We start from the raw sequence: 57,416 nt of genomic DNA on the forward strand, positions 1-57,416 counted from the left end.
GCCCAGACATCAGGGCGTAACGCCTTGATCCGGTATTCACCCTTGAGATCCATGGATCCCCTCCCTCGCTATTGTTCTTGTCATCGATTGCCGGTGGCGGCCTCGTAGTAGGAAAGGTCCAGATATTTTGCCGCGTCGGTCAGCACCTTGCCGCTTTTGCCGAAACGCGAGCGCAGATCGAGGACGCGCATCATGCCTTCGGGCAGGATCCTGGCGTCCGGTGTCAGGCCGGAGCGCGGCGACAGCAGGCTTGTCATGACCGACTGCAGGGCGGCCGGCTGGATTTCTGGCATCTTCGCCTGCAGGATTTGTTCGGCCTCGGCGCGGTTCTGCGGATTGAGCGTCCAGGCGAGCCCCTTGAGATAGGCACGGATGAAGGCCTTCACGGTTTCTGGATTGGCGCTTGCCCAGGACCGCCGCGCGGCGACTGAACCACCCTGGTAGCTGTCGAAGATTTCGGTCGAAAGCCCAAGTACGTTGAAACCCGCTTTGCGCGCGATGCTGGTGAATGGCTCGATGGTGAGAGTCGCGGCATGCTCACCGCCCTTGACCGACTGCCAGCGGTGCGGCGTCGCACCCACCGGTATGAAGCTGGTGTCTTCGGGCTTGAGACCGGCGCGCGCAAACATCTCGTAGAGAACGAATGCGAAGCCGGTGGAGAGCGCGTCGAGCGCGATCGTGCGGCCCTTGAGGTCGGCATAGGTTTTGACGTCGGGCACGGCAACGATCGCAAGTTCCAGCTGGGTCGCGCCCATGACGACGACGTAGTCCGGATTGACAGCGGCACCGGCTGGCCCTTGGCCTTCACCATAGGCGACGACATTGTCGAAGGCGGTAAAGATGATGTCGAACTCGCCGGCGGCCGTACGCTCTGCTTGCGCAACGGAGTTCGGCGTCAGTGTCAGTTCGATCGCAAGTCCCTCTTCGGCGAAGAAGCCCTTTTCGACAGCGGCGAAAGTCGGCAGGTTCGGAGCGCCCGGGAAGGCGATGGTGCGGACGGATTGAAGATCGGTCATGATCGAAAATGCTCCTGATTTACTCAGCGGCTATCGTTGCGTGATCTGGGCTGCCGGCTTGCTGGATCGCCGTCCAGACGGTGAAGGGTGTGAGCGGCATGGGTACCTGGGTGACGCCATAATCCTTCAGAGCGTCGATGACCGCGTTCGTCACGGTTACCAGCGCCGGCGTCGTGCCGCCCTCGCCGCCGGCCTTGATGCCGAGCGGATTGGTCGGCGAGATCACCTCGGCGATCTCGCAGTTGAAAGACGGCAGATTATCGAAACGGGGCATGCCGTAATCCATCAGCGAGCCGGCCAACGGCTGGCCGGTCGTGGGATCGATGGCGCAGAGCTCCCACATAGCCTGGCCGACACCCTGCGCGATGCCGCCATGAGTCTGGCCGTGAACGATCAGCGGATTGATGCAGCGGCCGACATCATCGATGGTGGAATAAGCTGTGATCTGCACGTGGCCGGTTTCGGGATCGACCTCGACTTCACAGACGGCGGCGCCGTTCGGGAAAACCGGCGTATGCATCTCATTGTCGCGGCCGACGCGGAGCGGTCCGGCCGTCGCGCGCGTCTGGCGGGCGAGGGCGAAGATGTCGATTGCCTCATTGGTACCGCTGACCTTGAAATACCCGCCCTCGAATTCGATCGATTCAACCGTCGTCTCGAACAGCTCCGCGGCGCGGCGGCGACCTTCGGCGAGCAGATCGGCGGACGCGATAGCCATGACCGTGCCGGCATGGCGCATCGAACGGCCGGAATGCGAACCGCCGCCGACGCTGACGATATCGGTATCGCCGAGCACGATCCAGACTTTCTCGACCGGCACCTGGATCATGTCGGCGACCACCTGCGCGAAGCTCGTTTCATGACCCTGCCCGCTCGGCTGCGTGCCGATGACGACTTCAACAGTGCCGTCGTCCTTGATCTCGATCTCGGCGCGTTCCTTCGGCGAGCCGATGGAGGATTCGACGTAATTGGCGAAACCGCGGCCGAGCAGCTTGCCGCGCCGCTTCGCTTCGACACGCCGGGCCTCGAAGCCGTTCCAGTCGGAAATCTCCAAGGCGCGGTCCATGTTCTTTTCGTATTCGCCGCTATCGTAGATCGAGCCGACGGCATTGGTGTAAGGCATCGCCGATGGCTGAATCAGATTCTTGCGGCGCAGTTCCAGCGGATCAAAGCCGAGTTCGCGAGCAGCGATCTCGACGAGCCGCTCGATCGCGTAGGTGACTTCCGGGCGGCCAGAGCTACGATAGGCCTGCGTGCACATGGTGTTGGTAAACACGGCGCGGGCGCGCAGCGCGGCATGTGGGATATCGTAGGAACCGGTGATCAGGCCCGAACCCTTGCTCAGCGGCGAAAGCGACACGCAGCGCATGCCGACATTGCTGAGATTGTCGGCTCGCATGGCGAGGAACTTACCGTCCTTGTTCAAGGCCAATTCGACTTTGGTGACGAGATCTCGACCCTGGTAATCCGTCAGGAATGCTTCCGAACGCGTCGCGGTGAACTTGACGGGGCGGCCGACCTTGCGTGAGCCCCAGAGTACGAGGCCGAATTCGACATAGGCGCGATTGCGCGCGCCGAAATTGCCGCCGACATCGAAGGAAAGAACGCGCAGGTTTTTCGGCTCGATGCCCAATACCTTGGAGAGTTCGCCCTTCTGCCGCACGGCGCCGCCGCTACCGGCATAAAGCGTATAACGGCTGGTCTCGGCATCGAAATGGCCAAGCGAAGAGCGCGGCTCGATGGTGACGGCCGTGACGCGATCGATGTGGAAATCGGCGCGGATGATGTGATCGGCCTTGGCGAAGGCGGCGTCGGTCGCCTCCCAATCGCCGAACTTCGTCTCGATGAAGACATTGTCGGGTACCTCGTCCCACACAGCCGGCGCGCCGGGTTCGGCTGCGGCCGCCGTGCCTGTGACATGTGGCAATTCCTCGTAATCGACGGCAACCTTTTCGGCTGCGTCGATGGCCTGCGCCGCCGTTTCGGCGATCACCATGGCTACGGCCTCGCCGACGTGGCGGGCCTTATCGTTCGGCAGAAGATAATGTGGACCGATGAACGGCTTGCCGCCGTCCGGTGCGGTAAGCTTCATATCGAACTTCGTCGACGGGACGGGACTGTGCGGCAGCGGCGCAATACCGTCGTCCAATATATCCTCGCCGGTCAGCACTGCCAGAACGCCTGGGCTTTCCAATGCTTCCGACTTGTCGATGCCGAGAATGCGGGCATGCGGGTAAGGCGAGCGCACCATGGCCGCGTAGGTCTGCCCGGGCAGGCTGAAATCGTCCGAGAAGCGGCCTTTGCCGGTGATGAGGCGTCCGTCCTCCTTGCGCGGAATCGGCTTGCCGACATGGCGAAAGAGCGCCTCCTGTACGAGCTTCATCTCCGGGGTCATTGAGGGATAGCTGATTTTTTCCTGTGCGTTCTCGCGATCAGTCGACACAGTTTGCTGGAGTAGGCTCGACATAAAACCCCTTCGATCCCGTTGACACTGTGCCTGGCGGCGCTCCGGTCGGTTTCGACCTTCATCGCCATCGGCACGCTGTTGCTCTTCGTCATAATGTATGACAGTATGGCGGTGTAATGCAATCGAAAAGACGAACGTTTTCGCGAGTACTTCTCGATTGAGCCTTTTCGCGAGCGTTTAGACAGACACATTTCTGCGGGAGGCGGCGACCAATTCGGGTTGCGGCGACGCATTTTTGGGAGCGTAATTTCCATGACGACGAAAGAGCAAAATGCTCCGCTGGATCTCCAGGAGCACCTTGCACGGCTGGAGGCCCGCGGGCTCCTGACGAAAATCCAGGTTCCCATCGACAAGGACAGCGAGTTGCATCCACTTGCCCGCTGGCAATTTCAGGGCGGCCTTCCTGACGAGCAGCGGCGCGGCTTTCTTTTCACCGACGTCCACGGCGCCAAGGGCGAAAAATACGACATACCGGTCGCCGTCGGCGTTCTCGCGGCCTCGCCGGCGATCTATGCCGCCGGCCTCGGAGTCGAGGAAGACGAGATCGGCGATGTCTGGGTTCGCGCCATGGAAAACCCGATCGATCCCGTCATGGTCGACGACGCCCCCTGCCAGGAAATCGTCATCACCGGCGACGCCTTGAAGGCCGATGGCGGCGGCCTTGGCAGCCTGCCGGTTCCGATCTCGACACCCGGCTTCGACAGCGCGCCTTATTTCACCGCAACGCTTTGCGTCACCCGCGACCCCGACAACGGCATTCGCAACATGGGAACATATCGTGCCGCACTGAAGGCGGAAGACCGCCTTGGCGTGCGCATGGCCAGCCGTCTCAGCGGCGCCGGCGGCTACCAGCACTGGCTGAAATACCAGAAGCGCGGCGAGCCCATGCCCTGCGCCATCGTGATCGGCTGTGCACCTGCCGTTCTCTTCACCGGTCCGCAAAAACTGCCGATCGATCAGGATGAACTCGGCGTCGCCGGCGGCCTGACCGGCAAGCCGATCCGCATCGTACGCTGCAAGACGATCGACCTCGAAATTCCCGCCGACGCCGAGATCGTCATCGAGGGCCTGATCGATACCGAGCTTCTGGAGCCGGAGGGGCCGTTCGGTGAAAGCCACGGGCATGTCGCGCTCGAGGACTTCAACATGTCGATGCGGGTGACGGCCATCACGCGCAAGTGCAAGCCGGTGCTGGTGTCGATCGTCAGTCAGGTAACCCCAAGCGAATCGAGCGTGCTGAAACGTGTTGCCTACGAGCCGCTCTTTCTGAACCATTTAAAGAAGGTACTGAACGTCAAAGGCATCAAGCGCGTCGTCATGCATGAACCGCTGACCAATATCCGCAAGGTCATCTTTCTCGAATTCGACCGCAGCGCGCCGCAATCAGAGATCTGGCGAGGCCTTCAGGGCGCCGCCACGCTGCAGGCTCAGTGCGGCAAGATCGTCATCGCGGTTTCGGACGATATTGATTCGCGCAATGCCGACGCCGTGTTCTGGTCGCTGGCCTATCGCGCCAACATGATCGACGACGTGCACATCACGCCCTATCGCTCCGGCGGCCACGGTCCGAAATCCGCCGCCAAGACCGCCGAGGGAACACTCCTGATCGACGCCACCTTGAAGGCGCCGATGCCACCGCTCGCCCTGCCGGCCGAACCCTATATGACCCGCGCCCGCAAGATCTGGGAGGATTTACAATTGCCGCGCCTTTCGCCGCAGCCGCCATGGCACGGCTATTCACTCGGCGACTGGAGCGATCTCTGGAGCGGTTTTGCCGACGCGGCCGTCACGGGTGATTGGCGCGCCACGGGCGAAAACACCTATGCCCGCCGCCAGGGCGGCATGAAGCCGGAGACGCCAGTGCGCGACTTCGAAAAGAAGCGCTGATCCCTAGGGCGGACGCTGGAAGAGCCGTGTGTCCGCCCACGGTCAGCTCGCAATGAAGGCGCTGGAGGAACAACGGAGGGGCGCAACACCTGCTCGTTCAATACAATCGCTTGACGGTGAATCGCTATTTCGCGCAATACAGTAGGATCGTCAGATCCTCCTTCGCGAATGTGGTTTGGCGCAAGATTGCGGACATGGTGTCAGCGGGGAATAAAATGAATACGACAGAACGCGAGGCCTTCGGGCCATTGAAACAAGAATCCGCTCCGCTGCGGAACAAAATCATCCAATCGCTGCGGCGGGCGATCGAAACCGGCTTCCTCGAGCCAGGCACGCGGCTGGTCGAAAAGGATCTGTGCCAGCAATTGAATGTTTCCCGCACGTCGTTGCGCGAGGCTTTGCGCCAGTTGCAGGCCGAAGGCATTCTGACCGACCTCAACGGACGCGGGCTCGCCGTCGTCACGGTGACGCCCGCGGATGCGGAAAACATCTACCGCATCCGCGGTGTGCTGGAACCGCTGATCGTCGAGCAGTTCATCGAGAACGCACCCGATTCGGAAGTGACCGCGCTGAAGGCGCAGAGCGAAAAACTCACGGCGGCCTATCGGAGCGGCACCGCCGAGGAGATCGTCGCCACCAAGCGCGATTTCTACGATCTCATCTGCACCGGTGCCCGCAATCCGATCGCGTTCGATCTCTTGAAAAAGCTGACGCTCCTGACCTCGCCGCTTCGTCGGCGCTCGGTCGTGCGACCGGAGCGGCGAAAGCAGAGCATCACGGAGATCCAGCGCATCGTCGGCGCCATTAGCGAGCGCGACAAGAGTGCGGCGCATGCCGCCGCGGAAACTCATGTCGCCAATTCCGCCCGCTCCGCACTGCACGCAAGCGACGGCTAGATTTTAACGCAGATACAGAAAGTTCGAAGGGCATGCGACGCATCATCATAGCCATCACCGGAGCTTCCGGCGTCATCTACGGCGTGCGTGCGCTTCAACTTTTGCGAGACGTCTCCGACATCGAAACGCACGCGATCATCTCGCCTTCCGCGCTGAAAACGGCGGCAGACGAAGTGGACATGAGCGCAGATGAGATTCGCGGTCTTGCCGATAAGCTCCACAATTATCGGGACATCGGCGCCGCCGTTTCTTCCGGCTCTTTCCGGACGGCCGGCATGCTCGTCGCTCCCTGCTCGATCAAGACGCTGAGCGGCATTGCCAATTCCTATAATGACGAACTGATCGTCCGTGCGGCGGATGTCTGCCTCAAGGAGCGCCGGCGTGTTGTGCTGCTGCTGCGTGAAACGCCGTTGCATGCCGGTCACATTGCCCTGATGGACCAGGCGACGCGTAACGGCGCCATCATCATGCCGCCGGTGCCGGCCTTCTACAACAGGCCGCAAACGATAGACGACATCGTCAACCAGACCGTCGGCCGCGCCCTCGACCTCTTCGACATCCATCTGCCGATCGTCAAGCGCTGGAAGGAAGATCAGGATATCTGAGGCGGCCGTCCCAGAAGCGGCAAAGCCTTGGCGATTGTCTCGATCGATGAAGATGCACGCTCACTGATATCTCCGCCGCGATAATAGCGGACGGCGACGGCCATGTTCTCGAGTGGGTCGGCACCGTCGGTCTTCGCGAGCGTAAGTCCCGCCGCCTCCAGCACGTAGAGCTCGATACGCTCAGCCGAAAGCTCGGCACCTTTGATCATATTGCGCAATGCTTCCGTCCGTTTGCCGGGCGCCGGCGCCGGTCCGGTTTTCAGGCGCCGACGCAGCGTTCGCAACGGAACCACCACTTCGTCGCGCCATGCGTCGACACTGGCAGCGATACGTTCTAAATCGTCGGCGGGCAGCGGGACGGAGCGAGTCCCGAGCCAGGCCGCAAATAGCAGCACGGGGACATCGACATCGCTTTCGTCCTGAAGGCAAAGGCAAGCATCCGACACGCCCGCCGCTTCATAGAGGGATACGGAAAAATTCCATAGATCCGGTCCAGGCATCGACATTCTTCCCCACCACACGTCCCCATGCCTTCGACCGGAAGAGCATGGTGGCAAATAGATCTGTCCCACGGCAAAAAGCCGCCGAAAATCCCCGGCAGCGGCTTTTCTATTGTTCCGAAAAGGCAGGAATGGGCGCCCCGCATCAGGCCGCGTCATGGCCGGCGATTTCGCTCTGCCACGGTGCAACGATCTTCTCGAGCCAACCGACCAGCGCCGTCAGCGCCACGGCGATAACCATGATCAGTACGATCGGCACGAACATCTCAGCCGTCTGGAAAGCATTCGCCGAGGTGATGATGATTCCGCCAAGCCCGGAGATCGCCGTCTGGAATTCGGCGATGACAATGCCGATGACGGCCTTGCCGATGCCGAGCCGCAAACCGGCCATGATGTAAGGGATCGTCGCGGGCAGGACGATGCCGCGCATGATCTGCGTTTGCGGGGCGCAAAAGGCTGTGCCGACCTCGATCAATGTCCTCGGTACGGCTTTCACGCCGAACCAGGTATTGAGACAGATCGGAAAGAAGGACAGCAGAAAAACGATAACGGCCTTGACCATGAAGCCAAGACCGAACCACAGGATCATCAACGGCACGAGAGCGATTAGCGGGGTCGCATAGCCGGCGGTGACATAGATGCCGAAAGCCGATTCCAGAAAGCGGTAACGTCCGAGCAGCAGGCCGACAGGAATGCCGATGATGGCGGCGGCGACATAGCCGGCCGCAAAAGGCTGGCTGCTTTCAATGAAGGCCTGAAGCAACCGCCCATCCCGCATCATGTTAAGAAAGGCGACGAAGATGGCGCTCGGATAGGTGCCGAGCAAGGGATTGGCGCTGCGGCCGAAATATTCCCAAAGCGCGACCGCGATGACGACCGATATGGTCGTGATCATCCAGCCCGGCATCGACCAGCGGACGTTGTCGCCGGCGGACGTTTTCGAAACAGTTCTTCCTGCTTCCGTTGTCGTCATAATTCCTACTCCTTAGGCGGCCTGCCGTTCGCTGTCGTGCAAGGCTTCCCAAATCATGGTCCGTTTCCGCGAATATTCCTCGGACGTGCGAACGGCGCGCATATCGGCCCGATCACGGCCGAGTTCGACCGGGATGATCTGTCCGATAGAGCCTTTGCGCATGACGACGACGCGGTCGGCCAGCATGACCGCCTCGTCGAGATCGTGCGTGACGATGATGATGGTTTTGCCGGTCTTGGCGTGAATGGACAGGAGCTCGCCATGCAGCGTTTCGCGCGTCTGCGAGTCCAGAGCGCCGAAGGGTTCGTCCATCAGTAGCACCTCGGGATCGATGGCGAGCGCCCGCGCAATGCCGGCGCGCTGCTTCATGCCGCCAGACAGTTGATGCGGCCTTCGCGTGCGAGCATGACTGAGGCCGACGAGTTCAAGATAATGGCCGGCAGCGCGAGACAATTCCGGCTCCTTGACGCCCTTCATCTCCAAGCCGTAGCCGATATTGCTCAGCGTGTTGCGCCAGGGCAGCAGTTCCGCATGCTGGAATACCATGCCGCGATCGTAGCCGCAGCCCGAGATCGGCCGGCCAGCGACCCGCACCTGACCCGACGTCGCCGTTTCGAGGCCCATGATGATCCGCAGCAAGGTGGTCTTTCCACAGCCGCTCGGGCCGATCAACGCGATGATCTCACCCTTCTCGACACCGAACGAGACACCGTCGAGGGCGCGCGCGAATTCGACGCCCGAACGTGTGCGAAATGATTTGACGATGTTCTGCACCTCCAGATGGGCCATGCAGAGTCCTCCTTGGGTGGATCGGCTTATTTCTTGACGGTCGCCAATGCTTCCATACGAACGCTGTCGTCGACGAAGTTGTGGACATCGGCCTTCTGCCGCAGGGCGCCGAGGCGCACCATCTGATCGTCGGTCCATTGTAAATTGTCGAGGGGGATCGCCAGATCCGTCGCAATCGCATTATATTTGATGGCCTCGTCATAGATGAATTCCGCCGTCTTGTCGCTGTCGGGCAGATGGGCGACCTTGCGGGCGAGCGCGATCATCGCGTCCTTATTGTTGACTGCGTAAGTCAACCCTTCCATTTCGGATGCGAGGAAGTTCACCATGTCCTGACGGCGTTGCTTGATCTTGGCGCCCGTCGTCATGATGCAGACCTTGACGAATTTCGGCGTCACTTCCGCACCTGCCAGCAGCGGCTTGATGTTGAGCGTGTCCGCGCTGACCGCAAACTCGCTGGAGCTGGCGGCGGCGGAGACAACGCCCGAGCTTATCGCACGCACGCGGTCGGCGCTGCCGCCGGCATTGGCGTATCGCACATCGCTGCCGGAAATGCCGACCGCCTCAAGTGCAAGCTGGCCGAACAGCGCCGGAAGCGAGCCGGGGGCGGAGACGCCCACCGCCTTGCCCTTCAGGTCGGCGGGCGTTGCAATATTCTTGGCGGCGAAGATCGTGTAGGTCATGCCCGGCCAGTTGCAGCCGATGATCTTGATGTCTGCATGCTGATGCATAGCAGCGAAAGCAACGACGGGGCTCGCTTCAAAACTATCCAGCTCTCCGGCAATCAGAGCTTTCAGCGCCGTCGGGCCGCCGGTGAATTCCACCATGTTGATATCGAGATTGCGCTTGGCGGCAAAGCCGCCTTCGGCAGCCTGGAACAGAAATCCGGAATCGCCTTTCGCTTCGACGATGCCGTGTTTCCACACATCCGCGGCATACGCGGTCCCTGCCATCAAAGCACCTGCAACTGCAAAAAAGCCACCGCGAATAAACGTTTTCGCCAACATAAGCATTCTCCTCCCACAGGCGCAAAGCGCGCGGATCACCTGACCAACTACGAACTCTCAGCCCGTTCACCACCCGCTTCAATTCGATGTCATCTTGTCATAGTGTATGTTTGCCATACAAACATAACTATGTCATAAGTCAAGTCCGCGGACCGAATGTTTCCGGACGGGCTTGGGCAATGTGTAGGTCACAAAGCGTTCCGGGCTGTCTTTTCAAGGGAGAGAGAGAACATGGGCGAGAGAATTTGGGACAAATTTCTGACAGAGCGGGACAAGGCCGTGTTCGAGCTTGCGGGCTACGGCGTGCGGCAAGGTTTTGGCAAAAGGCCGGCCCTTTTGGTCGTCGACGTCAACTATGCCTTTTGCGGTGACCGCCGTGAGCCTCTATTGGAATCTGTCAAGCGCTGGCGCCAGTCCGGTGGTGAAGCCGCCTGGGACGCGCTGCCGATCATCCGCAAATTGATCGACGTCGCCCATGACCGCGAATTGCCGGTCATCTACACCACTGGCGTCCGCCGGGCCGACAATTGGGATGCCGGCGGCTGGGCCTGGAAAAACGGCCGCAGCGGCGAGAAACCGGCCGGTACCAACCAGGACGGCAACGAGATCATGCCGCAAATCGCTCCCAGCCCGCAGGATCTCGTCATCTACAAGCAGAAGCCAAGCGGCTTTCATGGCACGAATCTTGCCAGTTACCTCACGCTGCTTGGCTGCGATAGCCTGATCGTTGCCGGGACAGCGACCAGCGGTTGCGTCCGCGCGACCGTCGTCGATGCCTTCAGCTACAATTATCGTGTGACGATGGTCGAGGACGCCTGTTTCGAGCGATCGGAAGCCAGCCACGCGATCGCGCTGTGCGATCTCAATGCCAAATATGCCGACGTGATCGATAGCGAAGAGGTCCTCGCCTTCATGGAGGGCCTGCCGCGCGGCATGTTCAACCTGCCGAAGGGGCCAGCACGGAAGGCGGCCGAATAGGATTCCGTCGCGGGCGGACCCCGAAAAATCCGCTGCCGCGGCACCAGCATCTCCCATGTTCATACAGGAATAGACCGACATGACCTCCCAAGCGACACATTTCGAATTCGCCACGACCCGTGACGGCACCCGCATTTCCTATCAGCTCGTACCTGGCAACGGTCGCGGCCGCTGTGTGCTGGTGCATTCGCTGGCGATGGACAAAAGCTTCTGGAATTCGACCGTGGCTGCCCTTGCCGGCGCTTATGACGTTCTGGTCCTGGATTGCCGCGGCCACGGCAAGTCAGACAAGCCCAAAGGTCCTTACAGCGTCGAACAATTCGCCGATGACATCGCCGACGTCATGGATCATGTCGGCTGGACTTCGGCCGTGGTCGCTGGCGCATCCATGGGCGGCTGCGTCACCCTGGCATTTGCCGGGCGGCACCCGAAACGGATCGATGGGCTCGGCCTGTTCGACACAACCGCCTGGTACGGCGAAAATGCGCCGGAAGCCTGGGCCGAGCGCGGCAACAAGGCGCTGAAGGAAGGCCTTTCCTCGCTCGTCGGCTTCCAGAAAACCCGCTGGTTCGGCGATGCCTTCCGAGAAGCGAACCCCAAGATTCTCGACGCCGCCATCGAGGTCTTCCTGGCCAATGACCTGCCGGCCTATGCCGCCACATGCGCCATGTTGGGTGCAGCCGACCTGCGCGCCTTTCTGCCGAAATTCGATTTCCCCTGCGAGATCAGGGTCGGTTCCGAGGACTACGCCACCCCGCCGGAGATGGCAAAATACCTCGCTGACCACATTCCCGGTGCGAAGATGGAAATCATGGAAGGCGTGCGGCACTTCTCGCCTCTCGAAGTCCCCGCGGTGATCGCCGACGCGCTCAAGACGCTTGCAAAAGCGGCCTGAAAACAAAGGTGCTGTCGTGGCCGTTCGATAGGACAAGGTCTGGCTTCATGAAAAATGCTGACGGCAGTTGGGAAGCGTTCGACGATTACGTGCTCGATTTCGCGCTGGAGCGGATGCGCCTCGGCGAAAAGGTTGCGCTTGTCACGCTCGTGAAGATCGAGGGTTCCTCACCCCGGCCCGTCGGCGCACAAATGGCCGTGTCCGAAACCGGCGAATGGGTCGGCTATCTCTCGGGCGGCTGCATCGAACGCGCTGTGGTTGCCGAAGCCATGGAGGCGATTGGCGAGGGCAAGAACAGAACCGTCCGCTACGGGCGCGGCTCGAAATATATCGATATCCAGCTCCCCTGCGGCAGCGCCATCGAATTGGCCTTCGATGTCGAGACGAAAGAGGCAGACCTCGCCGCCATCGACGCGCGGCTGACGAAGCGATTGTCGGCGGTCATGAAAGTCCCCATGCCGGATACTGCCGGCAACGAATCGACGCTACGGCAATATCAGCCGAGAAAGAAATTGATCATAGCGGGTGTCGGCCCGGCGGCAGTGCAACTGGCGCGCATGGCGACGATCGGCGGCTTCGATGTCGCGGTCTGGTCCTATGACGAAGCTACGCTGCAACGCCTGGCAACCCACATGATAAAAACAGTTGCGCTTACCGGATCGAAACATCCTCCCAGGATGGAAGCCGATGCGCGGACGGCCATCGTTTTCATGTTCCATGACCATGAATGGGAACTGGAGATAATGCCGTCCGCGCTCGGCACCGATGCCTTCTATGTCGGCGCGATGGGCAGCCGCGCGACACATCGCCTGCGGGTCCGCCAATTGGCGGAACGAGGAATTTCTGAAGCCCAGATCGACCGGATCCACGGACCCGCCGGCCTTTTTGCCGGCAGCAAGAGCGCCGCCGACATTGCGCTCTCGATCCTGGCCGAAATCATGCAGCCGGCTCAAACCCACGAGGCGTCGAAGCCAAGCGCCGGCATGCCGAGACAGGATACCGCCGCATAGAACTATCGATTAAGGGCGGGATGCGTTTCCCTCGCGTCCTGACGATTGAGGCCGGCCACCGATGTGCCGGCCTCAATTCGTTTCAAAGGCGTGGCCTCAATGTCCGGCCCGACCGCCGCTGACGACTGCCTTGGGCTGCTTCGCTCCACCGACAGCGATTTCCCGCGCCGGAGCCGCCGAACAAAGCAGTGAATGCAGAACGACCAGCGTCAGCCCGCCCGAGATCACCGGCTGCTGCAGGATCATCTGCAGCACCAGCGGCATGGCATGCAGTGCATCGGGCGTCACGAACAAGCCGCCCAGTCCCACCAGAAAGGCAAGGCCGGCCGCAATCAGCCGACGATCGTCCCACTCGACCTGCGCGAGGATATGGACTCCGTGCATGAACACGATGCCGAACAATAGCGTCGCCGCAGCCGAAATGACCGGCAGGGGAACGACGACCAGCAACATGTCGAACTTGATGCAGCCGCCGAAAATGATCAGCAGCAGCCCGGCCGCCAACGTCGCATAGCGCGATCCAACCCGCGTCGTCCGCAGCATGCCGATATTGTCAGGATAGACGATGGTGCTGAAGCCGCCGAACAGGCCAGCTACTACCGAGCCTATACCGACGCCGAAAATGCCTTCCGACATGCGTCCGGGCGTAAGCTTCTCTCCACCCCAGTCCGCCACCGTCTGATAGAGCGCCATGGAGCCCATGCCGGCGGGAATGAGCACCAGCAGGAAGACAATGACCAGATCGAGACGGACCCCGTAGCCGAAGGGGAAAAGCTTCGGCTCCACGATGAAAGGCGCCGAGACGACGGGCGCAAGCGAAATGGGGCTGAACAGAGCGTAACACAGCGTGCCGAGCGCCAGACCGATGAGAATAGCGACGCGGCGAAACCGCTTGCCACCCCACAGCATGGCAGCGACGATGCCAACAACGGCAACCGCGCCCGACAGCAGGTTGATCGTGGGAAATCCGGGGCTCGTCGGCTGGCCGATCCAGTTCGGCAAGGCCACGCTGGCGATCTGGATCATGATCAGCATGACCATCATGCCCGAGATGATCGGCACCCTCAGGAAGCGCGCGAAAATGCCGATGACGCTCCATCCGCGGATCGGCAGGCTCAATACACACCAGATCAATGAGGCCACGAAGAATGAGCCATAAGCGACGCCCAGTCCGCCGCTCTGCAAATGTCCGACCGTGAGCAGTGCCGCGAAGCTGCCGGCATACGGCCCCTGCGCGATCGGCAGCCGCAACAGGATGATCGACTGCAGGATGGTGATGATGCCGCAGACGATAAAAGTCATGCCATAGAGATAGGCAATCTGGTCCGCCGGTAGATTGAAAGCCCGGCCCATGATGCCGGGGAAAACGAACATGCCAGTCATGCCGAACACGTTCTGCATGCCAAGAAGCACGAATTGCGATGGTGTCAACCGCCCATTGATACCGATATCGAATACACCTTGCGCTGCGGGCTGATCAGACAAATTTCTTACCTCCATAACCATTCCCCTGCCCGCCGCGCCACACCGCGTCCCCCGCAGGGTCAAAACCTTCCACGGTGAAGCATCGAATAGCTCTTTGCTACACCGTCAGTTGGTACGATTGTCATACAATATGTCTTTTCTCAAGAGGGCATAGTCAGCTTTATAAGTCTCCCGGTCTTTTTGGGTGGTACTGTAGGACGGCGTAGCTGCCGAGCTATGGCGACAGAGCTGCAGCGCCAGCCTCTCGCTGACACTTATCGCTGGAGGGATCTTAAGTCCCTTGCTGGCTCAAGGAGGGCCGTTGCCATCGGAGGGTGTCATCGTCGTACCGCCCGGTCGATGGTTCAGGGCAAATGGCAGACCGCAATGCGGGTTACGCCGGAGCAGAGCTCACGGGAGAGCCATGGTGTCCCGGTCGGTCGTATCCTATTGACCGTTTCGCAGGAGGTAGGAGCGCATCGCCGCGATACCTTCTTCGATATTGGCGCGCCCGAAGCCGATGCGAAATCGGTTATCGGGCGTCGGGTTGAGTTCGGAGCGATAGATGCTGGCTGGCAGCAAAAGCACGCCCGCGCTTTCCACGAGATTGCGTGCGAAATTTTCCACTCCATCGGCGCCTTTGTAGCGTGGATAGCCGACGCAGCCGCCGTCTGGGGTATACCATTCGAACAACCCCTCGAATTCTTCGAACAAGGCCTTCAGCTGGCTGAGGTTGCCGGCGACCAGGCGATTGTTGCGTTCGAGGATTCTGCCGGCATTCTGCAGCGCGATCTTCGCCAGGCTTTCGCTTGGAGCGGCGTTGCAGATCGAAATATAGTGCTTCATCCGCTCCATGCGGGAGATCACGGCGCGGTCCCGGCAAGCGATCCATCCGATACGCAGGCCGGGAAGCCCGTAGGCCTTGGACGTCACCGCGAGCGAAAGACCGCGTTCATAAACATCGGCCGCCGCCGGAAGCTGCGGTTTGCCGTCGATGCTCAGGCCGCGATAGACCTCGTCGCTAAAGAGCCAGATGCCATGTTCGCGGCAGAGTTCCACCAAGGCATCGAACCTGTCCCTTTCAAGGATCTTGCCGGTCGGGTTGTGCGGAAAATTAATGGAAATCAGCTTCGTATTCGGCCGGATTGCCGCCCGCACCGCACCAATATCGAGCGACCAGCCGTCGGCCGGATCGAGCGCAACCCCGGAGGCTTCGCAGATACTGAGCGGCACCGTTTCGGCCGACTGGTAATTCGGCGTCACCACGATCGCATGGTCACCCTTTTCGAGGAGGACATGCATGGCAATGTAAATTCCCTCGCCCGCGCCCGCGAAACAGAGAATATCCGCGGGCTCCATCTGTTCGTACAGGCCGGTAATGATCTCTCGTAGTTCCGGATCGCCAAAGGTTTCCGTGTAGCCAAGCCATTGGCTGTTGAATGCCGCCTGCTGCGCCGCCGTCCCCATCGCCAGAAGCTCGTCCATCGTCATGCTCTGTGCATCGGACGCCGTCATGTGATAGCGCGCCGTGAACTCCCATTTCGAGAAATAGGTCTCGAGCTTGAAATCGGGCAATGCCGGCATGACGGGTTTCTCCAACTTGGGACTGTGATTGGATCGCCGCAGGGCGGGCGAGAAGATCAGAGACGTCAGGGTAGAAGTGTGTTGACATTTTGTCAAATACAGAGATTTTGTAGCGTCACAAAGTTAGGAATGCCGCAAATGTCAAAGAAGGTCGCCGTTAACGCCAAGGAGCCAGCCTCTGAGGAGGATGTGCTGCGTTTTGCGTCCGTTGCGGAGGCGATCGCGATGCTGCTCAAGCCGCATGCGGAGGTGGTCATCCATGATTTGAAGACGGCGAAGATCGCCTATATCGCAAACAATATCTCGCGGCGTCAGGTCGGCGGCTCTTCGTTGACCGACCTCAAGGATATCGGCTCGCTCGACGCGGACGTAATCGGACCCTATCGAAAGACCAATTTCGACGGGCGACAGCTCAAGTCCGTAACCTCGGTCCTGCGCGAAGGAAACGGGGCACCCTACGGATTGCTGTGCATCAATTTCGATATCGAGCCGATGGAATTGGCGCGCGACGCGCTGAACATGCTGACCGCATTTCAGGGTAGCGGCAAACAACCGCCGGCGCTCTTCCAGACGGACTGGCAGGAAACCGTGAATGCTGCGATCGCGGACTTCCTTGGCGAACGCGGGCTCGCGGCCTCGGCGCTTGCGAAGGAAGACCACGCCGGTCTGGTGGAGGCCTTGGAACAGGAGGGTTATTTCGCGATCCGGAATCTCGTTCCCTATCTGGCGCGGCTGCTCAGAATCTCGCGCGCGACCGTCTACAAGCATTTGCGGGAAGCCAGACAGAAAAAAGTGCGGGCCAGGGCGACTTGACCCTGGCCCGGTGATTGGCGCGTGAAAAGGCCTTTCGACCTACCGGAAAAGATCCTGAATGAACATGGAGGTTTCCGGGATGAGGGTAACGATCATGAGCGTCGTCCAGAGAGCGACCATGAACGGCCAGATCGAGCGTATCACCTTGCTGACGGGCACTTCGCCGATGGCGCAACCGAGATAGAAGGCGGCGCCGACCGGCGGGGTGTTGAGCCCGATGGTCGAATTCAACAGTACGATGATGCCGAACTGCACCGGATCCATGCCGTACTGCGTGACGATCGGCAGGAAGATCGGTGTGCACACTAGGATATGCGCGGCCATGTCAAGGAAAATGCCAAAGATGAATAGCGCTATGTTGACCAGGATGAAAATCACCCATGGCTGCGTACTGATATGGCTGAGCGCCTCACCCACCATGTCGGCCACGCCGTAGATGCTCATCAGATAACCGAACATCGTCGAGATGCCGATCAGCAGTAGCACCACACCTGTGGTCTTGGTGGCCTTCGCCACCGCCTTCAGAAAGTTTTCAAAGGACAAGCTGCGATAGACGAAGATCGTCAGCAGCAGTGCGTAGAGGACCGCGACTGCACCGGCTTCCGCCGCGGTGAAGACGCCGGACAGAATGCCGCCAACGATGATGACAATGATGAAGAGGCCGGGAACGGCCGCTGCGAGACTGCGCCAGACTTCGGTCCAACCCGGAAACTCACCCCGGCTGTAGCCGCGCGACCGCGCGACAAAATAGGCAGTCAGCACATTGGCAACTGTCAGGAGCAGCGCGGGAATAGCGCCTGCCATGATCAAGGCGTTCATCGATACGAGGCCGCCGGCGGCAAGCGAATAGATGATCATATTGTGGCTCGTCGGCATGAGCGCGCCGACGAGCGATGAATAGGTGGTGACGTTGACCGCATAATCCGCATCGATCCCCTCCCTTTTCATCAGGGGGATCAATGCCGAGCCCATCGCGGACACGTCTGCGACCGGCGAACCGGAGACGCCGCCGAACATGGTGCAGGCTACGACGTTGGTCATGCCGAGGCCGCCGCGCACATGGCCGACCATTGCCTTGGAGCTGCGGATGATCCGGTCGGCAATGCCGCCGTACATCATCAGCTCGCCGGTGAAGATGAAGAACGGAATGGTGAGGAATGAGAAGGTGCCCATGCCCGACGCCATGCGCTGGAACACGACGGCCAGCGGCAGCCCTTCGTAGAGCACCGTGGCGATCGACGACAAGCCGATGGCGAAGATGACCGGCATGCCGAGCACCAGCCCGCCCACGAAGGTTGCGCAGAGAATGATCAATGCCATGAGGGGATAACCTTGATTTTCAGGACGGCGGCGACGATCCGCTCGACGGCGAACAGGGCAATGAGGACACCACCGGCCGCCAAGGGCACATAGCTCCAGGCCTGCGAAATCGGCAGGCCGGGATTGATGTAGGGTGCCATCTCAATGCTGAGTTCCGCGCCGCTCCATGCCATCGACAGGCCGAAGACGATCATGCCGAGATAGACAATGACCTCGGCGGCCATGCGAACCCTTTCGGGCGCGAAGTTCAGGAGCGAGTCCATGCCGATATGGCGTCCGTCGCGCACACCGACCGCGGCCGCCAGGCAGGTAACGTAGAGAATGACCACGAGCGCGAAGATTTCAGTCCAGGCCGGGGAGTCGTTGAGCACGTAGCGCCCGAAGATCTGATAGAGAACGGCAGCAACGATCAGGATCGTCCCGACGACCGCAATCATGAGGCAGATGCGCGAGAGCCACGCATGGAAGGCGAAATAGGCGCCGAGCAAGCCTGTGGTGTTGGTGGTGGTACGGACCACTTGCGAACGCGCGGCTGGATCTGCCGGCAGTGCATGCAAATGCGCGCCCATTGCTTATCTCCTCAGATTGACAATGTGATGCTGATTTATCGATCACCTCCTTTTCGTCGTCCCCCGGACGTCGGATGCAGGCGATCGCAGGCGGCGCGGGGGCGCATCAAGCGCCCCCGGCAAACTTCGTTACTTCGTTGCCTTGATACGAGTGATCATATCCTTGAGCGCCGGATCGGTGACGAATTGGTCGTAGATCGGCTGCATGGCGGCTTCGAACGGCGTCTTGTCCAGCGTGATGACCTCGACGCCGGCCTGCTTCACCTTATCCTGCGAGGTCGTTTCCATCGCGTCCCAAAGCTGACGCATATAGACGACGGACTGCTTGGCGAGCTTACGCACCAGCGCCTGCTCTTCCGGAGTGAAGCTGTCATAGACGCGCTTCGACATCAGCAGGACATCCGGAGCCATCGAGTGTTCGCTCAGCGAATAGTACTTGGCGAGCTCGTAGTGATGGAAGTTGTAGTAGCTCGGCCAGTTGTTTTCCGCACCGTCGATCAGCCCCGTCTTCAGGCCGGTGAAGACCTCGCCCGTCGGCATCGGCGTAGCGTTGGCGCCGAGCGCCTTCATCATCGCGACCCAGATGTCGGACTGTTGCACGCGGATTTTCATGCCTTTGAGGTCCTCCATCTTCCGCACCGGCTTGGTGGTGTAGAAGGAGCGGGAACCTGAATCGTAGAAGGCGAGGCCGACGAGACCATGGGCGTCGCAATCCGCCAGGATCTGGTCGCCGATCGGTCCGTCGAGAACCGTGCGCATCTGGGCCTTGTCATGGAAAAGGAACGGCAGCACCGGCACCATCATCGCCGGGCAGATGGTGTTCAGCGTTCCGGAATTGACGCGGATGAAATCGAGAGCCCCGAGCTTAACCTGCTCGATGGTATCCTTCTCGCTGCCGAGCTGCGAATTCGGAAAAACCTTGATCGTATATTTGCCATCGGTCGCCTTGCTGAGCTCATCGCTCATATACTGCACGGCCTTGACGGTCGGATAATCTGGCGGCTGTACGTCGGCCGAACGGAACTGACGGGCCTGTCCCGTCGTGAACGTGCCGAGCGCAAGAAGGCCGGCGAATGCGGTGGTGATAATTCTGGTGCTGCGCTTCATTGTTTTCCCTCTCTCCTAATCACAAAACAAAAATGACTGCCCGCTTCCTTGCCTGGGGATCCAAGTCATGGCGGGGCTGAAAACATTGGTTATTTCTGGAATGCCGAGTTCGGCCCGGACGGCGCAGCAAGAGCGCAGCCGCTTTGGGCTCCCAAGATGCCGGCGATATTCATTATCTCCCCTCCTCCACCAAGGCCGGAACCTCCTCGTCCCGGCCGAAATCTCATTGCACTGCGCCCCGGAAAGGCGCGAAACCAAACAGCGCCTCGGGATTGTCGACCAGGGCAAGCCTCAGGGCGTCGGCACTCGGCAGCCAGCCGAGCACGGTGTCCGCGAGCGTTGCGTCGTCAGGATAGTCAGCATTTTGCCGCGCCAGATTGTGAGGCCAGTTCGTGCCCCAGATGATCCGCTCCGGCGCATGCGCAGCCACGTCGCGCGCGACGGCGGCAATATCCTCGTAAGCGGGCCCACCGCTCTTCGAGGATTCGTAGCAGCCAGCGAACTTGAACCAGCAATTGCCGTTGTCGATCAGCCGCTTCACCGCCGCGACCTGCGGGCTGTCCGCCGTCACCCCGGAAAAGAACTTGCCGTGATGATCGAGCACCCAGCGGGATTTCAGCCGCGCCAGCCGGGGCTCATGCTCAAGAATGTGGCTGCCGTCGAATTGCACTGCCAGCATCCAGCCACGCGCGCTCGCCCGGTCATCGATGGCTTCTAGCGCATCCAGACCGATTGCGCCGCCCGGCAGGTCCATGATGCGCGCGCCGACGACGCGCACCTCCGCGAGCCTGTCGAGCTCGGCCTCCGGCGTCTCAGCATCGATGACGGCGACGCCGCGAGCGATGTCGCCCATCTCGGCAAGGCAGGCATAAAGATTGCCGTTGTCGCGCTGGTGGGCATTGCCCTGCGTGATGACCACGCGGTCGATACCGAGCCAGCGCATCACCTGGCGATATTGATCGGGTGTGGGCAGACTGCCAGCCGGCAGATCCGGGCCGCCGGGTTGCGCAGGAAAACCGGGCAGATACATGTGCATCTGCGTGTCTATCGTTCCCTGGGGAAGGACCGCGCGAGGCGGAATGCCTGATAGTGCGCGCACCAGCATTTCACTTGTCCTCCGTACGAAGTGCCAGCGCCGCGTCGCAGACAATCTCAGCCGCGCGCAAAGGCCACCGGTAATCGCGACGATATGAACGGGCGGTCGTCATTGTCTCACCGCTTCCAGGGCGCGATGAGCTTGTCGAGCATGGCCTCTTCCTCGGCGGTCAAATCATCGAGAGGCGGCCGGACCCCTCCGGCTTCGAAGCCCTGAAGCCTGACGCCGGCCTTGATGGCAGCGACCGCATAGCCCTTGCGGCGGTTGCGGATGGCCATGAAAGGATAGAAAAAGTCCTTCAGGATCTTCTCACAGTGCGCACGCTCGCCGGCGCGAAGCGCCCTGTAAAACTCGACGGCAAGCGCCGGCACGAAATTGAAGACGGCCGAGGAATAAGTGGTGAATCCGGCCCCGAGATAGGCTTCGGCGAAGAGTTCGGCTGTGGGCATACCACCAAGATAGGTCAGCCGGTCGCCGAGCGTGGCGGTGATCTGGCGCACCCCGCCGATATCGCCGGTGCCGTCCTTGAAACCTACGAGGTTCGGACATTCGTCGCAGAGGCGCTTCAGTGTATCGACCGAAAGCACCGAATTATCGCGGTTATAGACCATGACGCCAATATCGACCGATTGGCAGATGCGCTTGACGTGGGCGTAAAGCCCTTCCTGGGGCGCATCGATCAGATAGTGCGGCAGAAGCAGAATGCCGTCAGCACCGGCTTTTTCGACCGCCTGCGCCAGCTCGACTCCGACATGCGAGCCGAAGCCGCAGCCGGACACGATGGCCGTCTTGCCGGCCGCCTCCTTGGCTGCCCTGACGATCGTCGGGATCTCGTTTGGCGACAGAGAGAAGAACTCGCCAGTGCCCCCGGCAGCAAACAGCACCGGCGCATCATAACTGGAGAGCCACTCGATGTGACGCTGATAGCTGTCGGAGCGGAATTTCTCCTCCGCATCGAAATGCGTGACAGGAAAAGACAACAGGCCCGCGCCCAGCGCAGCCTTGGTTTCTTGCGGCGTCATCAGGAATTCCTCTTCTGCCTCCTCAGGCAGAAGTTGTCATATATGTATGACTTATCCCTGTCAATAACTCATCATATGGGTTTGCGCTGTTCGCGCAGAAGCGCGCGATAGCGCTCCTGGCTGCCCCGCAGATGCCTGCGCATCGCTTCCCGGGCGCCTTCTTCATCGCCGTTCGATATCGCGACGACGATCTGGCGATGCTCCTCGTCGATCAAAAGGATGTAGGCATCCTGATCGGCCTCGAGCTCTCCCTCGCGCATGGCGGCGCGCGGGATGATTCGAGGCCCGATCATCGCAAGGAACTCCCGAAAACGGGAATTGTTCGTTGCCTCTGCTATAGCAAGATGAAGAGCAAAATCGGCTTCGCTCGTCGGAGCCCCCGCGTTGAGACACTCCCGCAGCGCGTGATGCCGCTCGAAGATCGTCTCTTCCTGTGCTGGCGACCGACGTAACGCGGCAAGCCCGGCAGCCTCTACTTCCACGGCGGTTCTGAGCTCCAGTAGCTCGATAACGGACGAAACGCGAGCCTGGTCCAGATTGCCAAAAGAGAGAACTGGCGATGTCGGCTGCTCCAGCACAAAGACCCCGGCGCCCTGCTGCGCCTCGACCAGGCGGTCGGCTCTCAGCGCTGCAATTGCCTCGCGCACGACCGTACGGCTGACACCATGGGCCTCGGTGAGCTGCGATTCGCTCGGCAGTTTGCTCCCCGGCGGAAACTGTCCGGTCGCAATGGCCCGGCGCAGCGTATTGCTGAGACGCGCAACCAGTGTTTGCGACTTAGTTTCCGTCTGCGACTTTGGCTGAATGGCCACGTCGGCACCTCTTTTGATGGGCTTGGATTGTGAGAAAAACACTGCGCGAAGTCGTATGTCAAGTTGATGTCAATACATGCAACTCGGCGAATTTGTAAACGAAAAATGCCAGCTTGTATGATGAGTTTGTTTAGCAAGCGAGCCCGTGAAAATAAAGGGGTGATTGATGCGGTCGCGCCAGGATATGTCCAGATCTCAGGTGTGAGGGCTGAGGTGTGCCATGCGGACGGGACGAGCGCAACGGGCTTCCAGCCGATGCGTGACGGCAACTCAGGCGTACCGTCTTTCCTCTCCGCCCGGCGCGGTTGAGGGTGCGCCCGACCAGCCTAGCTCCGGCGCGATCCGCGTGACGAAGTCGTGGAGGATCTGGCGGTATTCCTCGTGTTCAAATTCGTAAGGCAGTTCCAGCCGCAACTCATTGACCTCAGGCAGCACCGGATCGGCAAGGAGCCGTTCCAAAATTTCGTCCGAGGAACCGACGATGTCGCGAGCAAACAAGGTACGCTTCGCGCCTTGCGGCGACAGAGTTCGCTCGTAGCGGCCGGCAGCATAGTCCTGATACCGATGGCGCGTGGCGGCATCGGCGCTATCGAAAGGCACAATGACGCGCCCAAGCGCGACACGGCGCCGAGGACCGGCGGCAGCACGAAAGGTTTCGACCAGCCGCGATTGGGCGACGAAGAAATCATCCGTTCCCTCGCCCGTGATGACATTACCGGTCAACAGGTTGAAGCCGTTGCGGCCCGCCCACTCGGCCGAGCGCTGAGATCCGCCGCCATACCAGATCCGGTCGATCAGCCCCTTGGCATAGGGCTGCAGGCGCGGTCGGATCGGGCCGAAAGGCGTCTTGATGAAGGTCTGCTCATCGCCGAGATGCGTACCACGCAAATTATCCGCAAAGCGCAGGACGCGATCATGGGAGAAATCGTTGCTCGTCCAGTTACCGTCGAAGACCAGCGGCGCGATCAGATCGGCATGCAGCGGACGTCCGGCGCTGACGCCGATATTCAGGCGCCCGCGCGACAAAACGTCCACGGTCGCAAGATCCTCCGCCAGTCGGTAGGGACTCTCATAGCCGATCGGTATAACCGCCGTTCCCAACTGGATCCGGCTGGTGCGCTGTGTTGCCGCCGCCAGGAAGGCGGCGCCCGATGAAATACCGGGCTCCAGATGCCGCTGCCGGACCCAGGCGCTATCAAAACCCAGCTCTTCCCCATATTGCAGTTGCTGGAGCGTCTGCTCCAGCCCCGACAATGGATCGTCGTCCGGATAGTTGCCGGGGGTGAGGAAACCGATATGGCTGATGGATATCTTGCGGCCGCCCATGCTTTAGCTCCTGTCGACGCCTTCAATATTTCGGCAGGCCGGGCGGATTGGTCTCCGATTTCGGCAACGCTTCCTCCGCCAGATGCCAGTGATCGAGAATCTTCCCGTAGGTTCCGTTGGCGATCAGGTCATCAGCAGCGACGGTCAACGCATGGGCCAAGCCGCTTCCCTTGCGCGTCGTCACCGCCACATCCGAGCGATCCGGCCAACCGGCGCTCAGCGTGCCGACGCTTTTGATATTCTTGTCGCGGGCGGCGATGTAGACGAGTTGCGCGTGCGGCTGCACGATCACATCGGCGCGGCCGGACGCGAGGGCCAGCAGGCTTGCGGCATCGTCGTCGTAATATTGCAGCTCCAGCGGTTTCAGCCCGGCCGCCACATTCTCCTTACTCCATTCGAGCAGGATGCGCTCCTGATTGGTGCCGGCGCCGACGATGAACCTGAGGCCGGCGGCATCCTTCGGCTCCTTGATCGAGCCGATCTTGCTGTCCGACTTGACGTAGATGCCGTGCAGGCCCGGCCGATAGGTGGAGAAATCGAACTTCTCCTTGCGCTGCTCGGTGACGCCGACATTGGAGATGACGGCATCGTATTTGCCCGACGTGAGACCCAGCGGCCAATCGATCCAGGCGACCGGCACAAGTTCCAGCTTTAGCCCAAGACTATCGGCGATGGCATAGGCGATATCTGGGTCGGCACCGACCACGGTCTTCGCATCGGTCGCATAGGTGGCGAGCGGCGGCCCGCCGGGTGCGACGGCAACCGTGAACGTGCCCGGCGTGACGAACTTGAAATCCTTAGGGATAGCGGCAACCGCCGTCTCATCCCGCCCGGCGTGAATGCGGCCCGGCTGCTCGGGGCTCAAGTCGAAGGTTAGATCATCGGCACGGGCCGCGCCGAAGGACGTCAGCGCCGTCATCATCAAAACGAATGAACATGCCCGGATGGCCGGTATGCCTGTCATGGGAGTCTTCTCCATATCCTGTCGTTATGAAGGGCCGGCTCCGCGCGAAGCGCGAGCCGGCCGCTGGTCGGGTCAGGGCTGACTACGAACCGCTTTTTGGCAGGCCGGGCGGATTGGTCTGCGACTTGTCGACGGCCTCGGAGCTAAGGCTCCAACGCTTCAGCACCTCGCCATATTTGCCGTCCTTGATCAGGTCGTTGAGCGCGATGGTCACCGCATCGGCAAGACCGGCACCCTTGCGCGTCGTCACGGCGATCTCGGCCGACACTGGCCAGCCGCCGCTGACGGTACCAACCAGTTTGGTCGTGCCCTTGATGGATGCGCTGTAGGCGAGCGTGGCGTTCGGGTTAAACTCAACATCGGCGCGGCCGGACTGGATCGCCAGATCGGCGGCGGCACGATCGTCGTAATATTGCACCTCGATCGGCTTCAGCCCGGCGGCGACATTCTCCCGATCCCATTCCAGGATGATCTTCTCCTGGTTCGTGCCGGCGCCGGTGATGACCTTGAGGCCAGCGACATCCTTCGGCTCCTTGATCGAGGTGATCTTGCTGTCGGACTTGACATAGAAGCCGAGAACATCCCTCCGATAGGTGGAGAAATCGAACTTCTCCTTGCGTTCCTCCGTGACCGTCACGTTGCTGATGACTGCATCATATTTGCCGGAGGAGACGCCGAGCGGCCAGTCCTCCCAGGCAACCGGCACGAGATCGAGCTCAAGACCGAGCGAATCCGCGAGCAATTGCGCGATCTCGGGATCGGTGCCAACGACCGTCTTGGCGTCGGTAGCATAGGTCGCGACCGGCGGATCCCAAGGGTTGATTGCCACGGTGAACTTGCCGGGATTGACGAATTTGAAGCCGGGCGCAATGGCCTTGATCGCCGCATCGTCCTTTTGGGCGCGGACACGGTTCGACGTGTCCGGGCTAAGGTTGAACTTTTCCGCCGCGTGCGCGGAGCCGAGGCCGACTGCGGCCAGGGCGACAATGCCGGCCACCAAAGATTTCGTTTTCCTGAAGACAGTCATGTAACTTACCTCTTCTTCACTTTATGGTTGTAGTTGCGTTTACTTTCTTCCTCTCGCGAAGGGGGCCGGGTTTTCGCTAGAGAACTTTTGCGAGGAACTCGCGGGTGCGCGGGTGTTCCGCTTCGTTGAAAATGCGGGCCGGCGGCCCGGCCTCGAGAATGTGACCGCTTTCCATGAAGACCACCGTATCGGCGACTTCGCGGGCAAAGCCGATCTCGTGGGTGACGATCACGAGCGTCGTGCCGGTGCGCGCGAGTTCCTTGATGACGTCGAGCACCTCGCCAACCAGTTCCGGGTCGAGCGCCGAGGTTGGTTCGTCGAAAAGCAGGACCTTGGGGCGGAGCGCCAGCGCGCGGGCGATCGCAACGCGCTGCTGCTGGCCGCCGGAGAGCTGGCGCGGATAGGCGTTGATCTTGTCGCTGAGGCCGACGCGGGCAAGCAGCTCCTGCGCCAGTTGCACAGCGTCCTCGCGGCTGGTGCCCCGCACCTGGATCGGCGCCTCGATGAGGTTTTCAAGCACGGTCAGATGCGGAAAGAGATTGAAGTTCTGGAACACCATGCCGATATCGGCGCGGCTCTTCAGAATATCCTTCTCCTTGAGTTCGTAGAGCGTGTCGCCTTTCTGACTGTAGCCGATCAGATTGCCGTCTATCGAGATGAAGCCGCCATCGACGCGCTCCAGATGGTTGATGGCGCGCAAGAGCGTCGACTTGCCGGAACCGGACGGGCCGAGGATGGCGGTCACGCTGCCGGGCGGAAGGCTGAGTTCGATATTGTCGAGCACCTTCAGCGCACCGAAACTTTTCGAAATGCTGTGGATGCGTACGGCGCCACCGGCCGACCTGAAGCTTGCCACGTCGCTGAAGCCCGATCTGAGCGCCGTATCCGTCGTCCTATCAAAAACGGGCAGCGGACGACGGAACCGCTCGAAGAAGGCCTGGAACGGAAGCGGCGTCGGGTTGCGCACGGCTCCCTTGGAGAAATAACGCTCGATATAGTGCTGCGCGATCGATAGCACGGTCATGATGACCAGATACCAGACGGTAGCGACCATCAGCAGCGGGATGACTTCGAGGTTACGGCGATAGATCACCTGGACCGTATAGAAGAGTTCCGGCAGGGCGAGCACATAGACCATGGAGGTGCTCTTCGCCAATCCGATGATCTCATTGAAGCCGGTCGGCAGGATGGAGCGCATGGCCTGCGGCAGGATGATGCGGAAGGCCTGCCGGCGACGCGACAGGCCGAGAGCGGAGGCCGCTTCAAGTTGCCCCTGGTCGACGGAAAGGATGCCGCCGCGGACGATCTCCGCGAAGAAGGCCGATTGATTGAGCGTCAGCCCCAAAAAGGCAGCAGCAAAAGGCGTCAACAGCTGCACCGTCGGATAGTCGACGAGGACGGTATTGGTGAAGGGAACGCCGATTTTGATCGTCTCGTAGAGATATCCGAGATTGTTCAGCACCAGCAGCAGCACGATCATCGGGATCGAGCGCAGCAGCCAGATATAGCCCCAGGAAAGGCCGGAGAGCAGCGGCGACTTGGAAACGCGGGCAAGCGCAAGCGCCGTACCTAGGATCGAGCCGGAAACGGCGGCAAGTGCCGTCAGAAGCAGAGTCCTGCCGAGACCGACGAGAACCGGCTCGGCGAAAAACCATTGCCCGAAGACGCCCCAACCCCAGCGCGGATTGCTGAAGGTGGAATAGAGCACGGCGGCGATGATAAGCGCTGCGAAGACGGTGCCCGCCAATCGGCCGGGATGGCGGGCCGGCACGATGCGATAGCGGGAATAATCCTGCTTTTGCTCGGCGACCCTGCTGCCGGGATCAATGCTTGCGAAATCTGTCGTCAGTGCCATGATGCTTCCCTTTTATGGATTATCGGTCGCGCGCCGTCTCACCTGTTACCACCGGTGACGCACAGCTCCGGTTCGGCCAGATGACTGACATCCTTCTCGAAGGGCAGCGTCTTATGGATTTCCGGATCGACGGTTTGATCGAACAGGGCGGTGTAGCCATAGTTGAGATAGAGGCCGACCGCTTCCGGCTGGCGGAAGCCCGTCGTCAGGTAGATGCGGGAGTAACCCTGGCGGGCCGCCTGCGCTTCCAGCTCGATCAGGACCTTGCGCGCCAGCCCTTGTCGCCGCAGGTTATTGCGGGTCCAGATGCGCTTGAATTCGGCAGTGCGCTCGTCGTAGCGCTTGAAGGCGCCGCCGCCGATGGTTTCTCCATTGCGAATCAAGAGCACGAAATTGCCGTGTGGCGGCGCGAAGGCCTCAGGCGGATAGCGATTGAGCTCAGCCGCCGCACCTTCTGCGTTGAAATAGGTGCCGTAGCGGCTGTCATATTCATGGATCAACTCATCGATCAGCGGTTTTGCGCGTGGGTCGAGAGGGGTCGTGTAGAGAAAGCTGTCACTCATCTCATCAGCCGTCCTGTTGTCGTCACTATGAAAGGAAGGTCTCGACCAGCCGCACCCAGTAGCGGGCCGCGGGGGCAATGATCGCGTCATCGAAATCGTAATGCGCGCTATGAAGAGGGGCGCTGTCGCCATTGCCGACGAAGAGATAGCTGCCCTTCCGAGCCTGCAGCATGAAGGCAAAATCCTCGCTAGCCGTGCGCGGCCGGAAATTCCGCACGATCCGCCCTTCGCCGAAGGTCTCCAGAGCCACCTTGTGGGCGAAAGCCGTCTCTTCGCGATGGTTGATGAGCGCCGGAAAGCCGAGACGGTAGTTCACATCGGCCTCAGCGCCGAAACTTTCTGCCTGGGCGCGGGCAAGTGCGGGAATACGCTCCTGCAATTGCTGACGGACCGCCTCGCTGAAGGCGCGCATGGTCAGCTTCAGCTCCACGCTTTCCGGGATCACGTTCGAGGCTGAGCCGCCATGAATCGAACCGACGGTGACGACGGCCATGTCCTGAGGATCGACGTTGCGCGCGACGACACTCTGCAGCGCCGTGATGAAGGCGGCGGATGCCAATACCGGATCGACCGCCTTGTGGGGCTCAGCCCCATGACCGCCCTTGCCTACGATGCGGATCACGGCCTGATCGACCGACGCCATCGCGGCATCGGCGACGAAACCGAACTGACCTGACGGTACGCCCGGCCAATTGTGCAGACCAAAGACGGCGTCGACCGGAAATCGCTCGAAAAGCCCGTCGGAAATCATCTTGCGCGCGCCGGCGCCGATCTCTTCGGCCGGCTGGAAGATCAGCGTCAGCAGCCCGGAAAAGTGGCGGGTCTCGGCAAGATAGCGCGCCGCGGCGAGCAGGATCGACATGTGCCCGTCATGGCCGCAGGCATGCATGACGCCGGGATTGTCGCTGGCATAGGGAAGATCCGTCGCCTCCTCAATCGGCAGTGCATCCATATCGGCCCGAATGCCGAGGCGCCTGCCGCCGTCGCCGCCCCGAAGGGTAGCGACGACGCCGGTGCCCCCAACACCGGTCGTCACCTCATAGCCCCAGGAAGAGAGCAGCGAGGCGACGATCTTGCTGGTTCGCCGCTCCTGGAAAGCAAGCTCCGGATAGCGATGAAGATCGTGACGGAGGGCAATGATCTCGTCGAGAAAGGAGATTATCCCCTTTTCGATATCGTCAGCCGGTCGATGATGCTGGGTGATGACGTTCATGGCAGCGTCGATCATGCCTCAGGCACGGATCGCCCTTCCTTGTTCGGCTTCGTCCTTCGCCTGCGCATAGCGGCTGTCGCGGTAGGGCAGGCCCAGATGATCACGCAGCGTCGAGCCCTTCAGCGCGGGGTCGAAATAGCCGCGTTCGGTCAGGATCGGCAGGACGTATCTGGCGAAGTCATCGAAGCCTTCGGCAATCACCGGGAAGCCGAGGATGAAGCCATCGGCAGCACCCTGATCCACCCAGCGGATGATCTCGTCGGCGATATGTTCCGCGGTTCCGATGAAGGCGGTGCGGGGTGTTGCGGAATCGAGCGCGATTTCGCGTAGCGTCAGCCCCTTCTCGCGCGCCGTCTTCTTGATACGGTCTGTGGTGGCTCGGAAATTGTTGCGCCCGATATCGCCGAGATCGGGGAAAGGCTCGTCCAGAGGATAGACGCTGAAATCATGATGATCGAAGAAGCGGCCGAGATAGAGCAGCGCTTCTTCGATGGTGACGAGATTGCGGATTGTCTGATATTTCGCCTCCGCCTCCTCCTTCGTCGCCCCGACAATCGGGCCGATACCCGGGTAAATGCCGACTTCCGCGGCCGATCGCCCATGCGCGATCGCGCTGTCCTTGAGCTGGCGATAAAAGGCCTGCGCCTCCTCGATCGGCCCGCCATTGGTGAAGACGGCATCGGCATGCTTGCCGGCAAGCCGGATACCCGAGTCCGAGGCGCCTGCCTGGAAGACGACCGGCTGCCCTTGCTTCGAACGGCCTATATTCAGCGGCCCTTCCACTCGGAAGAAGCGACCCTTGTGGTTTAGCCGCCGCAGCTTTGACTTGTCGACGAAAACGCCGGTTTCGCGATTGCGGATGAAAGCGTCGTCGTCCCAGGAATCCCACAGGCCTTTGATGACGTCGAGATATTCGTCGGCGATCTCGTAGCGCAGCTCATGTTCGGGATGTTCGCGACTGTAGTTGCGGCCCGACCCTTCGAGCGGCGAAGTCACCGCATTCCACCCCGCCCTGCCGCCGCTGATCAGATCAATCGAGCCGAATTGCCGGGCGATGGTGAAGGGATCGCTATAGGAGGTCGAAACCGTGCCGACGAGGCCGATTTTCGAGGTCGAGGCGGCAAGCGCCGACAGGATCGAGATCGGCTCGAAACGGTTGAGGAAATGCGGGATCGACTGTTCGTTGATGTAGAGACCGTCGGCGACGAAGGCGAAGGCGATGCCGGCTTCCTCCGCCTTGCGCGCCGTATCGATAAAGAAGCCGAAATTGACGCTGGCATCGGCCGGACCGCTCGGATGCTTCCAGGCATTCATATGGCCGCCGGGACCCTGCAGCATGATGCCGAACGTGATGTGTTTCTGAGCCATGGGAGCAATCCTCTTCAGTAATATCAAGCGACGAGGGAGAGCCGCTCCTTGGCGAGCAGCTCGACGGAGGAAAGACGCTCGGCAGCCGTCAGCGCCGGTGTGTCCAGAATGAATTCCTTGACGCCGTAGCGGCGATGCAGTTCGTCCAGCTCATTGCGGATCTGCGCCGCCGTACCGTGCAGCACGCTCGGCACCCTCTCTTCGGTCCGGTAGTCGCTGACGCCGGCTTGCCGGGCGAATTCGGCCGCCTGTTCCTCGCTGCCGACATTGATCGTCTGACCGTTGGGAAGGAAAATCTTGACGATGCGCAGATCGCCGACACGTGCGCGCGCCTGCTCCTCGCTCTCGGCGGCAAAGGCCGCCAGCGCCAGGATCGGGCTCTTGCCGCCACTTGCCGTCTCATAGGCCTCAAACGTCTTGCGGAGGTTTTCGGGATCGCCGTTCAGATGGCCGGCAAAGACCAGCTCCCAGCCCTTCTCGGCTGCCAGCTTGGCGCTGTCGACGGAGGCGCCGAGCAGGAACCGCTCCGGCGCGATCGAAGGAAGCGGCGTTGCGACGGCGGTATCCGCCGAGGATTCGCCTGAAAGATAAGCATTGATGTCGGCCAACTGGTCGGCAAAGCTCGGCTTGCGCTCCGGATCGACCGCCGCCTGCAGCGCCCGCGTCGATAGCGGAAAGCCGCCAGGCGCCTTGCCGACGCCGAGATCGACTCGGCTGGGTGCCAGCGACGAGAGCAGATTGAAGGTTTCCGCCACCTTGTAAGCGCTGTAGTGCTGCAGCATCACGCCGCCGGAGCCGATGCGGATCTTCGATGTCTTGGCGAGCAGATAGCCGATCAGCGCCTCCGGCGCCGAACTCGCCAAATTCTCCATATTGTGGTGCTCGGCCACCCAGAAGCGATGATAGCCAAGCTCCTCGGCTCGAACCGCCAGTCTGACGGTCGCCCGCAACGCATCCGTGGCATTATTCCCAGCGTCGATGGGGCTCTTGTCGAGAAGACTCAGAAGATAGGACATATGGATCATCCGATAATCGTGCCGGCACCGCGGCGTCGCTTCGATAATCTATAAAATACGTAGATTAAATGTATTATAAGAAACGGCTTTCTCTTCCCGCGGCAAAGTGGGGAAATAAGTTGCGATCATGTACGCAAGCCTGGAGCGAGCGACCCCAAAGTCACTTTGGCGGCTAAGCGGTGGCCTTTTGGCTTTCAACCGCAGCCGTCATCGCTACGACATCCATTCCGTGCTAACCAAAGCCGGCTGACGAAAGCTGGTATTGGTAATGCATGGTCGGACAAATCCCACCGCGTTCAGGCTGATGGATGCCTGTGAACATCTTCTCTGCGATGTGGCAACGCTCGAGGAATTGACGGCGCGGCGCATCGCCATGGCCGCGCACGCTACGCCGTCGGCAATCAGCTATCATTTCGGCTCGCAGGAAGCGTTGATCATCGCCGTCGCCGAGCGCGTGTACCGGCGCCTGAATGCCGAGCGTTTGAGCCTTCTGCACAAGGCGATCGCGCGCAAAGCGCCCGGCCCGGCTGATCTTGATGAGGTCATCGCCGCGCATGTCGGTCCCTCCATCCGCTGGAGTCTCGATCCGACATCCAGCTATCCGGTGCTTTCACATGTCACGTCGCTTGCCCAGCGCCATCGCGACGTCGACCACTATCGGCGGATCATCGATAATGTCGAACACCATAGGGCGTTCATCCCGCCCCTGAAGCGCATCGCTCCCTGGCTGGACGACGTCGATGTCGGCTGGCGGCTGAATTGTGCGCTGGGAATCCGCTCGCAGGTCACCCGCAGCCGCTCCCGCACCGAAATCCTGACCAATCACGCCATCGATCTCGACAATGCCGATATCGTAATCGCCCGCATGGTCGAGGTCATTTCGCCGATGTTCCGCCGCCAGAGCTAGCGCGCTCCTGCGCTGGACCACTCTCGAACAGCGTTCGAAATTCGTCACGTCAACGATAACGAGCTCCACTATCGGTCATGTTCATAGTCTGAACGCCGGTGATGGCACGTCGGCCCCAAGGGTGTCCGAACAACCCTGACCCCCTTTTGTGAGCCGAAGATATCAGCCGTTTTCCGCGGCTCGCCGCTTCAGTTCCCGACCCTATTTTTGATTGGAGGCCCGCTGTGTCACGCGAAACGACCTTTATCCACCTGACCGACTTGCACGTCGGCACGCCCGATGACGATCATCTCTACAGCGACACGACGGAAACGCTGCGCCAGATATTGGCGCTTGTTGCGACGGTGACGCCGAAGCCGGAATTCGTTGTCGCGAGCGGCGACCTCACCAATCGCGGCGACGCCGAAAGCTTTCGCAGGCTGCAGGAGATCATGGCCGATATCGACGTTCCGGTGATCTACGCCCTCGGCAACCACGATACGCGCGCCGGCTTCTATGACGGCATGGAGATTGCGGCGGAGAGCCCCGATGCGCCTTATGACCATGATCGCGTGGTCGCAGGCATCCATATCGTCACAATCGATTCCAGCACGCCCGGCCTGATCGGCGGAACGATCGATCCCACTCAGTTCGAATGGCTCGAACGCACGCTCGACACCCATCCGGACCTGCCGAAGCTCATCGTCGTGCATCACCCGCCTGCCCTCGGCGAAGAGCCCGATCTTACCCACTGGCGGACGATCCACTTCCCGCAATCGCAACGTCTTGCCGAAGTCCTGAAGGGCCGCAACATCATCGGCATTCTGAGCGGTCACATCCATCACGACCGCGTGTCCGTGTGGCACGGCATCCCGGTCGTCGTCGGCATGGGCCATCATGCAGCAACCGATATTCTGCGCAAGGACGTGCTGCGCATGGTTCGTGGCGCTTCTTTCGGCATCGGTACGATCCGGCCCTCCGGCCTGACGATGGCCTTCGTGCCGCTGCCTTCCGACCGCGCCGAGCTCAACGTCTACCCTTTGAAAATGCTGATGGAACGGGCCGTTCCCGTCGCCGCAGAATAATCCGACCGGAGAGAATTTAAAATGTTGCGCAGAACCTATCTGAAGCTGATGTCGACGCTTGCAGTCGGCGCTCTGGTGCCGTTTTCGGCGGCCTTTGCAGACATGCCGGCGACCGTCGACGGGCCGGTGACGATCAGCTTCTACAACTACAATCTCGCATCCGCGAGCGCAGGTGCCGATGCCACCAAGGAGTTGCTGGCGGTCTTCAAGCAGAAATTCCCCAACATCACCGTTGAGACGATCGCCGTTCCCTCGAACGAGATCATGAGCCGGGTACAGGCTGATATCGTCGCCGGCCAGCAGCCGGATGTCGCCCAGCTCGTTTTCCGTGACCTGATCTATATCGCGAGCGATCTCGGCGCCAACGCGCTCGAGGACATGGTGAGCCCGCAGGAATTGAAAGATCACCTGTCTGGCATGATCCCGCAGGGCCTTGAACTCGGCAAGGTCGACGGCAAGACCTATGGGCTTGCCTACACGTTTTCGACGCCGATCCTTTATTACAATGCCGACCTCTTTCGGCAGGCCGGCCTCGATCCCGACACTCCGCCGAAGACCTGGGCCGATGTCAAGAAGGCCGGCGAAGCGATCAAGCAGAAGACGGGTAAGAACGGCTTCTTCCCGGGCGCCTACGGTCCCGCCGACGGCACCTTTGTCTATCAGGCGATCGTGATGTCGAACGGCGGCAAGGTGCGCCAAGGCAACACGTTGACCTTTGCCGACGGCGATGCCGCCGACGCCGTCAAGATGCTGCGCGACATGGTCGATAGCGGCGCGCATGCGCGCATCGATGTCGCGAGCCCCGCCGATACCATGGCAAGCGGCAATCTCGGCATGTTCCTCTATACCAGCGCGCTCTACGCCAGCCTTAAGAAATCGGCCGGCGGCAAGTTCGATCTGCGCGTTGCCGCCATGCCGTCCTTTGGCGACAAGCCGACGGCGCCGACGAATTCGGGCAGCGCCCTCTTCGTCTTCAGCAAGGATCCGGTCAAGCAGCGCGCCTCTTACGAGCTGCTGAAGTTCCTGACCAGCAAGGAAGCTTATACGATCATCACCAGCAAGATCGGCTATCTGCCGCTGCGTCTCGATATCGTCGACGATCCGAAATATCTCGGCGAATGGGTGAAGCAGAATCCAATGATCCGGCCCAATCTCGAACAGTTGAATCGCCTGACGCCTAATATCGCCTTCCCGGGCCCCAACTATCGCCAGGTCGAAAACATGATGATGGACGCGGTTCGCCAGGCCGTCTTCGGCAGCGGCGATCCGGTCGCGACCCTGAAGACGGCGGAACAGGCCGCACAAGACCTCATGCCATAACGAGAACGATACCGGCCGAAGCCCGAAGTTTCGGCCGGTGTCGTTTCGGGACGATTTTCATGACCGATATCCAGGCTGATCTGACGCAATCCATGAGCATCGCGATCCGCCCGGCGCCCAACCGACAGCGCGGCGCCGGCATAGCACCGTGGCTCTATCTCGCGCCGGCGCTGATCCTGCTTTTTGTGTGGACCTACATTCCACTGGTGGAAGCCTTCAAGCTCTCCTTCTACCAGTGGAACATGCTGCCGACCGCACCGCAACGCTTCGTGGGCCTCGACAATTACCGGCGGATCTTCGCGTTGTCCGAGATGCGCACAGCGCTTTGGAACACGCTTTTCTACATCATCGGCCTGTTTCCGATGTCGGTGATTATCCCGCTTTTCGTCGCCATCCTGACGCAGGACCTGCAGGGCCGTCTGCGCATGCTCTATCGCACCCTGATCTTTGTACCGATGATCGTGCCTCCGGTCGTTGCGGCGATCCTGTGGCGCTGGCTTTTGAGCGACGATCATGGGCTCGTGAACAACCTCCTCGCGCTCGCAGGGTTCGGAACCGTCGGCTTCCTGACCGACCCCTATTATGCCCTGGCGACCCTCACCTGGATCACGGGCTGGAAGCTCATCGGTTTTTCGACGCTGCTCTTTTCTTCCGCCAATGCCGGTATCGATCGGTCTTATGTCGAGGCGGCGCGCATCGATGGCGCCAGCCGTTGGCAGATCGTCCGCGATATCCGTCTGCCGCTGCTGTCGCCAACGATCATGCTCCTATCGATGATGACAATCTTGTTTGGCGCGCAGTGGAGCTTCGCCTATATCAGCGTGCTGACCAATGGCGGCCCGCTGAAATCGACGACGAATATCTTCTACGTGCTTTGGGAGTACGGCTTCGAAACGCTCTCGGCCGGTTGGAGCGCGGCTGCAGGCATGATCACTTTTGCGAGCTTTGCGGTCATCGCCTTCGCCTGCCTGCGCCTGATGAAGAGGTATGCCGTCTATGACAATTGACCTCTTGTCACAAAGTCAGGCAACCGGCGGCCGTCGCCTGACGCTTCGGATGACCTGCCTCCATGCGCTGATGATCCTTCTGTCTTTCGTCGCGGTATTTCCGATCTACTGGATGATCATCAGCTCGCTGAAGGCAGACAACGACATCTTCTCGACCGCGCTTTGGCCGGCAGATCCGTCGCTTGAGAACTATGCCTATGTATTCGCCAAGATGCCGATCCTGCGCATCATCGCCAATACGACCATCGTTTCGGTAACGACGGCTGCCCTGCAGGTTCTCACCGGCCTTCTTGCCGCCTATGCGCTGGTCCGCTGGCGCATGCGTCTTGCTGGGTTCGTCAACGGGTTGATCGCACTTTCGTGGCTGGTGCCGTTTCAGGTCACGATGATCCCGAACTATGTCTTCGCTTCCCAGCTCGGTCTGCTCGACAGCCTCGGCGGCTTGATCATCCCGAATGCAGTCGCCGCCTTCGCCGTTCTTCTGCTTTACCATTCCATGCGGTCGTTTCCGACCGAAGTGCTGGAGGCGGGGCGCATGGACGGAGCGGGGCACTGGCGCATCCTGTGGGAGATCGTCGTGCCCAACATGCGAGCGCCGATCGCCTCGCTCGCCATCCTCGCCTTCATCTCCGCCTGGAACGAATATTTCTGGCCGCTGCTGCTGTCGCGCAAGATCGAAAACTCGGTTGTGCAGATCGGCCTGCAGATGTTCATGACGCAGGAAGGCAATCTCTGGGGGCCGTTGATGGCGGCGGCAACACTCGCCAGCCTGCCGATCCTCCTCATCTATCTCGTCCTGCAGAGGCAGGTGATCGAATCCTTCATGAAGTCGGGAATCCGCTGATGTCGAAAGCCTATGAACGTCTTCTGGTGCTCGAGGGTGCGCACAACGTCCGAGATCTCGGCGGTTATGCGACGATGACCGGCGCCAGCACACGTTGGCGCGCGCTTCTCAGAAGCGATGGGCTGCATTTGCTCAGCGCTGCCGATATCGAGAGCCTTCTAAGGGCGGGCCTTTCCACCGTGATCGATCTGCGCAGCGCTGAAGAAATCGCGCTGGAAATCAATCCGTTTGGTGTGGACGGGCGCGTGCAATATCACAATCTCCCGCTCTTTTCCGCTCTTGCGCCTATCCTGACGACCGCGAAGACCGGCAAGAGCCCTTTCGATATGGCCGCACGCTATCGCGACGCCATCGAAAACTGCCAGCCGGCCATCGCCGGTGTTCTGTGTGCGATTGCGACGGCGCCGGAGGGGATTGTGCTCTTCCATTGCAGCGCCGGCAAGGATCGCACCGGCATAATCGCGGCCATCCTGCTTGCAATCGCAGGTGTCGATGACAATACCATTACCGAGGACTATGCCCTTACTGGCGCAATCGCCGGACGGTTGATCGAACGCCTGCGGGAGAAGTCCTTGCGGGGCGGCGCCGACCCCGCATTCATCGAGCTCGTTCTTGCCAGCGAACCGCAGACCATGCGCTCTACACTCCAGCACATCACCCGGATCTATGGCAGCATGCCGGACTATGTCGTGCGGATCGGCCTGTCCAACGACGAGATCGAAAAGCTGCGCCAACGTATCCTCGGCTGAAATCGTACCGTTTTTGTCCGCCGCCCCCCGCTCTGCGAACCCGCCGGTTTCGGAATGTCTTGCTCTCGGATACCAGACAGTTCTATTTATCCCCTCATGAATGGAATTGTCTGATAACCGAGGTCAAATGAACGACAACGTCATCCAATTTCGAAGGCCAAAGCCGCCCAGGACACCGCGACCCGGGTTGCGCCAATTGCTTGTCGTCATTGTCGTGATTGCGGTTTTCGCAGCCGCCTGGGGATATTTTCAGATCTTTGGTTCGCCTGCGCCGTGACGCGTGGAAATCGATAAACAAAACGCCCGCTGTGTGAGAGCGGGCGTGCGAAACATCGCACCATCACGGTGCGAGAGAATTCAATATTACCGAGCGACAGATTCGCGAGCGATACGCTGGATATCCGAGCGTTCGATGCCGAGATCGTTTAGTCTGCGGTTCGACATGCGGCCGAGTTCCGATACGGTCCGACGATACTTGCGCCAGTTGTTGAAGGAATGCGCTACGTTCATGTTCATCCCCTTTCTTCGGGCTTGGGAGAGCGGCTGCCATCCGGACGCCGCCGTACTTTCGATGGTTAGAATATAAAGCGCGGCCTTCCCGGGTAACAGCGCCGATCCCTCAATACACTATTGCACAGAATGCATAACTAATTGCCGATCGCATATTTTTTAGGCGTAACCACTGAAGCGGCGCAGTCGGCCGACTCGAGGCCAGCCATCGCAGAATGACCCCGGAATTCGCAAGTCTGCGGGCACCATTGGGGTTTCGGCAGCCTAGTCCCATCGGCCGCTCTTGATAAGCGAGATAGCCGATATGATACAATCGCATATCTATCGCAATGCAATGCTGGACATCCCTGTGCAACTTCGCCCGGAGGCTATCGATCTGCCGCAGATGATCGGCTAACATCATCGCCGAGCAAGGGGATCTCTATCCATGAGCGTTCGTCCACCGCAATCCTTGAGGCAGTTTCATTCGACCGACAGCGGGTTCAATGTTCTCGAATATGAACTCATGTCCGAGCGCGCCAATTCCCTCGGACGCCACGGGCTGAAGGTGGAGACCGCGCTTGCGGAACTGCGGGCATGGGATGCCGCACGCCACAACGACGCGGACCGCGAAAGCCTCGTGGACAAAGCTTCCGACGCCGTCTGGGCCTTCTTCATTCAGCGCGAAACCTGCGGCCTGCGAAACGGTTGCGATGTCATTCAACGCTACGCCATCCCCAACGAGGTGCTTGCAAGGGTCGGCGCGGTGCGTCGATGAAGCCGGGCGGCGCTTTTAGCCCAGCTTCGGCTGTAACGAGAAGTTTGCTCAGCTCGCGGCTGCGAGCTTGTCCTGCGTCTTGGTTTCGAAATCGCTGGCGTCATGGCGCTCATGCAACTGGCCTGAGAGCTCGCCGGATACCCGGTTGACCATCCGCCCACGCTTTACCGCCGGTCGTTCGAAGATCGCATCCGCCCAGCGCTGAACGTTCTTATAGTCCTGCACCTGAAGGAACTCACCCGCCCCATATTGCCAGCCCTTGGCCAAGCCGCCGTACCAGGGCCAAACGGCGATATCGGCGATCGTGTAGTCCTTGCCGCCTAGATATTCGCTTTCAGCGAGGCGACGATCGAGCACGTCGAGCTGGCGCTTGACCTCCATGGCAAAGCGGTCGATTGCATATTCGATCTTCTCCGGCGCATAAGCGTAGAAATGGCCGAACCCGCCGCCGAGATAAGGCGCGCTACCCATCTGCCAGAACAGCCAAGAAAAGCATTCGGCACGCGCGGCCGGGTCGGTCGGCAGGAAAGCGCCGAACTTTTCGGCGAGATAGGTCAGGATAGAACCGGACTCGAAGACCCGGATCGGCTTCGGGCCGCTGCGGTCCATTAGAGCCGGTATTTTGGAGTTCGGATTGACCGCAACGAAGCCGCTTCCGAACTGCTCGCCTTCGCCGATCTTGATCAACCAGGCGTCATATTCCGCGCCGCTATGGCCGAGAGCCAGCAGCTCTTCGAGCATGATCGTGACCTTCACGCCATTCGGCGTCGCCAGCGAATAGAGTTGGAGGGGATGGCGGCCGACCGGCAGCTCCTTGTCATGTGTCGGTCCCGCGATCGGGCGATTGATGCTTGCAAACTGGCCTCCGCTCGGCTTGTTCCAGGTCCAGATTTTCGGCGGCGTGTATTCGGAAGAACCGGTCATGCTCAAGCTCCTGATATTTGATAACGGACGTACAGTCGATTTGCTGCTATGCACCTAGCAGAGGCAACGACGCCTTGTCAGCGCCAAGAGCATCACTTCACGTAACATTGTTTGGGTGCCGACAGGGATCAGGGATGGCCTTCGAAAGACGAGGAAGCGACTATCGAAGCGTGATTTTCGCTCACGGCTTTTCGAAGACGAGGTATTACAAACCGTGTGGGCGGCGGCTTTGTTTCCGGCCTATCGTCGTCCTTGCGGCAGCGGGCAGCTCGCGCCGCATCCGCCGACATCCTGCAGGCAATAGCGCAAACAACAGACTTTGCGGCGTTTGAACGCGAGGCCGCTCTCGTCCTGCATGTTGCGAAGGGCGCCACACAAGGGGTTCTTCTCGCCGTCGGGAAACGTGGGGTCGGAAATCAGTGGCGCCCCTTCCTCAGCTAATGCGGGAGCGCTTTGACGGCCTGTTTCATCGATGATCCAATCGAGATAGCCAGCCGCATTCCCCCAAAGCAGTTTGGCGCTCAGATGCGCATGATGGGAAATCGCGTCTGTCAGGGGTTCTATGTGCTGCCGCAGGAGAGGCGCCATTGCGGTATGGATATCAAGCTCCCGCACCTGTCCGAGATTTGGTAGAAGAAATGACACCGGCGTCGCCGTTTCCCGGTCGAGACATACCGAGACCTCATCGAGCGAGACCGGCAGGTAACGTCGCAGCTCCAGCCATGCCAGCGCGGTGTTGATGGTCAATGTACTGAGGTAATAAAGAGTCCAGAGCGATACGATGGCGCGGCGATCGGCCGGCAAAAATCTCGCCCCGTATCGGTCGATGATGCTGTTGAAGCAATCTGCTTCGCAAAGCGCCGAACATGCGATGACATCGCAACCTGCCGGGGCGTCTAGCAAGAATTTCCCGCGGCAGAAGCCGTATTTCTCTCCACCGTGGCGAACCAACAGAGCTCCAAGATCGCGGTCGCCGTCCGCACCCGAGGGCGCGGGCGGTATCGGTTGCTTTGACGAGGCTTGGGTCTGAACCAACGACCTACCCAATCTCACCAGGAATATTTCAGCGTTCCAACGACCTTGCGTCGATCGCCGTAGTACTCGGTTCCGTAGTAGCTGCTCGCGACATACTTGCGGTCGAAGAGGTTTGTCGCATTGACCGCAAGCTTGACGTTCTTGGTCACGTTATAGCTGACCGCCGCATCGAACACGGCATATCCTCCGACAGAGACCGTGTTTGCGTCGTCACCATAGGTCTGCCCGATATAGCGGACGCCGCCGCCAAGGTTCAGATCGCCGCGCTGCCCTTCTCCAGGGATCGTGTAGTCGAGCCAGGCCGAGGCAAGATGTCTCGGAACGCGCTGCGGCCTGTTGCCGACATTTCCGCTCGTTCCGTCCTCGCGGATCTCGGCATCCCAATAGGAATAAGCCAGCGTCAGGTTGACATGATCGCTCAATGCCGCCTTGCCCTCCAGCTCGATGCCACGCACGCCCACCTTGCCGATCTGCTCCTGAATGAGCGGCGTCACGTAAGTCGGCACATTGGTCTGCGTCAGATCGAACAGGGCGGCGCTGAACAGCCCATCGAAATTGTCGGGCTGATACTTCAGGCCGACTTCGTACTGCTGGCCCTTCTGGGGCTTCAGCGAACCGCTCAACGCATAGCCATTGGCGGACGGCGTCACGAGAGGCTGGAAGCTTTCCGAATAATTTACATAGGCGGCGAGATTGGAATTGATCTTGTAGGTGAGCCCAGCGCGTTTGGTGAACGCGGATTCGGTGTTGTCGTCCCTGGTGCCCAGGTCGACATAATCTGCGGTCGTGTGGACATGGTCCCAACGGCCGCCAAGTGTGGCGATCCAACGATCGTCGAAGGTCAACTGCTCCTGCGCGTAGAACCCAACGGCCTGCTGCTTGACCCGCCAATTCACGTAGGGATTGAGATTGATGCAGGACAGACCGCAGTAGGCAGGATTGTAGATGTCGATCGGCCCGGCTGTGCCGTACTGGATATTTTCGCGAGTGTTGTCGTTGGCGTAGTCGATGCCGACAAGCGTCTTGCTGTCGAAGGCTTTCCACCCGGTATCGTATTGCAGCTGGTTGTCGATCACATAGCGGTTCGACAGGCCATCCACCGAGAAGGCCTCGCGGTCAGCGGTCGGATCGAGGGAGGCTCCATAAACCTCGGCATAATCGAGGCTGAGATGTGTATAGCGGGCATTAGAGCGGAAGGTCAGACCATCGCTGATTTCATGCTCGAACTGATAGCCGATATCGCTTTGACGGGTGTCGAAGCGATTGAAATCGGGTTCGCCCAGGAAGGTATTGATGTCCAGATCGGCGCCGACCGGAAAGCCCCGCGCGCCGGTCCCGTCCCGCTTGTAGTAGTCGGTCAGAATGGTGAGCGACGTTCCTTCGTCGGGCTTGATGGTCAGAGCCGGCGCGACATAGAGACGATCATCCTTGGAATAGTCCCAGCCTAGGTCTCCATCCTTGGAAAGCGCCGTCAACCGATAGCTCCAGACACCATCAGCATCGAGCGGCCCGCCAAAGTCGGTGCCGACCTCCTTGGTTCCATCGCCGAAGGATGTGTAGACCTCGCCCTGCTTTTCCTCCGGCGGACGCTTCGTGATCGCATTGATAAGACCACCCGGCGCGTTGAGACCGAAAAGCGTCGACGTCGATCCCTTCAGGACTTCCACGCGCTGCAAACCATAGGGCTCAAGGCGGCTTGCCGTGTACCAAGCGGGGATGCGGGCCGTGAGCCCGTCGCGGTAAGTGCCGAGCGCCGTCTGGTCGAAGCCGCGAATACGGAAATAGTCATAACGGTCGTCATTGCCGAACTCGTCCGTGAAGACGCCTGCGGTGTAGGCGACGGCCTGCTGCAGATTGTCGACATGACGCTCTTCGAGCTCCTTTTCCGTCACCACCGAGACGGCCGCCGGGATATCGATGATTGGAGTGTCCGTCTTGGTGCCGGTCATCGTGTCCGTGGCGACGATGGTGGCATCGGGACCGCTAGCACGGTCGGACTTGCCGACCACGACGATCTTCGGAAGTTCGGTCGCGGATTCCTGTGCCCAAGCCGTCGGCGCCAGCGCCAAAGAAACGGCTGTCAAAGCACTGCCAGCAACAAGATGCCCCGTCACACGACGCCCATCCACGCATTTTAAGGACGCGCGAAACCCTCCCTGCCGGTTGATCACCATGCAAAGCCACTCCTGTCTGTCATTTTCTGGTCACGTAGCGGAGTAGCGGTCCCCCGGCGATCCGCCTGCGTTGCGGGCAAAATATAAACATAACTGAAAGAGTCAACTTAAAAAATCCGACGTCCCGCGCTCGGCGCAAGAGCCAGCGCGACCGGTTTAAGCCAATGACAAACAGATGTTTTCGTGCTCACCATGGAAGGGACGGCGGCGATCGCGGCGGGGACGTCAGAGACAAAAATAATACTTGATAATTGCAGTCATCTTTAGTACCGACAGGCACCTTGCCGCGAGGGACGACACGTGGAACATCGCAGAGACACACCCGGCGCAACCGCCTCGACCGAGGCATTCGCAACGCATCGCATTCGGCTTTCGATAGACGGGAACGACATCCTTAGCGATGTCGATCTGTCGTTCCCAAAAGGTGAGTTCGTTGCCTTGGTCGGGCATAACGGTTCGGGAAAATCCAGCCTGCTGAAAATCCTCGGCCGGCAGATCCTGCCGACGGCAGGCTTGGCCTGCTATGCCGGCCGGGACATCAGCTCATTTCCCGAGCGCGCCTTTGCCCGCTCGGTCGCCTATCTGCCGCAGGATGTGAGCGCCAGCGCCGATATGACCGTGCGGGAGCTGGTGCGCTGCGGGCGCTATCCTTGGCATGGTCCCCTCGGGCGCTTTTCCAAGACGGATGAAGAAAAGGTGGAGCAAGCGCTTGTCTTGACGCATCTGGAACCTCTGGCGGACCGCATCGTTGCCACGCTGTCCGGCGGCGAACGACAGCGAGCATGGCTCGCCATGCTGGTCGCGCAGGATACCGAATGCCTGCTGCTGGACGAACCGACCGCGGCCCTCGACATTGCCCATCAGATCGAGGTCCTGTCTCTGGTGCGCAGGCTCTCCCATGAAAAGGGCCTGAGCGTGATCATCGTCCTTCACGACATCAACATGGCTGCTCGCTTCTGTGATCACATCTGCGCGTTGAAACGTGGTCGCGTCGTCGCCAACGGAAAACCGAATGAGATCCTGATGCGCGAGCGACTGCAGGAGATCTACGGCATCGATATGGATGTCATTGCCGCACCTAAAACTGGCTATCCGCTCGCCTATGCCTGCTAATCCGGTTCCCTTTTCCGCCCTGTCGCGTCGAGCGCTCCTGCGGGCAATGGCCGCTGCGGCGGTGGCCGGCAATGCCCCGGCTTTTGCGCAATCCGCACCACGAATCGTCAGCCTCGACTATGGTCTTGCATCGACGCTTCTGTCGCTCGGCATCGTTCCGTTGGCAGTGTCCGATCTGGCCGACTGGGATAAATGGGTGGTCGAGCCGGCAATGCCCAAGTCTGCCGTGAACCTTGGCAGCTCGTGGGAGGTCAATTTCGAACTCCTTGTTGCCCTCAAGCCGGATATCATCCTGACGACACCCTATCTCGACGAGCTCCTGCCGAAGCTGAAGCAGGTCGCGAAAGTCGTTCGGCTCGAGATCTACAAGCCCGGTATCGGCCCTATATTGCCGGCGGCTATCGCGGCGACAAGAAAACTCGGGGCTGCGATCGGCCGGGAAGCGGAGGCCGAAGGTTTTCTCGCGCGTGCGGATGCTTTCTTCACCGATCGTCACGCCCGTCTTAGCGCGAAATCTCCACCTCCCGTAGCGCTCGTCAACTTCATGGACGCGCGGCATGCCCGAATCTATGCGAGCCCGGGCCTCTATCACAACGTTCTGGAGCGCATCGGCGTGCGAAACGCCTGGACCGAGGAATCGAATTACTGGGGCTTCCAGACCATCGCCATCGAAGAGCTCTCCCGCGTCGCCGATCCCGATGCGCGCCTGATCGCCTTCGAGCCGATACCTGCTGATGTCCTGTCTAAAATCATGGAAAGCCCTCTTTGGCAAAGCCTGCCGTTTGCCCGGCCGGGGCGGCTCTCAATCCTTCCCCCTGCCTTGATGTTCGGCATGGTCAACGAGGCGATGCGGTTCGGCCGCTTGTTGACAGACCTTTTGGATCCCAAGGCATGAACAGGGTTTTTGGAAGGTTCGCATTCGGACCCGCAATCGTCGCGCTGGTGCTCCTTGGCGTCGGCGCCCTTCTCTCGTGGTTCCTCGTCGCCCATTCGCTCGAAGCGAAAAGCCAGGCTGGCTACGACGTGCCGAGAATGGTCCTTTTCTATTCGACGTTCCCTCGCCTCGCGACGGCACTGCTCGCAGGCGCGGCGCTTTCGCTGGCCGGCGCGCTCCTTCAGCAGGTTCTGCGCAATCCCCTCGCCGACCCGACCACACTCGGAATTTCCGCTGGCGCCAATCTGGCTCTGGTCGTCACGACCTTGTTCTTCCCAGGCTTGCTGGGACTGGGCCGGGACCTGGTCGCGCTCGGAGGAAGCGCGGTGGTCGCCGGCATCGTCATGAGCCTCGGGGCGCGGCGCGGCTTTTCACCCTTCTCGCTGGTATTGTCGGGTCTCGTCATCAGCCTGTGGTGCGGCGCCTTGGCGGCAATCATGACACTCCTGAACGAGCGTTATCTCGTCAGCCTCTTCATCTGGGGGGCGGGATCGCTTGCGCAGCAGAGCTGGGTCATCCCAGTGTCACTGCTGTGGAAAACGGCTGTTATCGCGATCATCTGCGCGCTCGTCATGCGGCCGCTTTCTCTTCTCGATCTTGGTGAAGGCACAGCATCGGCGCTCGGAGTCAGCCTTGTCCGGCTGCGTTTCATCGTCGTTGGCTGTGCGGTTGCGCTTGCAGCAATTGTGACCAGCGCCGTCGGGGTTATCGGCTTCATCGGTCTGGTTGCGCCGACGATTGCCCGGCTTTCCGGGGCACGGCGACCGCAGCAATTGTTGTTGTGGTCGCCTTTGATCGGCGCCGGACTGTTGCTGATTGCCGACGCCACCATCCAGCTCGTCGCGGGGAAATTGGGAGAATTCTTGCCCACCGGCGCGGTGACGGCGATTTTCGGCTCGCCGCTGCTTCTGCTGCTGCTTCCCCGGCTGAAGGTCCGGCACCGGGCGTTGCAGCTCAAAGAACGGGCGCGTTCATGGGCGCCTGCCGGAACGAACACGCTTGCCGTCGCACTCTGCCTGTTGCTCGCAGCGCTCGTCGTCGCTGTGTTTGTTGGACGCGGCATCGATGGAAGCTGGGGCTTCCCTCATGCGGCGCTCTTTGGTGAGATCATTCCGATGCGGCTGCCCAAGGTCTTTGCCGCGCTGTCGTCGGGCGCAATGCTCGCCGTTGCCGGCGTCATTCTGCAGAGGATCACCGGCAATGAGATGGCGAGCCCGGAGGTGCTGGGCATCAGCGCGGGCGCGACCTTCGGTGTTGCCATTGCCGTCTTCGTCTTCGTTCCGGGACTTGCCGGACAATTGACCTTCGCGGCCATTGGCGCGCTTGTTGTGCTCGCCGTGATTCTGCTCAGCTCGATGCGCACGGGACTGGCGCCGGAGCGTGTCCTGCTGGCTGGCATCTCCTTGAGCGCCATGGTCGATGCCATCGTCGGCGTCCTGAGTTCCACCGGCGATCCGCGCGCTGTCCTCCTTATGCGCTGGATGAGCGGTTCGACCTACAGCGTCGACGGCCGTTCTGCCGCAACCGTTACCATTGCGGCTGCAATTCTGACTACGGCGGCTTTCCTCGCCCGGCGCTGGCTGGATATCCTGCCACTCGGTCCATCGCCGGCGCTCGCCGTCGGCATTCCGGTTCGCAAGTCCCGCTTCCTCCTCTTCGGCCTTGCCGGCCTGATGAGCGCTGCGGCAACATTGAGCGTCGGCCCGCTGACGTTCATTGGCCTTATGGGACCTCACCTGGCACGGGAAACCGGGCTCGTCCGCGCGCTCCCACAAATGGCGGGAGCCGCCGCCATCGGCGGCGCGCTGATGGTCCTTGCGGACTTCATCGGCCGTACCATCGTCTGGCCATACCAAATCCCCGCCGGCCTCGTCTCGGCCCTCGTCGGTGCGCCTTTCCTTATGATGATGCTGCGAAGAAAAAGCTGAGCCCTTCGCCGGATGACAGCACATTCCGCTTGATTTATTGGCCGAAGCGGCAACTGCGTCACCGCGTCGGCCACCACAATCCCGGTTACAAACCTGCCTCGGCCATCCAAAGCTCTGCGTCCGCACCACCTGGAATACGCAGTGGGGCAGATGGGTCGGTGGCGGCTCGCCATACCGCCTCTGCCACGTCGGGTGCATAGGTCACGGGACCTGTGTCTTCCTGCACACTCTTTACGAATTGCTGGAGAAGCGGTGCATAGTCCGGGTCGTCCATGCCACGCAGATGTGGACGGGCGTTGGCGCCAAAGCTTGTTTCCGGCGAACGACCCGGCAAAACGATGTGGACGCGCACACCAAATGGCTCCATTTCCACCGCTAGCGACTCGGTGAAGGCGTTTACCGCCGCCTTGCTCGCGCGGTAGACCCCGATGACTGGCAATATCTTGACCGTCACCGTGGAAGTGACGTTGATGATGGCCCCGGCCCGGCGCCGGCGCATTTGCGGCGCGACAGCCTGAACCATCGCCAGTGTTCCGATCGTATTCGTCTGAAACAGCGCCTGGACCGTCTCTGGTGCTGTCAGTTCGACCGGAGATGGCGCGCCGAAGCCGGCATTGTTGACCAGAACGTCAATGCGACCTGCCGCCTCCACTGCCCGCGCGATGCTTGTCGAATCGGTGACGTCGAGCGCAAGCACGCGCAGGCGCTCGGAGGCCGGCAGCAAATCCTCGTTGGGTGTTCGCATCGTCGCGATCACGTCCCAGCCCCTTTCGAGGAACAATTTTGCGGTTTCCAGACCAAAGCCGGACGAGCAACCGGTGATCAATATCGTAGGCATAGACATCTCCATACAGGGTGAACGACACTATGGTAGTGACCAGACAAAGGACTTAATATAGGCTACAGTCTGCATTTCTTTAGCGTTAGTCCTGATAATGGCCATCGATCCTCTTGCCGAAATCGTCACTCTGCTACAGCCTGCCGTCCGTTTCTCGAAGCTGGTGGAATGTGCAGGTTCGTGGCGAATTCATCGTGAGGCGACGGGCGAACCATTCTATTGCGCGATCCTGGAGGGGAGTTGCCGCGTTAGGTTCGGCAGCCATCAATCATTCATCCTCCAGGCCGGCGACTTTGTACTCGCGCCGGCGATGCGGAACCTGGTCAATGAGAGCATCGATGCGCCGGCCGATCTGTCCGCCATGTTCCCGACACAGGTCGGCGAAGGGCATTTCCGAGTCGGACGCCATGACGGTCCTGCCGATCTGCGCATGCGGATCGGCCATTGCAGCTTCGGCGCGCCAGATTCAGCCCTGCTTGTCTCACTGTTGCCGGATGTGGTTCTCGTTCGCGATCGGCCCCGGCTTGCCACGCTGATGCAGTTGCTCGACGAGGAGACGCGCGAGCATCGGGCGGCACGCGAGATCGTGCTGGAGCGGCTTCTCGAGGTGTTGTTGATCGAGGCACTGCGATCCGGAACGGAAACCACATCCACACCTGGCCTGGGCCGCGGCTTGGGTGACGAACGCTTGGCTGCCGCGCTTCATGCGATGCATGCTCGCCCCGAACATCCTTGGACTGTCGCAGATCTCGCAAACGAAGCCGCACTGTCCCGCTCGGCTTTCTTTGCGCGGTTCAACCGCATCGTCGGCCTGCCCCCGATGGAGTATCTGCTCGCCTGGCGCATGGCTCTCGCAAAGCAGCTGTTGCGGGATCGGAATCTCGGAATCGACCAAGTGGCGGAACGCGTGGGCTACGGGTCGGCAAGCACCTTTAGCGTCGCGTTTGCGCGACATGCTGGAATGCCGCCGGCTCGATATGCGCGCGCGGCAGGCTAGGAAAGCGATGATGGACGTGATCGCCAACGGGCACCGAGGGACCGCTCGGTCTAGCTAATATGGGAAATGGCAGGTTTGGGGCCGAAACCAGTCATCAGCCAAATTGTGCTTCGAGCCAATTTGAGACCTGACTAAGATCTCCTTTGCGTGACAGGGCTCTCTTACGCGAATCGGACCGCCGTTCTCGCGCGGGCCTTTGCCGCTACCTCCTCCCGATCGCGCGGTGGCTGAGAAGTTTCCAGCGAATTGAGCAGTTCGCGGGCGCATGCCGCGATCGAACTGACCGCTCGCTCGAACACGATCTCATTGCGCTTCGAAGGTCTGGTCGTTCCGCTCACCTTACGCACGAACTGGAGCGCGGCATCATGAATCTCCTCATCCGTCGCTGGTGGATCGAAATTGAACAGGGGTTTTATATTTCGGCACATGACTAGCTCCCGGCCATTTTCTCTTTGGTATGGATTGAGGTGGTGAGCACAGAAGGTAGTCGCGCGAGCGCTAATTGCAACCGGTCCGAGGCGGAACACTGCGCACCGCAAAATCTACGACGCTGTAGAAGATCATCGAGGCTACCGCAACACCGCAATTTTGCTCCGCCGGCTGGGAACCAGTGGGACAAGAAAGGGATCCCTTACAACGATGAGCCGGTTCAATTGGCGTTCCGGGAACAACGGTCGTTTGCCCGTAGGCTCAGGTTTGATCGCCAGGCTCTTTCCCGGTCGCTGCGGCCTGCGAATCCGCCAGCTTCTTTTCTTCGGCTTCCAAAAGCTGGCAAAGTATTCGCCGTTCCTCTTCGTCGCATGCCTTGTTCAGCAGTTTACGAAACCGCTCGATATTCTGGCGCGATATGAAATCTTGCATGCACCGCTTCTCGCAACTGTGAATTTCGACCGATGACGGCGTGGCTGCTGCAGACGGGAGAATGCCTTGCGCCAAGTCAAGGATCGCCGCGTCCTACTCTTGATTGCGATGATAGCGGCGCATCCGCGCCGAAGAAAGTCAGTTTTCGCATCTTTTTATCGAGCGCGGCGCGCCGTCATTTGTCGAATTTGATTTAGTTCAAGGTCGTTCCACCAAATTCCAGCAACAATGCATGTTTGTTTGAGCCATCGGTTTTTGAAACCCGCCCATGCGCTGGAGCTTGGTAAGAGATGAAAGACCCGGAGCGTCATAAATTCCTGAGGGAGCAAGCCAGAATCTATCAGGAACTGATAGATGCCCTGGAGCGGTCCCATCCTGATTTGGCCGATTCAAAACCGGAAGGTGACGATCCATGCGCGACTCAACTTCGCCAGCTCGTGAGTTATAAACAGTCTCTTAAGACGCTTCTCAATTTTATCGCTGTGCTGGAAGAAGACGAATAGCTAGCTCGCCTCGGGGACCAATACTGCCGCTCCGATGAGACGGCCCGCGCGAAGATCGGCGATCGCCTCATTGGCCTGCTGCAGCGAATAGATCGTCGTATGGGTTCGCACCGCAGCACGGCTGGCAACCGAGAAAAACTCCGCAGCGTCCTCACGTGTCAAATTGGCGACCGAAACAAGTTCGCGCTCGCCCCACAAGACAGCATAGGGCATGGACGGAATATCGCTCATGTGAATTCCGCCGCACACGACCACGCCGCCCTTGCGAACTGCCTTGAGCGCGGTGGGCACCAAATCGCCCACGGGCGCGAATATGATCGCTGCATCAAGCGGAACCGGCGGGTTCTCTTCCGAACCACCGGCCCATAGCGCTCCGAGATCCCGAGCGAATTGCTGTGCCGCGTGATCGCCGGCTCGCGTGAAAGCATAAACGTCCCGGCCTTGCCAAACGCATATCTGCGTCAGGATATGCGCGGCAGCGCCAAAGCCGAAGAGACCGATCCGCCCGCCATCGCCGGCCTTTTTGAGCGAGCGCCAGCCGATCAATCCGGCGCACAGAAGCGGCGCAAGGGATACAGGATCGGAATCTTTGTCGAGATCAAAGGCAAAGGCTGCATCTGCCACAACATGAGTGGCAAAACCACCATCGCGACTATAGCCAGTGAACTGCGGCCGGTCACACAGGTTCTCCGCCTTCGTCCGGCAATAGAAGCATGTTCCGCAGGTGTGACCAAGCCAGGGAACGCCGACACGGCGGCCAAGCCTCGCGGTGTCGACGCTTTCGCCGACGGCATCGACAATACCGACGATCTCGTGACCCGGAACGAGCGGAAGGTTGGGGTCCTTGAGATCACCATCCACGACATGCAGGTCGGTGCGGCAAACGGCGCAGGCCTCCACCTTTATCCTCAGCTCACCGAAGCCCGGCAGAGGATCTTCGCGCTCGACAAATGCCAAAGGCGTCCCGATCTGTCGAAGAATCATCGCTTTCATGATGAGGCCGATCAGGGTTTAGTTGTTGCCCACAACAACCTCTTGTTTCGCTGCCAACTCTTTCAAGCGAGTAAAGCCCCGTCTTTGATTGGGATCAAGACCGGGCTATCTTAAAGTGCCTTAAACAACGCCTGCTAATTGACCACGATCAAAGCACGACAGTGCCGGGCTTGGTAAGCGTCATTCATCAAAAGACGCACGGCCCTTTCAGACACCGCACGCCAGATCAGTACCCAGGAGACGAGCAATGCTCATTCAAGCGATCATGACCGCACCGGCTATCACCGTTGGCCCCAAAACGCCCGTCGCCGAGGCGGCGAAGATCATGCTCGATCATCGCATCAGCGGTCTCCCCGTCGTCGATGCTGGCGGAAAGCTTGTCGGCATTGTCAGCGAAGGCGACTTCCTTCGCCGCGGCGAACTCAGCACCGAACGCAAGCGGTCGTGGCTTCTCGAGTTTTTGACCAGCCCCGGCAAGATCGCCGATGAATATGTTCGTTCGCACGGCCGGAGCGTTGATCAGGTGATGACGCTGGAGGTCCGCACAATTTCGCCTGGCAGCACGGTCGAGGATGCTGTCGACATGATGGAGGAATATGGGATCAAACGCCTGCCGGTGGTGTCAGACGGCAAAGTCGTCGGAATCGTCTGCCGCTCGGATCTGCTGCGGGCCTTGACCCTTTTCCTGCCAACCAAGACGGCGCTCGCCAAGGATGAGGAAATCCAGGACGCGATCGTCGCGGAACTGGCGCGGCAAAGCTGGAGCCGAAACGGCTTCATCAAGGTCAAAGTCATCAATGGCGTGGCGGAGCTGTCTGGAACCATCTTCGACGAGCGCGAACGCCTAGCCGCCAAAGTCGCGGCGGAAAACGTGCCCGGTGTGAAATATGTCTCCGACCAGATCGCATGGATCGACCCGTATCTTGGCGTCGCCATACCGGCTCCGACCGAACCCGGCAAGCCGGAGTGATCGCCGTTCGCTTAAGGGAGGGCCGGTGGGTGAGATGGTGGGTGGCGATCGCTCTGCCGTCTCACCCAACCGGTTTTACCCGCCCCTTATGTTCTCCTTCCCTGCGTAATGCCGGCGAGCTTGACGCGCATCAATGCGTTCACTGCACGAGCATGGAAAATTGGCCGGGCCGCAGCGATGGCCGCGCCGCTATTCGGGAGAGTATTCGCGCAAAAACTACTGCTGATCCTGTTGATCCTCATGATCGCAAGCGTCTTCGGCATTCTATGGATCAAGCCGCTTGCCGACGATCAACGGCAGACGACAATTCAGAACTCGACAATTCGATAAAGCCGCCCAGGCGCAAAAGGGCAGGAGGAGGAGTAAACTCCAGATAGTGCAGGCGAAAAAATGGATGGTAAGCGGCGCCCAGCGATCGGCGCGCTTCAAAGTCCCGCCCCAGATTCTGGTCCGCAGCGCGCGCTGATCGAGGAAAGCATGTTGCCGCAAAAACTATACTGTTTCGTCTTTCGCGCCTCGGGATGGCACCAACTGGGCGCCGCGGTTTTGTCGATATTGCTCTTCCTAGCCGGCACGGTCCCGCTGGACATTCAGCGGCGGATTGTGAACGCGGCGACCGAGCGAGGCTCCTATCGCACGATCGCGTTCCTAGTCCTGGCATATATGGCATTGGCCCTCACCGAGGGGTTGTTGAAGCTTGTGCTCAACATCTATCGCAGTTGGATCGGCGAAGCCGCGGTGCGCTGGCTGCGCCAACAGGTGTTCGAGGCGTCCGGCGCGCAACCGACGGACAGCGAGGCATCTACAACCGAAGGAGTGCAGCTCTCCATCGTCCTGGCCGAAGCCGATCCAGTAGGCGGCTTCGTTGGGACGAGCATATCGGAACCACTGCTGCAAATCGGTATATTGGCGGCAGTTTGCGGCTATCTCGTCTACCTGCAGCCACTCATGACCGTTATCGTCGCTACGATCTTTCTTCCTCAGAGCGGCTTCGTTCCCTTTATGCAGGCGGCCATCAATAGGCGCGTCCAGAAAAGGATCGGCATTATGCGCAATATCAGCGAAGATATAGTTGAGGTGGGACGCGCAGTTGACACAGAAGGCTTGCAGGGGGCTCGCATCCAGGATGTTTTCCGGATCAACATGAGCATATACAAAATCAAGTTCACGATGAATTTCATGATGAACCTGATGACGCAGATGGGCTATGTCGGCATCTTCGCCTTGGGTGGCTACTATGTGGTGACGGGGAAAACCGAAATCGGAACGGTCGTCGCCTTCGTATCGGGCTTGTCGAAAATAAACGACCCTTGGGGCGACCTCATCAACTGGTATCGTGACCTGAAAGTGACCCAGGTAAAATATGATCTGATTCACAGTTCCGCGAAGATCGGCGCCATCGCGATCGGTGGCCGCGATGGTACCGATTAGCTTTCGTGTCACCGCCTTTCAATTCGGACCAGCGCTGCATGAAACATCCGGGCTTTGCCATTCGTCACTTGCAAATCCGTTGCTCGGCAAAAGATCCTGGATACGCTCGACCAGAGCGGTTCAGCGTTTCACAGAATCGCTTTCCCGCTCTATCGCTTTGTTTTTGCGCAATTCCGGACGGAAAGCCGCTTCGCACTGTTCCTGGAATTGCTCTAAGCCAGCATCCGCCCCATCTCGCGCAATGAACTGTGCCATTTGAGCGCTTCCTCGATGAGGTGAGGCGTTTGTCCACCTCGCGCAAGGGCTCTTTTATGGTAGTCGGACAAGGCTTCGCGGTAGGCCGGATGCACACAATTGGCGATGATTGTGGTGGCGCGTTCACGCGGCGCGAGACCACGAAGGTCAGCCAAGCCGATTTCCGTCACCAATACATCGACATCGTGTTCGGTATGGTCCACATGGCTGACCATGGGCACGACCCTTGAAATCGCCCCGTTCTTTGCCGTCGATTTCGTAACGAAGATGGACATATAGGCGTTGCGGGCAAAATCGCCGGAGCCGCCAATACCGTTCATCATGTGTGTTCCACCGACATGGGTCGAGTTGACGTTGCCGTAGATGTCGAACTCCAGCGCGGTGTTGATTCCGATGATCCCGAGGCGACGAATGACTTCCGGATGATTGCTGATCTCCTGAGGGCGCAGGATCAGCCGCGATTTATATGCCCCGATATCTGGAATGATCCTGCGGTATTTGTCAGCGGAAAGGGTCATCGAGGAACCGGATGCAAATGTGAGCTTTCCGGCGTCGATCAGATCGAAGGTCGAATCCTGGAGAACCTCAGAGTACATTGTCAGATCGTGAAACGGCGTATCGATGAAACCGTGGAGTACGGCATTTGCGATCGTGCCGATGCCGGCCTGAAGCGGTAGCAGGCTTTGGCTCAAGCGCCCGAGCTTGACCTCATGCATCAGGAACTCCGTTAGATGCCCGGCGATCGCCTGCGTTTCGGTATCCGGCGGCTGAATGGTCGAAGAACTGTCATTGCTTTGCGTGACGACAACTGCCGCGATCTTGTCTGGGTGAACCGGAATGAAGGGGACGCCGATGCGGCTGTCGGGAGCCATGACCGGAATTGCTTCGCGGCTTGGCCGGCGCGTAGGGATATAAATATCGTGCAGACCTTCCAATTCCTGTGGCTGCAACATGTTGATTTCGACGATCACCTTCTCGGCCAGAATCGCGAAGCTCGCCGAATTGCCGACCGATGTTGTCGGAATGATCCCGCCTTCTTCGGTAATGGCCGTCGCTTCGATCACGGCGATATCGACCGGGGAAATCTGACGGCCGCGAAGAAGTTCCACGGTCTCGGACAGATGCTGATCGATGAACATGACTTCGCCGGCATTGATCGCGTCTCGCAGAACCGGATCGGACTGAAAGGGTAAACGACGGGCGAGCACATGCGCCTCGACCAGGGCCTTGTCGAGATTGTTCCCCAGTGATGCGCCGGTCATCAGCGTGATCTTTAGCGGCTCGTCCTTGGCGCGCTTGGCAAGTGCCAAGGGCACGGCCTTTGCCTCGCCCGCTCGCGTAAAGCCGCTCATGCCTACGGTCATTCCGTCCTTGATCAGCAGGGCGGCCTCGTCCGCACTGACAATGCGCTGGAGCAGATCCTTGTTTCTTATACGCTCGCGAAACATGGCGATCCTTCCTTACGTCATGGATATCAAGAGCAAGAGCCGAGTTTGCCAAATGCGGAGCATCTCGGTTCTTTGGAGTAAATGCGACAAGAAATGTCGGGACATTCTACACCCAGGTCTAAGCCGAGGAAGTAAGGCTGCATTGATTTCCGTCAAATGAGCTCGGTATCGGCCGTTTCCGCGGGAGATCGCAATGCCGAGTCCACCCTCGACCGACGGTCAGGCCAACGCGCTGTACCCGAAATAGGCAGCAGCAGCGACGACGAGCGCCGTCAGCGTTGTTACGCTCAGCGCTGCGGCGTAGGCGCGACTTCCGAACAAGATGGCCAGCATCATCTTCATTGTCAGATTGGCGGCCGCGGCCAGAGAGATCGCGATCGTCGCAACCTCCGTCGTCAGCACCGAGCTCGCCATGCGCGCCGTCGACAGAGTGATGGCATCAAGATCGGCAAGTCCCGAAAGCAGCGCGACGACAAAGATCATCGACAGCCCAATCTGGTCGATTGCGAATTTCGAAATGAAACTTATGACGCCGAGAAACGCTCCGAAGCGGAGAACCGTGCGCAATTCGAACGGATTATCCGGGTTGATATCCGTTGCCTTGTCGTCGGCTTTCGCTCCCCTGAGCATCACGAAAGTCGCCGAAAGAAAGACGAGAATAACCGGAACGAACGCGGGAGCCAGCTTGGGAACAAGCGAGGGCGCCAATATGCCGCTGATGACCAGTGCCCGTCCAATGGACATTGCTCCAGCGATCGACGCGCCGGCAACGAGGCTGTGAGTCGCCTGATCGCTTTCGGACGATAGACGCGCAAAGGACAAGGTGACGGCGGTCGATGAAATGAACCCGCCTGCAGCGCCACTAAAAAGGATCCCCTGTTTTGGTCCGGCGATGCGGACCGCCAAGTAGCCGACATAGGAGATGGCGGCAATCATGATCGTCAGCAGCCATAGCTGGAACGGATTGATGGCATTCCAGGGATCGATTGTCCTGTCGGGAAGGAGCGGCAGCGCCACGAGCGTCATGGCAAGCAGCACGAGCGCGGCCCTTAGTTCCAGCCAGGTCAGGTTTCGCAGGAATCCGTGCAGACTGTGACGAGCAGCCAGAAGCGCGGTCACCGCGACGCCGCCGGCAGCAGCGACCGTCATGTCGGAAACTGTCGCAACGAAGCCGAGGACGAAGACTGCAAGAGCCGCTATGACGCTGGTGACGCTGTAATCCTGCTCCCGCTCGGCCTCGTATCTGCTGAAGACGATAAACGCGATGCCGAACACAACAAAAACGGCGGTCGGCAGGACCGGTCCGAGCTTGACTTGCAGGAAACCCGCCAAGCCGCCGAGAAAGCCGGACAGGCCGAAGGTGCGAATACCAGCAGTTCTTTTACCAGGCGCCGTCTCGCGCTCCTGCCAGCCGCGCTCAACCCCGACCAGGATGCCGATGGCAAGAGCGAGGCTGAGACGCTGAAACGCTTCGATGATATCCATTTTGTGACAATAATGACGAGCGACCGCGCAAGCAATCTCGACTGTTCCGGCACTCCGCGGAGAAAGCAACCACCATGGAAATGGAGATTTTCCGCCCATTGAGAGTGCGGTGGCCGGAGACAGCAAAAAGCCGAGGGCGCTTACATCCCTCGGCCAGTCCTTTAGCCAAATCGCCGGATCTCGTTTTATGTGTGTGCTTCAATGATCACCTTGAGCGCCTGCGTGCC

Annotated in this window: 54 protein-coding genes and 1 pseudogene (2 of these 55 only partly in view); 21 read left to right on the plus strand and 34 right to left on the minus strand. The window is 60.1% G+C overall.

Annotated features, from left to right (window positions below):
- The 3 genes in view from PY649_RS05080 to PY649_RS05090 are tightly spaced (at most 27 nt apart) and all read right to left on the minus strand, a layout consistent with a single transcriptional unit that may run on beyond the window.
- Positions 1-53, minus strand: partial view of an SRPBCC family protein gene (locus tag PY649_RS05080; protein WP_285867097.1) — the 5' end (the start) only. The gene continues 598 nt to the left of window position 1, outside the view; only the first 53 of its 651 coding nucleotides appear in the window; it begins with the start codon at positions 51-53; its stop codon lies off the left edge, out of view.
- A 27-nt stretch (positions 54-80) separates the two neighbouring features.
- On the minus strand, positions 81-1,016 hold the full coding sequence (locus tag PY649_RS05085; RefSeq protein ID WP_285867098.1) for an ABC transporter substrate-binding protein: 936 nt from the start codon (positions 1,014-1,016) through the stop codon (positions 81-83).
- Positions 1,017-1,035: 19 nt separating this feature from the next.
- Positions 1,036-3,483: a xanthine dehydrogenase family protein molybdopterin-binding subunit gene (locus PY649_RS05090; protein WP_285867099.1), complete on the minus strand. Its 2,448-nt coding sequence runs from the start codon at positions 3,481-3,483 to the stop codon at positions 1,036-1,038.
- 252 nt (positions 3,484-3,735) lie between these two features.
- Between PY649_RS05090 and PY649_RS05095 the strand changes: the two genes are divergently transcribed.
- The 3 genes and pseudogenes from PY649_RS05095 to PY649_RS05105 form a co-directional block, all read left to right on the plus strand.
- Entirely contained in the window at positions 3,736-5,370 is a 1,635-nt protein-coding gene (locus tag PY649_RS05095; RefSeq protein ID WP_285867100.1) for a UbiD family decarboxylase, read from the plus strand.
- A 215-nt stretch (positions 5,371-5,585) separates the two neighbouring features.
- Positions 5,586-6,266, plus strand: coding sequence for a GntR family transcriptional regulator (locus tag PY649_RS05100; RefSeq protein ID WP_285867101.1), 681 nt, complete (start codon positions 5,586-5,588; stop codon positions 6,264-6,266).
- An 8-nt stretch (positions 6,267-6,274) separates the two neighbouring features.
- Positions 6,275-6,871 (plus strand): annotated as a pseudogene (locus PY649_RS05105) (UbiX family flavin prenyltransferase); the annotation flags it as partial.
- Here PY649_RS05105 and PY649_RS05110 read toward each other — a convergent pair.
- From PY649_RS05110 to PY649_RS05125, 4 genes are all read right to left on the minus strand, one after another.
- A complete protein-coding gene (locus PY649_RS05110) occupies positions 6,859-7,371 on the minus strand; it encodes a TIGR02444 family protein (protein ID WP_285867103.1) in 513 nt (170 codons plus the stop codon). The pseudogene PY649_RS05105 and the gene PY649_RS05110 overlap by 13 nt on opposite strands.
- A 145-nt stretch (positions 7,372-7,516) precedes the next feature.
- Entirely contained in the window at positions 7,517-8,344 is an 828-nt protein-coding gene (locus PY649_RS05115; protein ID WP_285867104.1) for an ABC transporter permease, read from the minus strand.
- 12 nt (positions 8,345-8,356) lie between these two features.
- The gene (locus PY649_RS05120; RefSeq protein WP_285867105.1) at positions 8,357-9,133 is read right to left on the minus strand and encodes an ABC transporter ATP-binding protein; all 777 of its coding nucleotides are present in this window, start codon (positions 9,131-9,133) and stop codon (positions 8,357-8,359) included.
- 26 nt (positions 9,134-9,159) lie between these two features.
- Positions 9,160-10,086: an ABC transporter substrate-binding protein gene (locus tag PY649_RS05125; protein WP_285867106.1), complete on the minus strand. Its 927-nt coding sequence runs from the start codon at positions 10,084-10,086 to the stop codon at positions 9,160-9,162.
- Between the two features lie 285 nt (positions 10,087-10,371).
- Here PY649_RS05125 and PY649_RS05130 point away from each other — a divergent pair, with 285 nt between their 5' ends.
- The 3 genes from PY649_RS05130 to PY649_RS05140 all read left to right on the plus strand — a co-directional run bounded on the left by PY649_RS05130 (position 10,372) and on the right by PY649_RS05140 (position 13,023).
- Positions 10,372-11,118, plus strand: a complete 747-nt coding sequence (locus PY649_RS05130) for an isochorismatase family protein (protein WP_285867107.1) — start codon at positions 10,372-10,374, stop codon at positions 11,116-11,118.
- 79 nt (positions 11,119-11,197) lie between these two features.
- Positions 11,198-12,013, plus strand: coding sequence for an alpha/beta fold hydrolase (locus PY649_RS05135; protein ID WP_285867108.1), 816 nt, complete (start codon positions 11,198-11,200; stop codon positions 12,011-12,013).
- A 47-nt stretch (positions 12,014-12,060) separates the two neighbouring features.
- Entirely contained in the window at positions 12,061-13,023 is a 963-nt protein-coding gene (locus PY649_RS05140; protein ID WP_285867110.1) for an XdhC family protein, read from the plus strand.
- Positions 13,024-13,119: 96 nt separating this feature from the next.
- Here PY649_RS05140 and PY649_RS05145 read toward each other — a convergent pair whose 3' ends face one another.
- On the minus strand, positions 13,120-14,508 hold the full coding sequence (locus tag PY649_RS05145) for a uracil-xanthine permease family protein (RefSeq protein WP_285867111.1): 1,389 nt from the start codon (positions 14,506-14,508) through the stop codon (positions 13,120-13,122).
- 426 nt (positions 14,509-14,934) lie between these two features.
- Complete coding sequence (locus PY649_RS05150; protein WP_285867112.1) at positions 14,935-16,071, minus strand: aminotransferase class I/II-fold pyridoxal phosphate-dependent enzyme; 1,137 nt, start codon at positions 16,069-16,071, stop codon at positions 14,935-14,937.
- A 138-nt stretch (positions 16,072-16,209) separates the two neighbouring features.
- Between PY649_RS05150 and PY649_RS05155 the strand changes: the two genes are divergently transcribed.
- Entirely contained in the window at positions 16,210-16,884 is a 675-nt protein-coding gene (locus PY649_RS05155) for a helix-turn-helix transcriptional regulator (protein WP_285867113.1), read from the plus strand.
- Positions 16,885-16,923: 39 nt separating this feature from the next.
- On the opposite strand, the gene PY649_RS05160 is transcribed toward PY649_RS05155, so the two are convergent.
- The 14 genes from PY649_RS05160 to PY649_RS05225 form a co-directional block, all read right to left on the minus strand.
- On the minus strand, positions 16,924-18,204 hold the full coding sequence (locus PY649_RS05160) for a TRAP transporter large permease (RefSeq protein ID WP_285867114.1): 1,281 nt from the start codon (positions 18,202-18,204) through the stop codon (positions 16,924-16,926).
- Positions 18,195-18,773, minus strand: coding sequence for a TRAP transporter small permease (locus tag PY649_RS05165; protein WP_285867115.1), 579 nt, complete (start codon positions 18,771-18,773; stop codon positions 18,195-18,197). Before PY649_RS05165 ends, PY649_RS05160 begins: the two co-directional genes overlap by 10 nt.
- Before the next feature lie 129 nt (positions 18,774-18,902).
- The gene (locus PY649_RS05170; protein ID WP_285867116.1) at positions 18,903-19,880 is read right to left on the minus strand and encodes a TRAP transporter substrate-binding protein; all 978 of its coding nucleotides are present in this window, start codon (positions 19,878-19,880) and stop codon (positions 18,903-18,905) included.
- Between the two features lie 223 nt (positions 19,881-20,103).
- A complete protein-coding gene (locus tag PY649_RS05175) occupies positions 20,104-20,985 on the minus strand; it encodes an amidohydrolase family protein (protein WP_285867117.1) in 882 nt (293 codons plus the stop codon).
- A 107-nt stretch (positions 20,986-21,092) separates the two neighbouring features.
- Positions 21,093-21,998: a 5-dehydro-4-deoxyglucarate dehydratase gene (gene kdgD, locus PY649_RS05180; RefSeq protein ID WP_285867119.1), complete on the minus strand. Its 906-nt coding sequence runs from the start codon at positions 21,996-21,998 to the stop codon at positions 21,093-21,095.
- A 71-nt stretch (positions 21,999-22,069) separates the two neighbouring features.
- Positions 22,070-22,810: a FadR/GntR family transcriptional regulator gene (locus PY649_RS05185; RefSeq protein WP_285867120.1), complete on the minus strand. Its 741-nt coding sequence runs from the start codon at positions 22,808-22,810 to the stop codon at positions 22,070-22,072.
- Positions 22,811-23,080: 270 nt separating this feature from the next.
- A complete protein-coding gene (locus tag PY649_RS05190) occupies positions 23,081-24,136 on the minus strand; it encodes an LLM class flavin-dependent oxidoreductase (RefSeq protein WP_285867121.1) in 1,056 nt (351 codons plus the stop codon).
- A gap of 22 nt (positions 24,137-24,158) precedes the next feature.
- Positions 24,159-25,100, minus strand: a complete 942-nt coding sequence (locus PY649_RS05195; protein ID WP_285867122.1) for an ABC transporter substrate-binding protein — start codon at positions 25,098-25,100, stop codon at positions 24,159-24,161.
- 82 nt (positions 25,101-25,182) lie between these two features.
- Positions 25,183-26,127, minus strand: a complete 945-nt coding sequence (locus PY649_RS05200; RefSeq protein ID WP_285867123.1) for an ABC transporter substrate-binding protein — start codon at positions 26,125-26,127, stop codon at positions 25,183-25,185.
- Positions 26,128-26,203: 76 nt separating this feature from the next.
- Positions 26,204-27,982, minus strand: coding sequence for an amino acid ABC transporter permease/ATP-binding protein (locus tag PY649_RS05205; RefSeq protein WP_285867124.1), 1,779 nt, complete (start codon positions 27,980-27,982; stop codon positions 26,204-26,206).
- Between the two features lie 38 nt (positions 27,983-28,020).
- Positions 28,021-28,545, minus strand: coding sequence for a GNAT family N-acetyltransferase (locus PY649_RS05210; RefSeq protein ID WP_285867125.1), 525 nt, complete (start codon positions 28,543-28,545; stop codon positions 28,021-28,023).
- A 25-nt stretch (positions 28,546-28,570) separates the two neighbouring features.
- Positions 28,571-29,758: a M20 aminoacylase family protein gene (locus PY649_RS05215; RefSeq protein WP_285867198.1), complete on the minus strand. Its 1,188-nt coding sequence runs from the start codon at positions 29,756-29,758 to the stop codon at positions 28,571-28,573.
- A gap of 18 nt (positions 29,759-29,776) precedes the next feature.
- The gene (locus PY649_RS05220) at positions 29,777-31,126 is read right to left on the minus strand and encodes an LLM class flavin-dependent oxidoreductase (RefSeq protein ID WP_285867126.1); all 1,350 of its coding nucleotides are present in this window, start codon (positions 31,124-31,126) and stop codon (positions 29,777-29,779) included.
- 23 nt (positions 31,127-31,149) lie between these two features.
- Positions 31,150-32,142: an MsnO8 family LLM class oxidoreductase gene (locus tag PY649_RS05225; RefSeq protein ID WP_285867127.1), complete on the minus strand. Its 993-nt coding sequence runs from the start codon at positions 32,140-32,142 to the stop codon at positions 31,150-31,152.
- 268 nt (positions 32,143-32,410) lie between these two features.
- Between PY649_RS05225 and PY649_RS05230 the strand changes: the two genes are divergently transcribed.
- The 6 genes from PY649_RS05230 (at position 32,411) to PY649_RS05255 (ending at position 38,033) form a co-directional block, all read left to right on the plus strand.
- Positions 32,411-33,049, plus strand: a complete 639-nt coding sequence (locus PY649_RS05230; protein WP_285867128.1) for a TetR/AcrR family transcriptional regulator — start codon at positions 32,411-32,413, stop codon at positions 33,047-33,049.
- 224 nt (positions 33,050-33,273) lie between these two features.
- Positions 33,274-34,113 carry a metallophosphoesterase family protein gene (locus PY649_RS05235; protein ID WP_285867129.1) on the plus strand — a complete coding sequence of 280 codons (840 nt, stop codon included), beginning with the start codon at positions 33,274-33,276 and terminating at the stop codon, positions 34,111-34,113.
- A 21-nt stretch (positions 34,114-34,134) separates the two neighbouring features.
- A complete protein-coding gene (locus tag PY649_RS05240; RefSeq protein WP_285867130.1) occupies positions 34,135-35,433 on the plus strand; it encodes an ABC transporter substrate-binding protein in 1,299 nt (432 codons plus the stop codon).
- Positions 35,434-35,492: 59 nt separating this feature from the next.
- Positions 35,493-36,440: a carbohydrate ABC transporter permease gene (locus PY649_RS05245; RefSeq protein ID WP_285867132.1), complete on the plus strand. Its 948-nt coding sequence runs from the start codon at positions 35,493-35,495 to the stop codon at positions 36,438-36,440.
- A complete protein-coding gene (locus PY649_RS05250) occupies positions 36,430-37,284 on the plus strand; it encodes a carbohydrate ABC transporter permease (protein ID WP_285867133.1) in 855 nt (284 codons plus the stop codon). The genes PY649_RS05245 and PY649_RS05250 overlap by 11 nt, the downstream gene beginning before the upstream one ends.
- Positions 37,284-38,033, plus strand: a complete 750-nt coding sequence (locus PY649_RS05255) for a tyrosine-protein phosphatase (RefSeq protein WP_285867134.1) — start codon at positions 37,284-37,286, stop codon at positions 38,031-38,033. The genes PY649_RS05250 and PY649_RS05255 overlap by 1 nt, the downstream gene beginning before the upstream one ends.
- A 363-nt stretch (positions 38,034-38,396) precedes the next feature.
- Here PY649_RS05255 and PY649_RS05260 read toward each other — a convergent pair whose 3' ends face one another.
- Positions 38,397-38,543: a DUF1127 domain-containing protein gene (locus tag PY649_RS05260; protein ID WP_285867135.1), complete on the minus strand. Its 147-nt coding sequence runs from the start codon at positions 38,541-38,543 to the stop codon at positions 38,397-38,399.
- A 427-nt stretch (positions 38,544-38,970) separates the two neighbouring features.
- Between PY649_RS05260 and PY649_RS05265 the strand changes: the two genes are divergently transcribed.
- Positions 38,971-39,300, plus strand: coding sequence for a DUF6665 family protein (locus tag PY649_RS05265; protein WP_285867136.1), 330 nt, complete (start codon positions 38,971-38,973; stop codon positions 39,298-39,300).
- 48 nt (positions 39,301-39,348) lie between these two features.
- On the opposite strand, the gene yghU is transcribed toward PY649_RS05265, so the two are convergent.
- From yghU to PY649_RS05280, 3 genes are all read right to left on the minus strand, one after another.
- Complete coding sequence (gene yghU, locus PY649_RS05270; RefSeq protein ID WP_285867137.1) at positions 39,349-40,224, minus strand: glutathione-dependent disulfide-bond oxidoreductase; 876 nt, start codon at positions 40,222-40,224, stop codon at positions 39,349-39,351.
- A 240-nt stretch (positions 40,225-40,464) separates the two neighbouring features.
- Positions 40,465-41,028, minus strand: coding sequence for a siderophore-iron reductase FhuF (fhuF, locus tag PY649_RS05275; RefSeq protein ID WP_285867138.1), 564 nt, complete (start codon positions 41,026-41,028; stop codon positions 40,465-40,467).
- 245 nt (positions 41,029-41,273) lie between these two features.
- Positions 41,274-43,433 (minus strand): TonB-dependent siderophore receptor, encoded by a 2,160-nt coding sequence (locus tag PY649_RS05280; RefSeq protein ID WP_432761320.1) that lies wholly within the window; start codon positions 43,431-43,433, stop codon positions 41,274-41,276.
- A gap of 363 nt (positions 43,434-43,796) precedes the next feature.
- Between PY649_RS05280 and PY649_RS05285 the strand changes: the two genes are divergently transcribed.
- Genes PY649_RS05285 through fhuB form a run of 3 tightly spaced genes read left to right on the plus strand, consistent with a single transcriptional unit; the run spans position 43,797 to position 47,408 of the window.
- Positions 43,797-44,546, plus strand: coding sequence for an ABC transporter ATP-binding protein (locus PY649_RS05285; protein WP_432761328.1), 750 nt, complete (start codon positions 43,797-43,799; stop codon positions 44,544-44,546).
- Positions 44,536-45,441, plus strand: a complete 906-nt coding sequence (locus PY649_RS05290) for an iron-siderophore ABC transporter substrate-binding protein (RefSeq protein ID WP_285867139.1) — start codon at positions 44,536-44,538, stop codon at positions 45,439-45,441. The genes PY649_RS05285 and PY649_RS05290 overlap by 11 nt, the downstream gene beginning before the upstream one ends.
- The gene (gene fhuB / locus PY649_RS05295; protein ID WP_285867140.1) at positions 45,438-47,408 is read left to right on the plus strand and encodes a Fe(3+)-hydroxamate ABC transporter permease FhuB; all 1,971 of its coding nucleotides are present in this window, start codon (positions 45,438-45,440) and stop codon (positions 47,406-47,408) included. The genes PY649_RS05290 and fhuB overlap by 4 nt, the downstream gene beginning before the upstream one ends.
- Before the next feature lie 85 nt (positions 47,409-47,493).
- Here the strand turns inward: fhuB and PY649_RS05300 are convergent, their stop codons facing one another.
- Complete coding sequence (locus tag PY649_RS05300) at positions 47,494-48,246, minus strand: SDR family oxidoreductase (RefSeq protein WP_285867141.1); 753 nt, start codon at positions 48,244-48,246, stop codon at positions 47,494-47,496.
- Between the two features lie 97 nt (positions 48,247-48,343).
- Here PY649_RS05300 and PY649_RS05305 point away from each other — a divergent pair, with 97 nt between their 5' ends.
- Positions 48,344-49,243: an AraC family transcriptional regulator gene (locus PY649_RS05305; protein WP_285867142.1), complete on the plus strand. Its 900-nt coding sequence runs from the start codon at positions 48,344-48,346 to the stop codon at positions 49,241-49,243.
- A 161-nt stretch (positions 49,244-49,404) separates the two neighbouring features.
- On the opposite strand, the gene PY649_RS05310 is transcribed toward PY649_RS05305, so the two are convergent.
- Complete coding sequence (locus tag PY649_RS05310; protein WP_285867143.1) at positions 49,405-49,671, minus strand: DUF2277 domain-containing protein; 267 nt, start codon at positions 49,669-49,671, stop codon at positions 49,405-49,407.
- 262 nt (positions 49,672-49,933) lie between these two features.
- Positions 49,934-50,179 carry a hypothetical protein gene (locus PY649_RS05315; RefSeq protein ID WP_285867144.1) on the minus strand — a complete coding sequence of 82 codons (246 nt, stop codon included), beginning with the start codon at positions 50,177-50,179 and terminating at the stop codon, positions 49,934-49,936.
- 215 nt (positions 50,180-50,394) lie between these two features.
- On the opposite strand from PY649_RS05315, the gene PY649_RS05320 reads away from it, so the two are divergent.
- Entirely contained in the window at positions 50,395-50,607 is a 213-nt protein-coding gene (locus tag PY649_RS05320) for a hypothetical protein (RefSeq protein WP_285867145.1), read from the plus strand.
- Here PY649_RS05320 and PY649_RS05325 read toward each other — a convergent pair whose 3' ends face one another.
- On the minus strand, positions 50,608-51,600 hold the full coding sequence (locus PY649_RS05325; protein WP_285867146.1) for a zinc-dependent alcohol dehydrogenase family protein: 993 nt from the start codon (positions 51,598-51,600) through the stop codon (positions 50,608-50,610).
- 247 nt (positions 51,601-51,847) lie between these two features.
- Here PY649_RS05325 and PY649_RS05330 point away from each other — a divergent pair, with 247 nt between their 5' ends.
- A complete protein-coding gene (locus tag PY649_RS05330; RefSeq protein WP_285867147.1) occupies positions 51,848-52,570 on the plus strand; it encodes a CBS domain-containing protein in 723 nt (240 codons plus the stop codon).
- A gap of 477 nt (positions 52,571-53,047) precedes the next feature.
- Complete coding sequence (locus tag PY649_RS05335) at positions 53,048-54,001, plus strand: ABC transporter transmembrane domain-containing protein (protein WP_285867148.1); 954 nt, start codon at positions 53,048-53,050, stop codon at positions 53,999-54,001.
- Positions 54,002-54,213: 212 nt separating this feature from the next.
- On the opposite strand, the gene scpC is transcribed toward PY649_RS05335, so the two are convergent.
- From scpC to PY649_RS05350, 3 genes are all read right to left on the minus strand, one after another.
- A complete protein-coding gene (gene scpC, locus PY649_RS05340) occupies positions 54,214-55,704 on the minus strand; it encodes a succinyl-CoA:acetate CoA-transferase ScpC (protein WP_285867149.1) in 1,491 nt (496 codons plus the stop codon).
- Positions 55,705-55,923: 219 nt separating this feature from the next.
- On the minus strand, positions 55,924-57,189 hold the full coding sequence (locus tag PY649_RS05345) for an MgtC/SapB family protein (protein ID WP_285867150.1): 1,266 nt from the start codon (positions 57,187-57,189) through the stop codon (positions 55,924-55,926).
- 185 nt (positions 57,190-57,374) lie between these two features.
- On the minus strand, positions 57,375-57,416 hold the 3' end of the coding sequence (locus PY649_RS05350) for a zinc-dependent alcohol dehydrogenase family protein (protein WP_285867151.1). Its footprint extends 1,002 nt past the window's final position; 42 of the gene's 1,044 nt are visible here — the last part of the coding sequence; its start codon lies off the right edge, out of view — the gene reads right to left on this strand; it ends in the stop codon at positions 57,375-57,377.

It is taken from the genome of Rhizobium mayense, assembly GCF_030272705.1.
Lineage (GTDB): Bacteria > Pseudomonadota > Alphaproteobacteria > Rhizobiales > Rhizobiaceae > Rhizobium > Rhizobium mayense.

Coding starts and splice junctions, on each gene's coding strand:
- PY649_RS05085 (WP_285867098.1), bottom strand. CDS start 1,016: ATGACCGATCTTCAATCCGTCCGCACCATCGCCTTCCCGGGCGCTCCG.
- PY649_RS05090 (WP_285867099.1), bottom strand. CDS start 3,483: ATGTCGAGCCTACTCCAGCAAACTGTGTCGACTGATCGCGAGAACGCA.
- PY649_RS05095 (WP_285867100.1), top strand. CDS start 3,736: ATGACGACGAAAGAGCAAAATGCTCCGCTGGATCTCCAGGAGCACCTT.
- PY649_RS05100 (WP_285867101.1), top strand. CDS start 5,586: ATGAATACGACAGAACGCGAGGCCTTCGGGCCATTGAAACAAGAATCC.
- PY649_RS05110 (WP_285867103.1), bottom strand. CDS start 7,371: ATGCCTGGACCGGATCTATGGAATTTTTCCGTATCCCTCTATGAAGCG.
- PY649_RS05115 (WP_285867104.1), bottom strand. CDS start 8,344: ATGACGACAACGGAAGCAGGAAGAACTGTTTCGAAAACGTCCGCCGGC.
- PY649_RS05120 (WP_285867105.1), bottom strand. CDS start 9,133: ATGGCCCATCTGGAGGTGCAGAACATCGTCAAATCATTTCGCACACGT.
- PY649_RS05125 (WP_285867106.1), bottom strand. CDS start 10,086: ATGGCAGGGACCGCGTATGCCGCGGATGTGTGGAAACACGGCATCGTC.
- PY649_RS05130 (WP_285867107.1), top strand. CDS start 10,372: ATGGGCGAGAGAATTTGGGACAAATTTCTGACAGAGCGGGACAAGGCC.
- PY649_RS05135 (WP_285867108.1), top strand. CDS start 11,198: ATGACCTCCCAAGCGACACATTTCGAATTCGCCACGACCCGTGACGGC.
- PY649_RS05140 (WP_285867110.1), top strand. CDS start 12,061: ATGAAAAATGCTGACGGCAGTTGGGAAGCGTTCGACGATTACGTGCTC.
- PY649_RS05150 (WP_285867112.1), bottom strand. CDS start 16,071: ATGCCGGCATTGCCCGATTTCAAGCTCGAGACCTATTTCTCGAAATGG.
- PY649_RS05155 (WP_285867113.1), top strand. CDS start 16,210: ATGTCAAAGAAGGTCGCCGTTAACGCCAAGGAGCCAGCCTCTGAGGAG.
- PY649_RS05160 (WP_285867114.1), bottom strand. CDS start 18,204: ATGGCATTGATCATTCTCTGCGCAACCTTCGTGGGCGGGCTGGTGCTC.
- PY649_RS05165 (WP_285867115.1), bottom strand. CDS start 18,773: ATGGGCGCGCATTTGCATGCACTGCCGGCAGATCCAGCCGCGCGTTCG.
- PY649_RS05170 (WP_285867116.1), bottom strand. CDS start 19,880: ATGAAGCGCAGCACCAGAATTATCACCACCGCATTCGCCGGCCTTCTT.
- PY649_RS05175 (WP_285867117.1), bottom strand. CDS start 20,985: ATGCTGGTGCGCGCACTATCAGGCATTCCGCCTCGCGCGGTCCTTCCC.
- kdgD (WP_285867119.1), bottom strand. CDS start 21,998: ATGACGCCGCAAGAAACCAAGGCTGCGCTGGGCGCGGGCCTGTTGTCT.
- PY649_RS05190 (WP_285867121.1), bottom strand. CDS start 24,136: ATGGGCGGCCGCAAGATATCCATCAGCCATATCGGTTTCCTCACCCCC.
- PY649_RS05195 (WP_285867122.1), bottom strand. CDS start 25,100: ATGACAGGCATACCGGCCATCCGGGCATGTTCATTCGTTTTGATGATG.
- PY649_RS05200 (WP_285867123.1), bottom strand. CDS start 26,127: ATGACTGTCTTCAGGAAAACGAAATCTTTGGTGGCCGGCATTGTCGCC.
- PY649_RS05205 (WP_285867124.1), bottom strand. CDS start 27,982: ATGGCACTGACGACAGATTTCGCAAGCATTGATCCCGGCAGCAGGGTC.
- PY649_RS05210 (WP_285867125.1), bottom strand. CDS start 28,545: ATGAGTGACAGCTTTCTCTACACGACCCCTCTCGACCCACGCGCAAAA.
- PY649_RS05215 (WP_285867198.1), bottom strand. CDS start 29,758: ATGAACGTCATCACCCAGCATCATCGACCGGCTGACGATATCGAAAAG.
- PY649_RS05220 (WP_285867126.1), bottom strand. CDS start 31,126: ATGGCTCAGAAACACATCACGTTCGGCATCATGCTGCAGGGTCCCGGC.
- PY649_RS05225 (WP_285867127.1), bottom strand. CDS start 32,142: ATGTCCTATCTTCTGAGTCTTCTCGACAAGAGCCCCATCGACGCTGGG.
- PY649_RS05230 (WP_285867128.1), top strand. CDS start 32,411: ATGCATGGTCGGACAAATCCCACCGCGTTCAGGCTGATGGATGCCTGT.
- PY649_RS05240 (WP_285867130.1), top strand. CDS start 34,135: ATGTTGCGCAGAACCTATCTGAAGCTGATGTCGACGCTTGCAGTCGGC.
- PY649_RS05245 (WP_285867132.1), top strand. CDS start 35,493: ATGACCGATATCCAGGCTGATCTGACGCAATCCATGAGCATCGCGATC.
- PY649_RS05250 (WP_285867133.1), top strand. CDS start 36,430: ATGACAATTGACCTCTTGTCACAAAGTCAGGCAACCGGCGGCCGTCGC.
- PY649_RS05255 (WP_285867134.1), top strand. CDS start 37,284: ATGTCGAAAGCCTATGAACGTCTTCTGGTGCTCGAGGGTGCGCACAAC.
- PY649_RS05260 (WP_285867135.1), bottom strand. CDS start 38,543: ATGAACGTAGCGCATTCCTTCAACAACTGGCGCAAGTATCGTCGGACC.
- PY649_RS05265 (WP_285867136.1), top strand. CDS start 38,971: ATGAGCGTTCGTCCACCGCAATCCTTGAGGCAGTTTCATTCGACCGAC.
- yghU (WP_285867137.1), bottom strand. CDS start 40,224: ATGACCGGTTCTTCCGAATACACGCCGCCGAAAATCTGGACCTGGAAC.
- PY649_RS05280 (WP_432761320.1), bottom strand. CDS start 43,433: ATGGTGATCAACCGGCAGGGAGGGTTTCGCGCGTCCTTAAAATGCGTG.
- PY649_RS05290 (WP_285867139.1), top strand. CDS start 44,536: ATGCCTGCTAATCCGGTTCCCTTTTCCGCCCTGTCGCGTCGAGCGCTC.
- fhuB (WP_285867140.1), top strand. CDS start 45,438: ATGAACAGGGTTTTTGGAAGGTTCGCATTCGGACCCGCAATCGTCGCG.
- PY649_RS05300 (WP_285867141.1), bottom strand. CDS start 48,246: ATGCCTACGATATTGATCACCGGTTGCTCGTCCGGCTTTGGTCTGGAA.
- PY649_RS05305 (WP_285867142.1), top strand. CDS start 48,344: ATGGCCATCGATCCTCTTGCCGAAATCGTCACTCTGCTACAGCCTGCC.
- PY649_RS05310 (WP_285867143.1), bottom strand. CDS start 49,671: ATGTGCCGAAATATAAAACCCCTGTTCAATTTCGATCCACCAGCGACG.
- PY649_RS05320 (WP_285867145.1), top strand. CDS start 50,395: ATGAAAGACCCGGAGCGTCATAAATTCCTGAGGGAGCAAGCCAGAATC.
- PY649_RS05325 (WP_285867146.1), bottom strand. CDS start 51,600: ATGAAAGCGATGATTCTTCGACAGATCGGGACGCCTTTGGCATTTGTC.
- PY649_RS05330 (WP_285867147.1), top strand. CDS start 51,848: ATGCTCATTCAAGCGATCATGACCGCACCGGCTATCACCGTTGGCCCC.
- PY649_RS05335 (WP_285867148.1), top strand. CDS start 53,048: ATGTTGCCGCAAAAACTATACTGTTTCGTCTTTCGCGCCTCGGGATGG.
- scpC (WP_285867149.1), bottom strand. CDS start 55,704: ATGTTTCGCGAGCGTATAAGAAACAAGGATCTGCTCCAGCGCATTGTC.
- PY649_RS05345 (WP_285867150.1), bottom strand. CDS start 57,189: ATGGATATCATCGAAGCGTTTCAGCGTCTCAGCCTCGCTCTTGCCATC.